We start from the raw sequence: 48037 nt of genomic DNA, 5'->3' as shown, positions 1-48037 counted from the left end.
ACACAAAGATACGCGGCTCATATCATAAAAAATGATACTATATTATCAGATTAATGTGCCAATGTGATTAATCACATTGGCACATTAAGTTGTCTCCGTATCCAGTCCAGCCATTCATCCCACTGTTCCTGATACCAGTAATGCCCGGTTTCCAGATAAGGATGCAGTTCCTTCGGAGAAGAAATCACATTGTAGGCTGCATACATGGAAGTGGGAGGACAGACCTCATCGTTATACCCCCAACTGAACCAACCGGGCACATTCAGCAGGCGGGCAAAGTTTTCCGTATCATAATAGCGCACCGTTTCAAGCTGCTTTTCATCGGGAGCACCGTAATAATAGAAATAATGGGGCCAGCCGCAAGCGCGCTTCTTGAAGAACGCTTCGTGGTCGCATAAGGCAGGATGAACAGCCGCCAGGAAAGTAACGCGCGAATCAAGAGCCGCCGTAATCACAGACAAGGCACCGCCCTGGCTGGAGCCCGTAACGCCCAGCGCCTTCCCGTTGTACTGCGGCAGCGAACAGATAAAATCCACAGCACGCAAAGCGCCTACCACCACACGGTTATAGTAAGAAGCATCCCGGCTGTCGCGGCCGAACGTCCAGTAATTGCTCAGCGCCCCACCTGCCAGCGCATCATATACAGACTGCTGCATCGTGACGGGAATGCCGTGGATACCCACCTCCAATGTAATCACCTTTCCAGGAGCCGTATACGTATCTCCCGCATAAGGGCGGACACCCGCACCGGGCACACGCAGCAAAGCCGGATACTTCCCTTCTTTCTTGGGAATACTGAGAATACCGTAAAAACGTCCTCCCCAAGCTTTTGTCTGGAAGCTGACCTGATATACATTATCCGTTTCCGTACAGCGTTCGGGAAGCAGCGTCATAAGGGGATTCAACGGAGTCTTGCGCGCCTCTTCCAAGGTCTTGGCCCAATAATCCCGAAAATCGGCAGGAAGTTTCGTCACAGGTTGCAGCTGCTCGGGAGCATAGGCCGATGTAGCCAGCCCTTCATAAGTCCGGCCGTCCACATGCGCCTTGACCTTGCAACGCAAGAAGCCTGCAGTCTTCATCGTGCCTTGCAACTTCAAGGTACCATCTTTCAGCACCACGTCTTTCTTTACTTCAGTAGGATACATCTCGGGGCCCAGTTCATAGTCAATCTTGACATCGGACAAGAGGTTCTGTGCCTTCAGCACCCGGACGGTAAACGTACACTTCTCATTCAGACGATACACCCAATCGCTATGGTCAGGTGAAACGACTACACGGATTTCATTGCCGCGTATCTGCGCCGTCACAGCACATACACACAGCAGACATAAAAATAAGGAAAAAACTCTTTTCATGATATCAGATATTAGTATTAATCATTGGTGCAAAAATAGGCACTTTCAATGAAGAATACCAATACTTTTTTATCATATCACCAGCTTCTTTTTCCGATAATTCTCACGGAATTCCTTCGGCGAGCATCCCTTCTTCCGCTTGAACATACGATTGAAATTGGACAGATTGTTGAAGCCGCAGTCATAGCACACCTCTGCAATGGTACGCGTGGAATCTACCAACATACGCGTGGCAAAGCCCAGACGGATATCAATAATGTAGTCGGAAAGCGTCTTGCCGGTGCGCAGGCGAAAGAAACGGCTGAAAGAGACCGGGGTCATGCCCACCATATCGGCCAATGAAGCCAACCGGATATCCTCCTGATAATGGGTGGAAATGTATTTCTGCACCTTCTGTACCCGGCGGCTGTCAGAGAAAGTCTCTATCTTGGCAAACGAAGAACTGGACAACACCCGGGCATTGTCATAGAGGGAAAGTTCGTAAAGGATACGGAGAAAGTTCATCACGGCATAAAAGCCCTGCTCCTCGGAAGCCAGCTTATCCAGCCAGTTGTACACCTTCATGATGGCCTGCATGGGGAAACTAAGTCCGCACTGTGCACGCTCCAGCATCCGACGGATACTGTCGAACTGGTTCTTGTTGACAACGTTCCCGAAGAACAAGTCGGGAGAGAACTGAATGGTAATCTCCCGAATATCCCCGGAGGTACATTCATGTTGCTCCCATACATGCTCCAACTCCTTACCGGTTATCAGCACCAGGTCATAATCACCGATAATCTCGGCAGAATCGCCCACCACACGACGTACGCCGGAAGCATGTTCCGTGAAGTTCAGTTCATACTCTGCGTGACAATGGATGGGGTAGGTAAATTCTGTTTTGCGACGATCGGCAATATAGAAACAGTCACGTTCCGACAGAGGGGTTATTTCCCTCATGATATAGTTCTGGTTTTCCATAGGCATTGGTTAAAAAAATATCATGCCACAAATATACTCATTCTTTTTAATCCCACAACAGTACCATTTGTTACATTTAGAGGTAATAATTGTTATATATGAGCAGATACCCGGGAAAGTCCCACCCGGAAAAGCAAAACTTCCGTTCTTCTCCCCCTCAGGCTCTAATGTAAGGATGTATGAGATGCGCATCTCGTACACTTACACACTATAGTTTGAGGAAGAAAGAAGCGGAGATCCCTCTCTTGCCCCATAGACAAGAGAAAGGTCTCCGCTTCGCCGGATGATATAAATGATAAGCCGCTTACTTCTGCAACTTCAAGACACAGGAAGTTTCCGGCAGGTTTTCCGAAACGACCGTCAGTGTGGCTTCTCCCGCTTCGCCGGTACTTTGCAACAGCACCTGTGCAAGTCCGTTGAATGCCTTTACCTGATAGGTGCGGGCATCGGCGTCGGCCGGACGTTCCGTAGCCTGATAAGCGGGGTCTCCATTCCCCACCCCAAGGATGCGTACCGGACCGGAAACGGTTATCGTCAAGTCGTTGCAGGCAGTGGGGACAAAACGTTTCTTTTTGTCCTGCAACTCAATATTACACACTGCCACATCCCGATTGTCTGCCTGAATGACGGGACGGTCTGCCGTCAGGGAGATACGGGCAGGAGCACCGGTAGTCTCCACAGTACGGGCCAATATTTTTTTGCCGTTCTTATAGCCTACAGCCTTCACTGCACCGGGCTGGAAAACGGCTTTCCAGGAAAGATGGCCGTTTCGGGGCATCGGTTTGCGATCCAGTTTCTTGCCGTTCACAGTCAGTTCCACTTCATCGCAGTTGCTGTATACCCAAATGTCGATGCTATCACCTTCGTGACCTTGCAGATTCCAGTGAGGAAGGATGTGCAGCACCGGCTCATTCGTCCACCAGGACTTCAGATACCAGGCTTCGTCCTTGGGGAAGCCACAGTAGTCCAGAATGCCGAATTGTGAGCCCGTAGCCGGGAACTTCATGGGGTTGGGCTCGCCGCGGTAGTCGAAACCCGTCCAATAGAAAAGACCTGCCAGATAGGGGCGTTCGTCATAGAATTTCCAGCCACGCTCGATGCAGTTCAGCAGGCTGTCAGGCCCGTTCGGTTTACGGTTGTGCGCCACCATGTGGCCTTTGCCGTGGGCATCAAAGTAGATGCCGCGCGTACCACAGCCCGTGGTCTCTTCCGAACCGAGCGCCCGGCGACCGGGATAATCCTTGCGGTGCTGCTCCACAGGGTTCTGAAGGATGTAGTTATAACCGGCCACGTCTGCGGGAATCAAGATGGCAGGGCCACTGCTCGAAGCAACGGTCATGAGGCGCGTAGGGTCGAAACGGTGGCAATATTCGCGCATCGTGGCAGCAATGCGTGTACCGCTTTCTTTCCACTCGATGCCCCACTCCTCGTTGCCTACGCTCCAAAGGATGATGCACGGATGGTTGCGGTCGCGGTCTATCATACGTTTCAGCAGGCGGGTATGTTCCTCGTTGACGCCCGTCAGACGGTTTTCCTCTATCACAAGAATGCCGAGGCTGTCGCAGGCATCGAGCATTTCGGGAGTCATCGGGTTATGGGAAGAACGGCAGGCATTGCAGCCGAACTTCTTCAGTTCCTTCAGTCGGTACACTTGCAGGGCATCGGGAATGCCGGCACCTACTCCGGGGTGGTCTTGGTGCATGTTCACACCTTTCAGTTTCAGAGGCTGTCCGTTCAGGAGGAAGCCCTTGTCGGCATCGAAGCGGATGTCGCGAATACCAATCGGGGTGGCCACCACGTCCACCTGCCTACCGTTTTGCCAGACGCTGGTTTCCATTTTATAAAGGTAAGGATGTTCTGTACTCCATAGCTGGGGATTCAGCACTTTGGTACGCACCTTTACGCTACGCGTTTCTTGCGGCAGCAGGGTTATCTCTTCCGCCTCGTCCTCCATCTGCACTTGTCCGTCGGCATCAAGCAGACGGCACCATACTTTGCCGGAGACGGGGTCTTTTCCCGAATTCTTCATCTGCACTTCGGTCACCAGCACAGCCTTGTCGAAAGGAGCTTCCAGCGTGGAAGATACAAATACGCCGAAAGGAGCTACATGCAACGGCGCCGTCTTGTTCAGCCATACATGGCGGTAGATACCGGCACCTTCGTAAAACCAGCCCTCCTCGAGCGTGGCGTCGGCACGGACGCAGATAAGATTCTCTTCTCCGTAATTCAGGTATTCCGTAATGTCGTATACCTGCGTGGCATAGCCGCTGGGTTCGTGTCCCAGGTAGAAACCGTTTATCCAGATACGGGCATCACGGAAGATACCGTCGAACTGAAGATAAAGATGTTTGCCGAGGTCCTCTTGCGGAACAGTGATACTTTTCCGATACCATCCCACAGAGTTTTCGGGGAATTTATAGCCGACGGCTTTATAGCCATGACTGTGGCTCGCCTCTTTGGCATAAGGCAAATCAACCACCCAGTCATGCGGAAGATTGACCGTCTTCCAGTCCACACCCCACTTCTCCGGATTGAACTTGGGAGAGTAAGGGCCCTCATTATGGATAGAGGCTGCCTTGGTCAGATAGTTGAAGTACTCCGTTCCGCAGCCGAAATCTTTCTCCGGTGAGGAAGCATTGCCAAAAGCAAACTGCCAGCCGTCGTCCAGCAAAATACGTTCGCGGACGGATTGGGCAGAAAGAGAAAAGGTAATTCCAAGAAGGAACAGAAATGCGAATAAGTGTTTCATATCGGTTAATCATAAAATGTGTTTACAAAGATAGAGCGAAAAAGATTCGTGCGGTGATACTTTTGTATCATTTTCCGGTACTTCATGTTTCCGAGGGGAAAAAACACGCCGGGCAAACAAGGGTGATAGGAGAAAAGTTTTTAAATTTGAAGCGTGCTTCCGGGAAAAATGACCGGATGGTACAACTGACGAAGAATGTATCAAACTAAATACAAGAAATAATATGCAAGACAAAAGATTCGGATATTTCGATGACGACAACCGCGAATACGTCATTACCGACCCCAAGACACCCTGGCCATGGATTAACTACCTGGGCAATGAAGATTTCTTCTCGCTCATCTCCAATACCGCCGGAGGCTACTCTTTCTACAAGGACGCCAAGTTCCGCCGCATCACCCGCTACCGCTACAACAGCGTGCCGATGGACAACGGTGGACGCTACTTCTATATCAATGAAGGCGGCAACGTATGGTCTCCCACCTGGAAGCCCTGCAAGACCGCACTCGACAGCTACGAATGTCGCCACGGCATGAGCTATACCCGCATCACCGGAGCCAAAGACGGCATCGAAGCCAGCCTGCTCTTCTTCGTCCCACTGAAGACCTGGGGAGAGGTGCAGAAGCTGACCTTGCGGAATACTTCTGCCAAAGTGAGAAAACTCAAACTATTCTCCTTTGCCGAATGGTGCTTGTGGAATGCCGCTACGGACATGGAGAACTTCCAGCGTAACTTCTCCACGGGAGAGGTGGAAGTGGACGGGTCTGTCATCTACCACAAGACGGAATACAAGGAACGCCGCAATCACTACGCCTTCTACAGTGTCAATACACCCGTAGACGGTTTCGATACCGACCGCGAAACATTCGTGGGACTCTACAACGAGTTTGCCGACCCGGAACGGGTAGTAGAAGGCAGACCGGGCAACAGCATTGCCCACGGTTGGAGTCCCATCGCCTCGCACTATCTGGAAGTAGAACTGCAACCCGGCGAAAGCCGCGACTTCATCTTCCTGCTGGGCTATGTGGAAAACAAGCAGGAGGCAAAGTTCGAGGAACGTGAAGAATCTCTGCATGAAGCGTTCAAGCAGAGTGTACCCTCTTCACCTATTATAAATAAGGTAAAGGCTAAGGCGATGATTTCGGCCTTCGACACTACCGCCAAAGTAGATGCTGCCTTTGCCGAACTGAAAGCCTACTGGGACCGCCTGCTGGACATCTACGTCGTGAAGACCGACGAAGAAAAACTGGACCGCATGGTGAACATCTGGAACCAGTATCAGTGCATGATTACCTTCAACATGTCCCGTTCCGCCTCTTTCTTCGAGAGCGGCATCGGTCGTGGAATGGGCTTCCGCGACTCCAACCAAGACCTCGTGGGCTTCGTGCATCAGATACCGGAACGCGCCCGCGAACGAATCATCGACATAGCTTCTACTCAATTCCCCGACGGAGGATGCTACCACCAATACCAACCGCTGACCAAACGCGGCAACAACGACATCGGCGGCGGCTTCAACGACGACCCCATGTGGCTTATCTTCGGCACCGTGGCCTACATCAAGGAGTCGGGAGACTTCAGCATCCTGGACGAGCCCGTTCCCTTCGACAACAAGGAGGGTTCGGAGGTTTCTCTGTTCGAGCACCTGCGCGTTTCCTTCAACCATGTCATCGAGAACCTCGGCCCCCACATGCTGCCCCTCATCGGCCGTGCCGACTGGAACGACTGCCTGAACCTGAACTGCTTCTCCTGGGACCCGAATGAATCCTTCCAGACCACGGAAAACCAGACGGAAGGTAGTCAGGCGGAATCGCTGATGATTGCCGGCTTGTTCGTAGTGTGCGGACGCGACTATGTGGAACTGTGCCGCCGCTTGGGCAAAGACGACGAAGCCAACCGCGCACAAACCTACATAGACAATATGGTGGAAGCCGTAAAAAAACATGGTTGGGACGGTGACTGGTACTTGCGCGCCTACGATTACTTCGGCCACAAGGTAGGTTCCAAAGAGAACGAAGAAGGACAAATCTTCATCGAATCGCAAGGCTGGTGCACCATGGCAGGCATCGGACTGGAAGAAGGTATGGTAGAAAAAGCACTGGACTCCGTAAAGGAACGCCTGGACTGCGAACACGGTATTGTACTCAACAATCCACCCTTCACCCGCTATGTTGTGGAGTATGGAGAAATCTCCACCTATCCCGCCGGCTACAAGGAGAACGCAGGTATCTTCTGCCACAACAACCCGTGGGTCATCATCGGAGAAACCGTACTGGGCCGGGGCGACCGTTCCTGGGAGTATTTCCGCAAGATATGCCCGTCGTACACCGAAGAGCACAGTGCCCTGCATAAAGTAGAACCTTACGTATGCTGCCAGATGGTGGCCGGCAAGGACGCCGCCCGTCCCGGTGAAGGCAAGAACAGCTGGCTGACGGGAACGGCTGCCTGGATGTGGTATGCCATCACGCAATTCATACTCGGCATCAAGCCTTCGTATGAAGGTCTGGAAATCAATCCTTGTATCCCGTCAGACTGGAAAGGCTTCAACGTGAAGCGCAAGTTCCGCGGAGCGAAATATCATATTACCGTGAAGAATCCCGATGGTGTATGCAAAGGCATCAAGTCCGTCACAGTAGACGGCCAGCCGATAGAAGGCAATGTGGTGAACCATCTGCCGGGCACGCATACAGTAGAAGTAATAATGGGATAACCCACAAAATACAATATCATGATAAACCCTATTTATTCTCCAGCGCCCGAACGCTATGACAACGGCATGAAATTCCGCCGTTGCGGGCAAAGCGGCATCCTGCTGCCGGAAATATCACTCGGATTGTGGCACAACTTCGGCGACGTGAACACATTTGCCAATTCCCAGGCCATGGCGCACTATGCCTTCGACCGTGGAATCACACATTTCGACCTCGCCAACAATTACGGTCCTTCCTACGGTTCCGCCGAAGAGACTTTCGGAATGATTATGAAGAAATCCTTCATGCCCTATCGGGACGAACTATTCATCTCCACCAAGGCCGGACACGACATGTGGCCCGGCCCCTACGGGGAGTGGGGCTCACGCAAGTACCTGATGAGCAGCCTCAACCAAAGTCTGAAACGGATGAACCTGGAGTATGTGGACATCTTCTACTCCCACCGCTACGACCCGGATACTCCGCTTGAAGAGACCCTGCAAGCACTGGTTGATATCGTACGGCAAGGCAAAGCACTCTATGTAGGAATCTCCAAATATCCCAAAGAGGCGGCCGAGTTTGCCTACAAATACCTGGAAGAACGGGATGTACACTGCCTGCTCTATCAAGGCAGATACAATCTCTTCAACCGCGAACCGGAAGAAGAAGGTATCCTGCAGCAAGCCAAAGGGAACGGAACCGGCTTCATCGCCTTCTCCCCGCTGGCGCAGGGCCTGCTGACCAACCGCTACCTAAATGGTATTCCCGAAGATTCGCGCATGGCAAAGGGGGCTTTCCTAAAGAAAGAAGCACTGACCGACGAGACGCTGCAAAAAATCAAGGCACTCAACGAGGTTGCTGCCTCACGCGGGCAAACCCTTGCCGAGATGTCACTTGCCTGGCTGTTGAAGGACGACCTGGTGACAAGCGTCATCATCGGAGCGAGCTCCATTACCCAACTGGCAGATAACCTGAAAGCGACTGAAAATACAGACTTCTCTGCCGAGGAACTGGAGAAGATAAAGAAAATCATTCAAAAATAAATCAACATGAAAAGCCTCCTTATTCAAACCTTTTGTTTATTATTCCTTTGCTTGGGCACGGTCCGTGCACAGCAATACCAACTTGCATCACCCAACGGAAAACTATCCGTTACGGTAGATGCCGGAGAAGCCCTCACCTGGCAGATAGCACACGACGGAACCACGGTGCTGCAACCCTCTGCCATCGCCCTGCAAGGCAGAGATGAAAAATCAGCCAAGAAAGCAATAACTTTCGGTAAAAATGTAAAAGTAATCCGTGCAGAACGCAAGTCCGTGGAGTCCTCCTTCCCCACTCCCCTCTATAAAAAAGCAAGTGTGAAGGATGTCTACAACCAGCTGACACTGAAATGCCGCGGAGGCTACAGCGTACAGTTCCGCGCATACGATGACGGCGCTGCCTACCGCTTCATTTCCGAACAGAACAAGCCGTTTATCGTCCTCAACGAAACTGCGGACTTCAATTTCGACAAGGATTACCAGGCATTTGTACCTTACATAAACGACAACCGCAACGGTGAGCGCTATTGCTTCTCTTTCGAGTCTTACTACGACGAAGCCCCGTTGTCCAAAATGCACACCGACTCACTCTCCATCACCCCACTGATGGTTTGCCTGGACGGAGGAAAGAAAGCCGTTATCATGGAAGCCGGATTGGAAAACTATCCCGGCATGTTCCTCACTGTAAATCCCCAGACACGTCAAGGAGTGCAGGCAGCATTTGCCCCCTATCCGCTGGAGGAAATAATCGGCGGACACAACCGGCTGAACCTGATACCGACAAAACGTGCAGACTACATCGCCCGTTGTGCCAAGCAGGAGCTCCCCTGGCGTGTGGTGCTCGTCACCGAAAAGGACACGCAGCTTGCCGACAATGACATGGCACAGCGTCTTGCCCCCGTCTGCCGCATCAAAGACATTTCCTGGATTAAACCCGGCAAAGTGGCTTGGGACTGGTGGAACACCTGCAACCTGACTGGCGTAGACTTCAAAGCCGGCATGAACACCCCGACTTATAAGGCATTCATCGACTTTGCCGCCGACAACAACCTGGAATATATCATCATCGATGACGGCTGGAGCGGAAACGAATCCTTATTGAAAGACCTGAATCCGGATATCGATTTAAAGGAACTGGTAGCCTACGGAAACCAGAAGGACGTCGGCATCATTCTCTGGGCAAGCTGGCGAAATTCTGCCAAAGATACGGAAGCCACATTCAGCCACTATGCACAGATGGGTATCAAAGGCTTCAAGATAGACTTCTTCGACCGTGACGACCAGCCACTGGTACAGTCTGTAGAACGCATTGTAGCCTGCGCCGCCGAGCACCGCCTGGTATTGGACCTGCATGGCCTCAAACCATACGGTATACAGCGCACCTATCCCAACGTCCTGAACTTTGAAGGTGTAAAGGGATTGGAGAACGCCAAATGGGAACCGATAGTGAACGGAGCCCCCCTCCACAACTTCCCACGCTATGACGTGACTGCTCCCTACCTGCGTATGCTTATAGGCCCGATGGACTACACACCGGGAGCCACAATGAACGCAACCCGCGAAACCTTCCGTGCCGTCAACGACCATCCGATGAGCCAGGGTACGCGCGTCCACCAGATGGCGATGTACACCCTCTTCGAAGCCCCGCTGCAAATGCTTGCCGACAGCCCCAGCAAATATATGAAGGAGCAGGAATGCACGGACTTCATTGCCAAAGTGCCTACCGTTTTCGACGAGACCGTGGCACTGGACGGTGAAGTAGGCGAATACCTTACACTGGCACGCCGCAAGGGAGACGTCTGGTACATCGCCTCCATGACCGACTGGACACCACGCGACTGTACCATCGACCTTTCCTTCCTCGGAGAAGGAAGTTACGAAGCCGAAATCTTTTCCGACGGCATCAATGCCGACCGGGAAGCAACCGACTACAAGAAAGAAGTACGCACCGTGACCTCGGGAGACAAGCTGAACATACACATGGCACCCGGAGGAGGATGGACAGCACGGATATGGAAAAGATGATAGGGTGATAAAGTAATGACATGATAAGTGCAATAGGGTGACAGTTACGTTAAAAGTGCTGTCACCCTATTCCTTTATCACTTTTAACATACCTCTACGTGAACCTTTTATATCCTATCTTGTTTTTTCTCACAAAAGCCTAAGGTACCATAGGGCAGGAATTTATATTAAACCTAAACAATTATAAAAGTATGAAGAAATTTATTCCCCTATTATTAGCGGTCTTTGCAGTGACGCTTGCATCTTGCGAAAAAGACCCTGACATGGATAAGCTGGACAATAATTATCTGGTTTATACCAACTATGACAAGAAGGCGGATTTCAAAACCTTCGAAACTTATTACTTGCCGGACAGCATTCTGGTCATCGGTGATAAGGAAAACGCCGAATACTGGAAAGATGAGAATGCCCAGGAAATTCTCAGCGCTTATGTTGCTAACATGAACAGCCGCGGCTACATCCGTGTGGATGACCGGGAAGAAGCCGACCTTGGCTTGCAGGTAAGCTATGTCAGAAGTACCTATTACTTCACCGACTACGGACGTCCCGAATGGTGGTGGAACTATCCTGGCTACTGGGATGCTCCTTACTGGGGCAACTGGGGCGGATGGTATTATCCTTATGCCGTGAACTATTCCTACAGCACCGGTTCCTTTATCAGCGAATTGTTGAATCTGGAGGCGCCGCAAGGCCAGAGCGAGAAACTTCCTGTTCTGTGGACCAGCTATATGAGCGGCTTGCTGAGTGGTTCTACTTCTGTCAATACCAAACTTGCCGTGCAAGGTGTGAACCAAGCTTTCACTCAATCAACTTACCTGACTAACAAGTAGTGACAAGCTACGAGCTATAAGTGACAAATGACGGGTTACCCAATATTAAGGTAACAAGAATAATACGGCAGCATCCTTTCCGGACTGGGAAGTTGCCATTGAACCAAAAAAACAAGAACAAAGTATGAAAACAATAAAATATCTTTCCTTGAGAGTATTTGCGGTTGCCGCTCTTGCTCTCGTCTTCGCCCTACCGACGAAGGCACAGATGACCGATAACGGTTATGCCAATATCGACTGGCAATATAACTTTCCCCTCAGCAACAACTTCGCCGACAAATCAAGCGGCTGGGGTATGAATTTTGAAGGCGGTTACTTCCTGACAGACAATTTTGCATTGGGAGCTTTCTTGAACTACCATAGCAACCATGAGTATTTCGGTCGCCAGACACTTCCCGTAGGCGAAGGCGGCAGTCTGAATACCGACCAGCAGCACACTGCATTCCAGTTGCCTTTCGGTCTGGCCTCCCGCTATGTATGGAACCGTGGAGGTGCATTCCAGCCGTATGCCGGTGTAAAACTGGGTGCTGAATATGCACAGTTGAAGTCAACCTTCAACGTATTCGAAGCCAACAAGGATACATGGGGTTTCTATGTATCTCCTGAAATTGGTTTCAATGTGTATCCTTGGGCTTATGGACCGGGCTTGCATTTCGCAGCCTATTACAGCTACGGTACGAACAAAGGTGACCTCTTTACGTACAGCGTAGACGGTTTGAGCAATTTCGGTCTGCGCGTAGGTATTGCGTTCTGATAAGACACACACTTAAAGCTTAACAGATAGAATTTAATTGTTTCAAAATTGAAGAAGAAAAGAGCCTTTCCTGCGTGAGCAAGGGAGGCTCTTTTTAATTCTACCAGTTATTTTTTTCCTCCCAGCATCGCCTTATATACAGCTTCCTGAATCCTCGTCCTTATATCCAGCCTCATCAACTTGTTATTCCACACATCCGGATAGGTGCGGTTGCTCAAAAAGACATAAACCAAGCCGTTCTTCGGGTCTGTCCAGGCGCAAGTACCCGTGAAACCGGTATGACCGTAGACAGAAGCAGGGGCAGACTCTGCGCAGGGACTCTTCTGGGGATTACGCCGGTCGGGCTTATCAAATCCCAGCCCCCGGCGGCTTATCCTTGAGACGGTGGTAGTAAATACCCTGCAGGTCTCCTTGCTCAAATAGCGCTTACCGTCCAGTTCACCCCCATTCAGCAACATCTGATAGACTTTTGCCACTTCTCCGGCAGTGGAGAACAGCCCGGCATTACCGGAAACGCCGCCCTGAAAAGCTGCAGATTCATCATGTACAAATCCTTGCAAGGTAGTCTTACGCAAGAAAGGATCTGTTGATGAAGGTACAATATCTTCCTTCTTCAAGAAGCGCAGAGGAAGATACCCCGTACGCTCCAATCCCATCGGAGTATAGAATTCCTTGGCCAGATATTCGTCCATAGACATGCCGGTGCGCGCCTCGACCAACTGCTGCAACAAGATAAAGCCCACACAACTATAACGGTAACGTTTATCTCTAAGCGGAGTATCCACAATCTTCTGCAAGTACTCTTGCTTGAAGGAACGGTTCAGCCAAAGGCTGTCGGACACTTGCATCGTATATTCCGGTGTCTGCACCTTCGACATCAGTCCCTGACGGAAGCGGAACTTAGGGTTCGCCCAAGTCTGCCGTCCGATGCGTGCGGAATGCCGGGCATCGGGACGTGCCTTGAACAAAGTGCCGGTGTAGCTCTCTTCATCAATCGCTTCCTGATAGAATAGCAAGGTAGAAGGTAGACCGGATTCATGCATCAGCAGTTCGCGTACCGTAATATTCTTCTTGTCCGTATCCTGTAGGAAAGGCAGATAATCCGACACCCGGTCTGTAAGATTGAGGCGTCCGCCATCGTACAACTTCATCACAGCAAGCAGCGTAGCTGTGGTCTTTGTCAGCGAAGCGATGTCGTATACATCCGTCTTCTTTACGGGAAGCGCCTTGCTTCCGGCCTCGTTCCAGACGTGGGTACCGAAAGCTTTATTATACATCTCCCTACCATCCTTCAGCACCACCACCTGGCAGCCGGGGTAAGCCCCTTCACGAATGCCTTCTTCAGCTATCTTGTCTATTTCAGCCAGCAGACGGGAATTCATACCATGCTCTTCGGGTACAAAGCGGGGGGCGCTTTGAGGAGTCAGCGTCACTCCCGCACCGGCAGCAAACCGACTACCGATACTGGCAGACAAGCGTCCCTCTGAACAAGCGCTGCCATAAACAATCCGGGCAACCTGCCGCTGTACCTCCTCGTTGGAGGAGTGTGCCAAAATCACCGCTTCAGCAGCAGCGTCCCCTTGTTTTATCTGCAATACCTGCTTGCCAGGAATAAAGAACTGATAAACCACCGGTACGTCAGGAGCGAACTTTGCAAAGAAATTCTGATAGGGCGTCAAACGGTGTTCGGTGACACAGACCAGAATACGTTTGTACTTGGCCAGCGCATTCCTCAAACGGTTCCCGTCAGCCTCCGGCAGATTCTTGCCCAAATGGAACTCCACAGGACGGGTATACTGCGACAGTTCCTTGAGGAACGGCCGGATTTCCTGCGCTTCTCCCACATTGAGCACGGCAACTTCACCGATGGAAGGGTCCAGCGGAAGTACCTCGTCCCGGTTATCCAGCACAGTGATGGCTGCCAAGTTCAGCCGGCGCATCAAATCACGCGTTTTCGGAGTATTGATGCGGGTCCCCAAACCTGAAAGCTGTACATGGGGTTTCTTTTCCAACCCAAGGGCATATTTATATTTCAGTACTTTACGGCATTTCGCCTCTATCTCTTTCTCTGTCAGCTCCCCTTTTTTCACAGCGGCAAGCACAGCCTCCACTTCTTCCTTAATACGCCGGGGGACAAGCAGCAAATCATTGCCGGCTTTCAGCGCCTGCAAACAGATGCTTTCATTGCCCGATACCCCTTTCATGGCAAGGGCATCTGTAAAGACAAGCCCCTGAAAGCCGAGGTCATTCACCAACAGACCGGAAACTACCTTACGCGAAAGCGAAGACGGGAGCCCCTTTTGCGGCTCTATGGTAGGCACCTCCAAATGCCCCACCATCATTCCTCCCAATCCGGCACGAATGGCTTTTCTGAAAGGATAAAGCTCTATACTGTCCAGACGGGCACGGGTAAAAGGCAGCACGGGCAACGCCTTATGAGAATCCACATCCGTATCCCCATGCCCCGGAAAGTGCTTGCTGACAGAAAGCACACCACCATCCTCCAACCCTTTGGAGTAGGCAACAACCTTGTTCGCCACATTGAACGGACTTTCACCGAAGGAACGGGTATTGATAACCGGATTCTTGGGATTGATATTCACATCCGCTACGGGAGCAAAATTCACTTGCACCCCCAGTTCACGGCATTGGCGGGCCACCTCGCGCCCATATTCATAAATCAGTGTATCGTTCTGTATGCAGCCCAGCACCATGTTTCGCGGAAAGTTCGGAGTACCGCGAAGGCGCATAGCCAGCCCCCATTCACCGTCAAAGGTAATCATCAGCGGAACTTCTGCCATCCGCTGCGCCTCATTGGTCAACATCACCTGGTTCTGCATCAATCCGCCGGAAAATAACAGACCGCCTACCTTATAGTCCTCCACCACCTTACGCAGCAGTTCCTTGTTGGCCTTGTCCTGCTGGGGGGCAATCGTATAGATGAACAGTTGTCCGATGCGTTCTTTCAGAGTCAGACGCTGCATGACGGAATCCACCCACTGCCTGCACCGCACGTCACTGTTCAAGAGACGTACAAGCGAAGGGTCGTTCGGCGGCACCGGAGTAAACGGCATCGGGCCAAGCTGCGCTTTCAGAAGCGGACAAAGACAACACAATATAGTGATATAGGCAAGCAGGTATATTCTCTTCATTCCTTATAGATAGATTGTTTTTAGGGGATTTGCGGAATAATACTTTTATAAATCAATTCCTGGATATCTCTTCTTATATTCATGTCACCCAGTTTCGTGTTCCATACATTGGGGCACAAGCGGTTGCTGAGGAATACATACACTGTCTTGTTTTCCGGGTCCACCCAAGCACAAGTACCGGTAAATCCGGTATGTCCATATACCGCTTCCGGAGCGGAAGGGGCACAAGGGCTGCGCTTCACAATGGATACATCCGGCTTGTCGAATCCCAGACCGCGACGGCTGATGGCGGATTTCTCCGTCGTAAACAAACGGCAGGTTGCCTCACTCAAGAAACGCTTGCCATTGAATTCACCGCCGTTCAGCAACATTTGATAAACCTTTGCCACCTCTTCGGCCGTAGAGAAAAGTCCTGCATTACCGGACACCCCACCCATGCAGGCAGCAGTCTCGTCATGCACATATCCGCATATATCCTGGCGACGCAGGAAGTCATTGGATGCCGTGGGCATGATTTCCGCTTTGGTGAACTTCGTCAAAGGCAGAAACATAGTACGTTGCAATCCCATCGGGGCATAGAACTCACGGGCAAGGTACAAATCCATCGGCAGCTCCGTCACCTTCTCCACTACCTGCTGCAACAGCACGAAGCCAAGGTCGCTGTAAACATAACGTTTGCCATCCAACTCGCACTTGGCTATCCGCTGAAGGATAGAATTCTTGAAACTCTTGTTCAGCCACATGCCATCTGCCATGTGCAGGGTATAGACCGGTGTATTCTTGTCGGACACCATCCCTTTCCGGAACTTAAAATCGGAACAATAATAGCTATGCTCGCTTACCTGCGTACGATGCCACTCGTCCACCCAACTCTGGGAGTACGGGCCGTGTACCGAATTCGGGTCTATGATGTCCAGGTAGAAGCGGATATAGGGAGGAAGCCCCGATTCGTGGAACAGAAGTTCGCGGATGGTAATGTTCCGCTTGTTGCCATTGCGCAAGAAGGGCAGATAAGCGGAAACCTTGTCATCCAGTTTTATCTTGCCCTCATCATACAGTTTCATGACGGCAAGCAACGTAGCCGTAGTCTTGGTCAGCGAAGCCAAATCAAAAAGGTCCGAAGAACGGACAGTAGTGGTATCCTTATCAGAGTGGGTTCCGAAGCCTTTGTCATATACCGGCAGTCCGTCTTTCCACACCAGCACGCGGCAACCAGGATAAGCTCCCGCTTCCAGTCCCTTTCGGGCAACGGCATCGATACTTTGCAGCACATACGACTTCATGCCGTAATCTTCCGGAACAGTCTTCCCCGGTTTCATGCCCGGCTCAATCATACAGCCCGTTCCCGCTGGAAACAGTTTACCGATACTCATCGACATTCTGCCACTGGCCAGCTTTTTGGCAAAAAGAACATCAGCCACGTATTGCTGCAAATCCGTCTCTGCCGAATGTGCCAGCACCACAGCGCTGGATTTGGCAAGTGCGGGCATCAGAGGTTGCAATGTACGGTAAGAGGTAAAAAAAGTATAGACCAGCGGAGCACGCAGGTTCAAGCCTTCCAGAAAGGCCACATCACGGTCGCTGACATAAGCCGAACCGGTGATGCTGATAACCACGCGACGGAAAGCAGCCAACTGCCCCTGCACTTCCTGCCAGAGAGCCTCATCGGCATTCCAAGGCAAGTGGAAATGGCTGATGCCTGCATTCTTTTTCATAGCTTCCACAAAGGGAGCATCCGCCTCCTTCTCTCCGATGCTGAGCACGGCAATATCACCTTCCACCGGTGCCAGCGGGAGGACATCGAAATAATTGTTCAATACAGTCACTGCCGAACGGCGCAACTTGGCAGCCAACACCTGCGCTTCCTCCGTATTGATGCGATAGCTCATTCCGCTGACCCGAAGTTGCGGCTGGCGGTTTCTCAAACCAAGCATATACTTGTACATCAATACCTTGCGGCACTTGGCATCAAGTTCGTCCTTACTCAGTTGTCCCGACTCCACTGCATCTACCAGCTCCTGCACCGCATTCTTCGTATTGAACTGTACCAGCACCATATCATTTCCCGCCAGCAGCGCTTTGGTAGTTACCTGCGGAATGGCAGACACCCCCTTCATGTCCAAGGCATCGGTAAACACCAGCCCTTTAAAGCCGAGTTCATCCTTCAACAACCCGGTCACCACATTCCGCGACAAGGAAGAAGGAGTCACCCCGTCCGGGTCCAGCGCCTGCACTTGCAGATGGCCTACCATGACACCCCCCAATCCGGCACGTACCATTTCCTTGAAGGGATAAAGTTCCACACTGTCCAGGCGTGCACGGTCGTAGTGCAAGGCAGGAAGCGCCTTATGAGAATCCACATCCGTATCGCCATGCCCGGGGAAATGCTTGCAAACGGAAAGTATGCCCCCGCTTTCGAGCCCACGGCTGTATGCCACCACCTTTTCCGCCACCCGCTGCGGGTTCTCGCCAAAGGAGCGTACGTGTATCACCGGGTTCAGCGGATTCGTATTGACATCCGCATCGGGTGCAAAATTGACGTGTACCCCCAATTCGCGGAACTGGCGGGCCACCTCACGTCCATATTCTTCAATCAGGCCATTGTCCTCGATACATCCCAAGGCGGCATTACGGGGATAGTCCGGAGCGCCTTTCAGCCTCATTGACAGTCCCCACTCTCCATCGAAAGTAACCATAACGGGAATCTTGGCATCCTTCCGGGCCATATTGGTCAAGATAGCCTGCTCTTCCGGAGTACCTTCGGAAAACAGCAAGCCACCGACCTTGTATTTCTTTACCAGCTCGCGCATCTGCTTTTTCGTGGCCTTGTCTGCTCTGGCCGGAATGGTGGCAACGATGAGCTGCCCCACTTTTTCGTGTACATTCAGACCTGACAACACGGAGTCCACCCATTGCCGGCACCGGTTGTCTGCAGCCGAAGGAAGAAACGGGCCTCCCGTCTGGGCGTGAAGTGAAGATAATCCCAATATAAACAATCCTGCAACCCATAAAAGGAGGGTGAGTCTTTTCATCATGCTATTTTTCAGTTAAAGTAAGTACCATTTCTCCTACGTAGATGCCACTCTTTCCGGTGTGCAGCACGGGAACGCTCTTGCCGTCCGCATTCAGATAAACGGCAGGCTTTTCCATAAAAGTATGCGAATGTCCTCCCAAAATGACATCAATGCCACGCGTCTTGCCTACCAGGTTCTCGTCGGAAGCGCCTTCGGGATTTGCACTGCGGATACCCAAATGAGACATGCAAATCACAACCTCGCAATTCTCCTTCTCCCTGAGAAGGTCTGTCATTTCCTGGGCCACCTTTATCGGGTCGTTGTAGACAATGCCTATGCATTTATCCGCCTGCACCAGCCCTTCCATCTTAGGGGCCAGGCCGAAGATTCCGATTTTCACCCCTTCGCGCACCAAGGTGATATAAGGCTTCACCAGCCCTTCGAGTACCGTACCCGTCACGTCATAATTGGAACAGACCACGGGAAAATCCGCCATACGGAACAATTCCGCCATATTCTCAAGTCCGAAATCAAATTCATGATTACCTATCGTCATGGCATCATAGCCCATGAGGTTCATCATCTTGACCTCCAGCTCGCCTTTGAAAAAGTTATAATAAGGGGTACCTTGCGAGATGTCTCCGCAATCCAGCAGCAACATATCCGGATGCTTGCCGCGAAACTGCTTTACAAAACCGGCACGGCGCACCACACCGCCCATCCCGGCATACTCGTCGGCAGCCTCGGCGCTGATGGGTTCTATACGGCTGTGCGTATCGCTGGTGTGCAGGATAAACAGTTGTTTTCCGGATTGGCCGGACGATACAGAATCGGCGGACACCAGGCAAAGGGGTTCTTCAGTAATGACACGCCCCTCTTGCTGTGCCGATGCGGGGAGCATGAAAAGCAGCAGGGCTGCCAAGGAATACATATGTTTCATAGAACTTCTGTTTTTTTAATGCTTACTCTTTAACGACCACTCTTCCCTCCATGCGCGAAGTCACCTTCTTGCCGGCTGCCGTCTGCTTCTCCACATACTTCATGAACAGACCACGCAGTGTAGCCCCATCCGGGCACTCCCTTTTATCCGCCTGCAGGAAAGCCGTCATTCCATCGTTTCCATCAGCCAGATAATCAATCGTGGCAACCGTATAGTCACGGTCATCCTCCACCGGCTTGCCGGCAATGGAAGCCTGGAGCAGCTTGCCATCCTTGCTGATTTCCAACTGTATACCACTCACCCCTTCACCAAGTCTCACCGCAATGTTTTCAAACAAGTGCTTCATGGCAGAGCCTTTCATCGTCAGCACACAGAGCGAATTCTCAAAAGGCAATATCTCATAGATGTTTTCGGTAGTGATATCTCCTTCCGTCAGGGAATTCCGGATTCCACCGATATTGATTAGCCCCATATCGGCCGGTTTGCCCAGCACTTCCACCGCAGCCTCACGCAGTACATCTGCAATCAGATTGGATAAAAGGCTTTCGGGCCGGAATCTGTCCATCGACATTTCTGCGGTTCCCACCACATGATACATAACGCTGTCCATCCGGGCCTTGTAAGGCGCCAGCAGAGCCACGGCTTCGGCATCCGGCTCGGCATCCCAGACAGAGTTCATGGGAATTCTGCCTCCCTCTACCTTGGTCACTTCGTAGGAAGAATGGCAGGAAACCAATAGAAGTGCAACCGCCAACACTGCCCCCGCAAGGAGACTGAAAGTTTGTTTCTTCATATTCATTTAGTTTTAAATTGCTACAAATATACTTTTCTTTTGTGACTGAGCCACACAATTAACCGATTATTTAGACTTGCGTTTAGCAGAATGAAACGCTCAAAAATCATCCCAACTGGCGAAAAAAAGCTTGAAGCACTTGTGTATCTGGCAAATAATTCGTTCCTTTGCACCGCTTTCGCGCAATCGCTGTCAGGACACCAAGAGAGAAGCCTGGTATGTTGCGTTGTAACGATGAAACAATTTAATAATAAAAACAATGGATTTAATTAAAATTGCAGAAGAAGCATTTGCTACCGGAAAACAGCACCCGAGCTTCAAGGCAGGTGACACTGTAACAGTAGCATATCGTATTGTCGAGGGTAACAAGGAACGTGTACAGCTGTACCGTGGTGTTGTTATCAAAATTGCCGGACACGGAGACAAGAAGCGTTTTACAGTACGTAAGATGTCAGGAACCGTAGGCGTAGAACGTATTTTCCCGATTGAATCACCGGCTATCGACAGTATCGAAGTGAACAAAGTGGGTAAAGTTCGTCGCGCTAAACTGTACTACCTGCGCGCTCTTACCGGTAAGAAAGCAAGAATCAAAGAAAAAAGAGTTAACGGTTAATTCCAGACTCCTATTTCGAAATAAAAAAGGGAAACTGACAATGTCGGTTTCCCTTTTTTAGTGATATACACAGTAGGCATACACACCATGCGATACTCTACTGCTACTCCCTCATTCAAAACATTGTAAGCCTGCGCTCCTTTCCTTTCACATAAGCCTTCCTTCTTGCTGATATGTTAGTTTATCAGCGCCCAACGGCCGTGAGGCGCTCTGCTAACGACCGTCAACAAGGTGCTTTATGGCCGTTAGGCGAACGCCTCACGGCCGTTAAACAGCTCTCATATGCATAGCTTGCCTATACTGAATACCTATCTTATCCATACCAAAAGCCTGACTTCCACCTATTATCGCACGGGCTTTTACGAAGTTAATACCGTGTTTGCAGGAAACCAATAGCTTGTTTACACGATATTGGCAAATTGCTCCATATCCTATTAATTTATTGTACTACAAGATATTAATAGATTATTTGGCGTAAATTTAAGGTGGAAGTAAAAGTTGCTTCCACCTTTTCAAGTTGCTTCCACAGCATCCGCAACCCCGATGAATAAAGGGATACAGAGAATGGGTGGAAGTGTGGAAGCAACTTGTGACATAACTTTATTGCTGAGGAATATGTGCCACTAAAGAAAAAAAGGTGTGTCGAAACTCTCATAAACTAAAAATCACCCTCGCCACAGATAGGTGTAGCGAGGGTGATTTCGATAGAAGGGGAGTTTTGACATATCCCCTCCTTTATCAGTTTCCCTAATATTGATTACTTGATATCTCTCAGCTCCCAGCCCAACGCACTGGCACCCAGCACTGCAGCATCAGAGTCCTTCAACTCGGAAGCCAGCAACTTGGTCTTACCTTTGTAGATATTCAATACATTGTCGTCAATAGCTTTCTGGATAGGCTTGAAGATATAGTCTCCCGCTTTTGCCAGACCACCGAACAACACGATAGCTTCCGGGCTGGAGAAAGCGATGAAGTCAGCCAAAGCCTCACCCAAGATGGTTCCGGTAAACTCAAAGATTTCTTGGGCAATCTTGTCACCCTTCACAGCTGCGTCATACACATCCTTGGAAGTAATGTTTTCTGCCGGAATGTCGCGCAACAAGCTCGGTTCGGTACTCTTGGTCAAGAACTCACGGGCAGAACGTGCCACACCCGTAGCCGAGCAGTAAGTTTCCAGACAGCCGTGACGTCCGCATCCGCAGAGACGTCCGTTTTCACGACGGATAATAGTATGTCCCAACTCTCCGGCAAAACCGTCATGGCCATATACCATCTGACCGTTAATAACGATACCGCTACCTACACCGGTGCCAAGAGTTATCATGATAAAGTCTTTCATACCGCGAGCCGCACCGTAAGTCATTTCACCGATACCGGCAGCATTGGCGTCGTTTGTCAAAGCGGTAGGGATACCCAAGCGCTCTTCAAACATGGCAGCCAAAGGAATTACACCCTTCCAGGGAAGGTTCGGGGCAAACTCAATAGTACCGCTGTAATAGTTTCCGTTAGGAGCACCGATACCGATACCTTTTATCTTGTCTACTCCACCGTTGGCAATAATGAGCGGCAACAGATTCTTGCAAACTTCGTCTACGTAATCATTGACGTCCTCATAAGCTCCGGTTTTGATGGAACTGCTTGCAATAATAGTTCCGCGTGCGTCTACAATACCAAAGACGGTGTTTGTTCCGCCTATGTCAATGCCCACTACATAGGGCTTTTCCATGTTTGAATTCATGATATTACTTTTGTTTAAAGGGTTAGTTAATCACATTCATGGTTACAAAAATCACAAAGAAAAACGACACTGCAAAATCTTTTTTTAAAAAAGTTTGCAACTTTTGCAACTTTTCGTAGCATTGCTGCGTCTAATAGTGAAAATTAATAAGAGTAAAGCAATAAACAGGGAAAACAGTGATACAACTAAAAGACATTAACAAGACCTACAACAACGGAGCACCGCTGCATGTGCTCAAAGGCATCAACCTCGACATTCAGAAAGGCGAATTTGTTTCCATCATGGGCTCATCGGGTTCGGGAAAGTCCACTTTACTCAATATACTGGGTATTCTGGATAGTTACGACACGGGGGAATATTATCTGAACGGTACCCTCATCAAGAACCTCAGCGAAACGAAGGCAGCCGAGTACCGCAACCGTATGATTGGTTTCATCTTCCAGTCCTTCAATCTCATTTCCTTCAAGAATGCAGTGGAGAATGTGGCGCTTCCTCTCTTTTATCAAGGAGTGAGCCGCCGCAAACGTAATGCGCTGGCACTGGAATATCTGGACCGCCTGGGGCTGAAAGAGTGGGCACACCACATGCCAAATGAGATGTCCGGTGGACAGAAACAACGTGTAGCCATCGCCCGTGCCCTCATTACCCAACCGCAGATTATCCTTGCCGATGAACCTACCGGCGCGCTCGACAGCAAGACTTCCGTAGAGGTGATGCAGATTCTAAAGGAACTGCACGATACGGGCATGACCATCGTAGTCGTGACCCACGAAAGCGGTGTTGCCAACCAGACGGACAAGATTATCCATATCAAAGACGGTATCATAGGTAGCATCGAGACGAATCTGAACCACGATGCAAGCCCGTTCGGAAAAGACGGATTCATGAAATAATAAAGGAAGAGCCCCCTCCCCCTTTAATTTTTAATTCTTAATTTTTAATTATCAATGATAGACCTTTGGCAAGAAATATACGGAACCATCAAACGCAACAAACTGCGTACATTCCTGACGGGCTTTGCCGTGGCATGGGGAATCTTCATGCTCATCGTGCTGCTCGGAGCCGGAAACGGTATCATACATGCCTTCGAGCAAAATGCGTCGGAGCGTGCCTTGAACTCTATCCGCATCTTCCCCGGCTGGACCACCAAGTCATACGACGGTCTGAAAGAAGGACGCCGCGTCCAACTGGACAACCGGGACATGGATGACACGGAGAAGCAATTCACCGAAAATGTCATCAGTGCCGGTGCCACCGTGCGTCAAAGTAATGTAAACGTCAGCTTCGGACAAGAATATATCAATATCTCTCTGCTGGGCGTATATCCCAACTATACCGAAGTGGAAACCGTGAAAACAGCGGACGGACGTTTCATCAACTACAACGACCTGAAAGACCGACGTAAAGTCATCATCCTCCATAAGAAATCTGCAGATATCCTTTTCGGAAAAACGCATACTGAACCCATCGGACAATTTGTCAATGCCAGTGGAGTGGCCTATCAAGTAGTAGGCCTCTACAATGACCAGGGAGACCGCGAGGCAAACGAAGCGTATATCCCCTTCTCCACCTTGCAGACCATCTATAATAAAGGAGACAAGCTGAATAACATCATCTTTACAACCAAGAACCTGCACAGCATAGAAAGTAACGAAGCCTTTGAAAAAGAATACCGCAAGGCTATTGCCACCAATCACCGCTTTGACCCCACAGATGAGAGCGCCATATGGATATGGAATCGTTTCACCAACTATCTGCAGACACAGAATGCAATGGGTATCCTCCGGACTGCAATCTGGGTTATCGGTATCTTCACACTGTTGAGTGGGATTGTCGGCGTGTCGAACATAATGCTGATTACCGTGAAAGAACGTACCCGGGAATTTGGTATCCGTAAGGCATTGGGAGCAAAACCTTTCTCCATCCTTTGGCTGATTATTGTGGAAAGCGTGACTATCACTACGCTATTCGGTTATATCGGTATGGTGGCAGGCATCGGGGTGACGGAATGGATGAACTCTGCTTTCGGTAGCCAGACGATGGATGCCGGCATGTTCCAGCAGACCATGTTCTCCGATCCCACCGTAGACCTCAGTATTGCTATCCAAGCTACCCTGACCCTTATCATAGCGGGTACGTTGGCTGGGTTCTTCCCGGCTAAGAAAGCGGTAAGTATCAGTCCTATTGAAGCACTTAGAGCAGATTAAAGATTATGAGAATAGACATAGATACGTGTGAGGAAATCCTCATCACAATAACAAGGAACAAAACGAGAAGCCTGCTTACGGCGTTCGGCGTATTCTGGGGTATCTTTATGCTGGTGGCGCTTATCGGTGGCGGCCAGGGCATGCAGGAAGAACTAAAATCCCAGTTCGAAGGATTTGCAACCAACTCGGGCTTTATCGCTGCACAAAAGACAAGCGAGGCTTATAAAGGTTTTCGCAAAGGACGATGGTGGGATTTGGAGATGGAAGATGTAGACCGTGTACGCAATGTGGACGGTGTGGCGCTTGCCACGCCTTCCATTGCCTTATGGGGACAAGTGGCTGTCTACGGAGACAACAAGTACGACTGTAGTGTGAAAGGCTTGTATCCCGAATATGAACAGATAGAACATCAAGAGATGACCTATGGACGTTTCATCAATGATGTCGACATTAAAGAGTCGCGTAAAGTGTGTGTAATCGGCAAACGTGTTTATGAAAGCCTCTTCAAACCCGGTGAAGACCCCTGCGGCAAATATGTCCGGGTAAATGGTATCTATTACCGGGTTATCGGAATGTGTTCATCCGAAGGCAATGTCAATATACAAGGGCAGGCCTCTGAAGCCATTACATTGCCTTTTTCCACCATGCAACAGACCTACAACCTCGGAAAGAAACTGCATGTAGTATGTTTCATCATGAAACCGGGAGTAAAAGTGAAAGACGTGCAGCCCGAAGTGGAACGTCTTGTAAAAGCAGCGCACTACATTGCTCCCGATGACAAACAAGCCGTCATGCTTCTGAATGCGGAAGCTATGTTCTCCATGATGGACAACCTGATGATTGGAGTGCGCTTTCTAATCTGGATGGTAGGTTTGGGGACGCTGTTTGCCGGAGCTATCGGCGTATCGAATATTATGATGGTAACCGTCAAGGAGCGTACAACGGAAATAGGCATACGCCGTGCCATAGGTGCCCGTCCTAAAGACATTCTGCAACAAATTCTTTCGGAAAGCATGGTGCTGACCACTATAGCGGGTATGGCAGGTATTTCTTTTGCCGTATTTGTACTGCAAATACTTGAAAAGGCCGCCAATGACCCTGGAGTTATCAAAACCCACTACCAGGTTTCATTCGGACTGGCTATCGGAACCTGCATCCTCCTCATCGCATTAGGAGTGCTTGCCGGACTGGCACCTGCCTATCGCGCCATGGCAATCAAGCCAATTGAAGCCATCAGGGATGAATAAACTTATAGAGAGACCACTAACCGTAAGCCATGAAATAATGGCTATATCAATCGTAAATAATTAAATCGTAAATATAAGATGAAAACAAAGAAGTTTCTGAAAATCGCATTATTGGTAGTAATTGCTGCCTTATTCATTTGGACATTCGTTTTTCTGTACCAGAAGTCCCAACCTAAAGTAACAGTATACGAAACGATAGTTCCGGAAGTGACAGACCTTGAAAAGACTACCGTAGCCACCGGCAAAGTGGAACCGAGAGATGAAGTCCTTATCAAGCCGCAGATTTCCGGTATCATTGCCGAAGTATACAAGGAAGCAGGACAAAGTGTGAAGCAAGGGGAAGTGCTTGCCAAAGTAAAGGTGATACCCGAACTGGGACAATTGAACTCTGCCGAAAGCCGCGTACGATTGGCGGAAATCAACGCTGCCCAAGCCGAAACGGATTTCGCCCGTACCCAGAAACTGTACAACGACAAGCTTATCAGCGCTGAAGAGTACGAAAAAGGGGAAGTAAGCGTGAAGCAGGCACGCGAGGAACTGCAGACAGCAAAAGATAACCTGGAAATTGTAAAGGAAGGCATCACCAAGAACAGCGCCTCTTTCAGTAGTACCCTGATCCGTTCCACCATTACCGGTCTGATTCTGGATGTACCCATCAAAGTCGGTAACTCGGTTATCATGAGTAACACTTTCAATGACGGAACCACCATCGCTACCGTTGCCAACATGAACGATTTGATTTTCCGCGGCAACATTGACGAAACGGAAGTGGGCCGTGTGCACGAAGGCATGCCGGTGAAACTGACAATCGGCGCCCTGCAGAATCTTTCGTTCGATGCCACACTGGAATACATATCTCCGAAGGGTGTGGAAGAAAACGGTGCCAACCAGTTTGAAATCAAAGCTGCCATTGCCGCACCGGACAGCGTACAGATACGTTCCGGCTATTCTGCCAACGCAGAAATCGTATTGGACCGTGCCCAGAAAACGCTTGCCGTACCGGAAAGTACCATTGAATTCAATGGTGACAGCACCTTTGTATATGTAATGACGGACAGTGTACCGGTACAGAAGTTCGAACGCCGCCCCATCCAGGTCGGCATGAGTGACGGCATAAAGATTGCCATCAAAAGCGGTATCAGTGCCCAGGATAAGATTCGCGGTGCAGAGAAAAAGGATTAACAAACGGAATAGCTTAAAAAGATATACGATATGAATAAAAAGATATTCTTATACCTCGCAATATTCGGCAGTATCTCAGTGCAGGCGCAGGAACGATGGTCTTTACGCCAATGCATAGACTATGCCATCGAGCATAACATCAGTATCCGCCAGACAGCCAACGCTGCCGAACAGAGTGCTGTCGAAGTAAATACAGCCAAATGGGCACGACTGCCGAACCTGAATGCCAGTGCCGGCCAGAGCTGGAACTGGGGACGTACGCAAACAGCCATCAAAAATGAGGATACGGGAGACTATTCCACTGTATACGTCAACACCAGCAGCCACGGCACTAATATGTCTGTCAATACCAGCATACCTATCTTTACCGGTCTGGAAATTCCCCACCAGTATGCATTGGCCAAACTAAACCTCAAAGCTGCCATTGCCGACCTGGACAAAGCCAAGGAAGACATTGCCATCAATATAGCTTCGGCCTACCTTCAGGTGCTGTTCAATGAAGAGCTCCACCAGGTGGCGTTGGGACAAGTGCAATTGAGCAAAGAGCAATATGTCCGCATCAGCCGGCTTGCCGACTTGGGAAAAGCCTCTCCGGCAGAACTGGCAGAAGCCAAAGCACGTGTGGCACAAGACGAGATGAATGTAGTGCAGACAAACAACAACTATAAGTTGGCCCTGCTCGACCTTAGCCAGCTTATCGAACTGGAAACACCGGAAGGGTTCAATCTGGAATCTCCGGCAGTCAATCTGGATTTAGTCCCTCTCACTCCTCCGGATGAGATATTCCAAACAGCCATGGTGAGTAAGGCTTCCATACAAGCTGCACAGTTCCGCTTGGAAGGCAGTAAACACAATATCCGTATTGCCCAGAGCAACTACTACCCGCAACTGAGCCTGAACGGTAGTCTCGGTACGAATTACTATTCTACCATCGACCGTACTTTCAGCCAGCAGATGAACGATAACTTCAACAAATATGTAGGATTCAACCTCAGCGTACCTATTTTCAACCGTCTCTCTACCCGTAACCGGGTACGCACGGCACGCCTGCAACGTGAAAACTATGCCTTGCAATTGGATAATGCCAAGAAGACACTTTATAAGGAAATCCAACAAGCATGGTACAACGCCGCTGCTGCCGAAAGCAAATATACCAGTAGCCATACAGCCACCGTTGCCAGCGAAGAGTCTTTCAAGCTGATGAGCGAAAAGTATGAGAACGGAAAAGCAAATGCCGTAGAATACAATGAAGCAAAACAGAACCTTATGAAATCCCAATCAGACGAATTGCAAGCCAAGTATGACTATCTGTTCCGTACCAAGATTCTGGATTTCTATAAGGGAGAACCGATTGAATAAAAAAAGAAGTATAATTTTAGTTGTTGTGTTTGATTCTCCCCTCTCCCTGCCTCCAGGCTGACAAGAGGGGAGTTTTTTGTTCTTCTATCTCCTTTCCGAAGAGCGGGAAGAGCTACTGCCGGTAGAACTGCGGGTAGTGCTTGAAGAGCTGCTGCGACGGCTTTCGGAACTCCGTACGCCGGAAGCATTTCTTCTTTCCTTGCTTGCCGTCTTTACCCTGCTACGGCTGGGGCTCTTATCATTATTTTTAGTTCTTGTGGTTTCTATTTTCTCTTTACTCGACTTTCTGCCACTATCCACACTACTACGTCGCGTACTGCTGTTACGTGTACCTGTGCTAATGCGATTATTACTACTGTTGCTACGTCGCGTGGTATATACATCATCCCTGCCTGCCGGACGCTTATGCGAATTAGGGCGGATGTTCACCGAACCGAAATCTGAACGGCGGCTGGTGTGGTACGACTTATCATTCCGAATACTCCACGAACCAGTATAGTGCGGATGATGGTAACGACCGCGATAATAGCTGTTGTGATAGTGCGTACGATAATGCCCACCGCAATATGTACGGTAATGATACGGCCGCGGGAAATAGAAATGATTATGGTTGGTGTAAGTGATGTAAACCCTAAAAGACCAACGACCACCACTTACATAAACCGGACGGTAAAAATAGGCGGCCTGCATGAAACGGCCGTACTGCCGGTTATTCAGCACCCATCGAAGGTCGTCATTGCGCACATCCAGATAATCGTAATAGCGATTCAAGGCCCATTCCTCCCCCCGAAGAACGTCATCCATCAGATAACGTATACCGGAAATGAAATCATAGTTTATTTCGTACACGTCATTATACTGTTCTGTACTCAGGTTCAATTCATAGGCCATCTTGTCCGTAAGAAAGCGGGTCTCTTTACGCACTTTGCTGTTGCTCATTGCCGCACTACAAACAGCTGTACTCATCATAGCGGCAAGAAATATAAATATAATCCGTTTCATAACCCCTCCTTTTTTTAGTTATTCTTCTCATGATATTGTTTGATGAAGGCATTTATCTCGTTCTTGTCCGACGAGAAGGTCAGCTTGTCTATCGCATAATAGAAATTCGGTTTATCGGCTATTTTAGGATAAATCTTCTTCATCAACTGTTTCTTTTCACTGTCGAAACGATAAAAATCCATCAGACGGATACACTGGTCAGTAGTGAACCAAGAGGTCAGCAAGGCATGGTCGAGCACTTCCTTACGGTCTGAATCGAAACTCTGTTTTTCCATCAGCCCCATAAACTGTTCGAAGGCAGATGGTGACATCACCGGTTCATGCTGCTCGCCTCCTAACGGTCTGTCACCGGGTCTGCCAGGCTTGTGATGATTAGAAGTACCCCAGTTTCCACCAGGTCTTTTGTCCTCTGGAATGAAAATATCTTCCACTTCATTGATGGAGCAATGCACACGTTCATCATATAGGAGTTTTCCTCTTCGGGAATTCTCCCCACGGGATGGCGCTTCATAAACCTCTACCCGACAACTACCACGCAGATTGGCTACAAAACAACTGAAAGTAGGCAGGCAAACCTGCTGTCCGTCGACCAGTACCACCACTCTACGGTATGGACTTTCTATACGGATTCCGTCTATGGGCGCCGCTTTTATTGCGGGAAACGCTACCAGAACTAGACAAACACTTAATATCAAATGACGTATCATGACTTTTCTTTTTTTATTGTACGACAAAAATAGGGAGAGGAAATTCCCCTCCCTAATGATTGTCTCTATTTACAAGTAGGGAAATTCCTAATGACTGGGACTAATTCCTAATCCTGATTCCATCTTCCTCCAATACAACCAGATGTTTTTTGTACAAATCTCCCACAGCCTTTTTGAAGGTTTTCTTGCTGACACCGAAAGTTGCATAGATTTCTTCTGCCGGACTCTTGTCATTCAAAGCTATCCGTCCGCCCTGTTCACGGATATAGTCCAGCAGCGTAGCTGAGAAATCTTCTACTTTAGCCTGCCCCGGTTTTTGAAGCAGCAGGTCTATCTTGCCGTCTTCACGTACCTGCTTCACATAGGCTTTCATCCTCATGCCCGTGTGCAGTGGCTGAAATATCTCGCTCTCATATAGCAAGCCGCTATATTCATCGTTGATGATCGCCTTGAATCCCAAATCCGTCTTCTGCCAAATCAGGATATCCACCTCCTGCCCCGACTCATAGACGGCCTTCTCTTTGGAAAGATAACGGTCTACTTTGGCCGATGCCACGATACGATAGCTTTCATCATCCAAATGGGCATGAACCACATACTTCTTTCCCACCTGCATCTTCATTTTCTGTTCGCGGAAGGGGACGAAAAGATCCTTCATCAATCCCCAGTTAAGGAAAGCACCATACTGGTTTATCCACGCCACCTCCAAGCAGGCAAACTGCCCGACCTGCACTAACGGTGTCAGAGTAGTGGCTACCAGACGTTCTTCGTTATCAAGATATATAAAAACGTTCAGTTTGTCTCCCACCTTACAGTCTTGGGGGACATAACGCGACGGAAGCAGAATTTCACCTTCTTCGCCACCGTCCAGATACATGCCGAAGGCTACCTCCTTCACCACTTCCAGCGTATTGTACTTTCCTAACTCAATGCTCATAGTTTCTTACTTATCTTCATTTTCCCAACAAAGATAAGTAATTTAGGTACAATACAGCAGTTCGGAAAGAAGAAATAACTTTTTGCTCTAAAAGATAACTTTTTTCTATGAACAACTCTCTTCAAAAAGGGTTATCTTTGTATCGTGACAATCAGCAAGAAAAGATATTACTCACCTTTAAATAAAAAAGATTATGGAATTTCTGACAAATGACAAATTGACAATCGTCGGCGCAGCCGGCATGATCGGTTCAAACATGGCACAGACTGCAATCATGATGCATCTCACTCCCAACCTATGTCTGTACGACCCTTATGCTCCCGGACTGGAAGGTGTGGCCGAAGAGCTGTTCCACTGCGGATTCGAAGGAATGAACATCACATTTACCTCCGATATCAAAGAAGCGCTGACCGGTGCCAAGTATGTGGTATCATCAGGCGGTGCCGCCCGCAAGGCCGGCATGACCCGCGAAGACCTTTTGAAAGGCAATGCCGCTATTGCCGAAGAATTCGGTAAGAATGTAAAAGCCTACTGTCCGGATGTGAAGCACGTGGTTGTCATTTTCAACCCTGCCGACATCACCGGTCTGATTACCCTATTGTATTCCGGCCTGAAACCTTCACAAGTGACCACATTGGCTGCCCTCGACAGCACCCGCCTGCGCAGTGAACTTTCCAAGCACTTCGGCATCGCCCCCGACAAAATCGAAAATTGCCGTACCTACGGCGGTCATGGTGAACAGATGGCTGTATATGCCTCTACCGCCAAGGTGGACGGTAAACCGTTACTTGATATCATCGGTACCCCTGCCCTGACTAAAGAACAGTGGGTCGAAATCCAGACTAAGGTAACCAAAGGCGGTGCCAACATCATCGCCCTCCGTGGACGTTCTTCCTTCCAGAGTCCGGCATACGTCTCTATCGAAATGATAGCTGCAGCGATGGGTGGCAAACCGTTCCGCTGGCCTGCCGGTACATATGTACACAGCCACGGCTTCGACCACATCATGATGGCAATGGAAACTGAAATTACCAAAGACGGTGTACACTATAAGGAACTGAACGGCACGCCCGAAGAAGAAGCCAAACTGAAAGAAAGCTATGCCCATCTCTGCACACTTCGTGACGAGGTGATAGAAATGGGTGTACTGCCTGCCATCAAAGACTGGCACAGCATCAATCCGAATATCGACTGATGTCTTCGATAGCAAATGATTTTTAGAAGTAAGGTGCCTCGCTCCATAGAGCAAGAGGCACCTTTTTTAGATATTTTTCCTCAAAAAGCCTTGCGGTATAAAAAAAACTCTTTATCTTTGCACCCGCAAACGAAAAAGGTGCCATAGCTCAGTTGGTAGAGCAAAGGACTGAAAATCCTTGTGTCCCCGGTTCGATTCCTGGTGGCACCACCAAAAAAGCTTTCACTTTTAGAAAACCCTTGAATTAGAGATAGTTCAAGGGTTCTTTTTTTACCCTCGTTACGCATTTTATTACATATTTGTGAAGTTGGATTTTGCCAATTCAGTGGCTTTTTTTAAGGCTTTGAAAAAAGCCATAAACACGCACCATATTTCATTGTTTTTCAACCATTTGTCAACATCAATCTCCGGTGTAAAAAAGTAATTTTGCACACATGGCCGAATGAGCTTGAAATTGTGAAAGAAGTTTAAAACTACGGAATGTCCCATCAGAATGAAAAAAAGGAATCGAACCCGGGATACCAAAGGCAATTCGAACCTGGGAAAATGGGATTTTTATGGCTTTTCTATGGCTTTTCCACAAGCCGCTCAAAAAAGCCACCGAATTTAACACTTCGTCTCACCTCCTCATGCCATCCGGTTTTGACGAAACAATTGGATGTAACACTTCTAAAAAACAAAAGTGATGAAACAAGGAACAATGAACATTCTTTTTTTCGTGCTCAAAACGAAATTGTTGAAAAACGGTGAGGCGCCCGTACTGATGCGGATAACCATCAACGGAGACTATGACGATGCCCGTATCCAAAGAAGCGTGCCTCTGAACTTATGGAACGCGGCCAAAGGATGCAGCAAAGGCAGGGACAGGGCATCCGTCGCATTGAACACCTATATTGCGGAATTACATGCCCGTGCCCTTGAGAAACACAAGGAACTGGTATTGGAACAGGCCCTGATTACCCCGAAACTAATCCTGAAACGAGTTTTCGGAAAAGATACCGGAATGCGTACGCTGCTCGGCACCATGCAGGAAGGCATCGAGGAAATGGAAAGCCTGGTGAATATAGACTATTCCCCTGTCACCATTAACCGATATAAGAATGTGGTGAAAAAATTGCGGCAGCTTATCCCCTCCTATTATGGCAAGGAGGACATCACCTTCCACGAATTGACACCGGAGTTCATCCATGCGTTCGACATCTACCTGAAAACGGAAGGAGGCTTGTGCCGGAACACGATAGTCCGCTACATGAAATGCTTCAAGAAATTCACCAATATGGCATTGGCAAAGGAATGGATGCGTAAGAATCCCTTTTACGGTTATAAGATGGAGCAGGACGAGACCGATCCGGTATTCCTGACCTACGACGAGCTACAGACCGTCATAAAGAAAAAATTCACGGTTCCCCGGCTTGAACTGGTCAGGGATGTCTTTGTCTTTGCCTGCTTCACCGGCCTGGCGTTCTCCGATGTAGCCGGCCTGAACAATGAGAATCTGGTGCAGGACAATCTCGGGGACTGGTGGATAAGGAAAGGAAGGGTCAAGCTGGAGCGCCGCAGAAAAGCGTCTTCCATCAGCAACATCCCGCTGCTGCCCATTCCCCTGGCCATATTGGAGAAATACAGGGAACACCCGGTCTGCATAAAGAAAGGATGCTGCCTGCCCGTCTTATGCAACCAGAAAATGAACAGCTACCTCAAGGAAATCGCCGATTTCTGCGGCATAAAGAAAAATCTGACCACGCATGTGGCCCGCCATACTTTCGGAACCACCGTCACGCTCGCCAACAACGTTCCCTTGCAGGATGTATCCGTCATGCTCGGACATGCCTCCACACGCATGACCCAACATTACGCACGGGTCATGAACAGCAGCCTGAAAGAAGCCATGAACAATGTAAAGGAACGTATGGCGCAATAGACGTACAACACACCATTAAAGCCGTCCCCGCAAGGATGGCTTTTTTTGTATCCGAAAATCCATAAACACCTGCCATTCTTTCATTTTCTTACCCGCAAAGATAACCCTTTGCCTCTCTGATTGCGCAAGGCGGCCCCTTTCAGGGGCTGGTTGGCTAAAAGAAAATCATCCTCGCTTCGCTCCGGTATTTTCTTTTGCCAAGCCTTGCACAATCAAGGCAAAGGGCTGCCCGGCAAGTAAGAAACCGAAATACTGGCTCCACGGAGCCGGTCATGTCTAACTTTAAAACAGTAGAAGTATGAACAAGATGACAGTAACCAAAGTACGAACAGGACAGGAAAATACGAATCCTGCAATCACCACACTGGTCTATCGGGAAAAGAGTTATCCGGCACGGGAAGTACAAGGCAAAGACGGGAACTATACGGTTTCCGTAGAAAGGCTGGAACAGGAACTGCTGGATGGCATCAAAAGCCTCGACCCGGCAGCTTTCGAGCTGGACGAGAGCATAGCCTGCTATTGCACGGAAGAGGAAATCCGCACACTGCCGGACGAAGAACTGGACGAAATGATTTACGGCTGACATCAAAAAAGCAATGGTTATGACTGAAACAACAACAGCAAAGGTCCGGGAAGAACAAGTAACGGACCTTACCGCAGAGAACGCACACCGGGTCACGATGGTCCGGGAAAAGGGTACGGACCATCCTCCCGTACCGTTCCATTTCAGAAAGGAGCATCACGGGATGCACCACTTTGTACATCTGTACGGAAATCCGGAAGACCGGAATGAATTGCATTCCAGTAACTTCAAAGACTGGGAAGCCATAGCATTCAAACATCCGGGCTATCTGGAGGATATGTGGAAACAGGCCTGCGACGCATACGCCTGGAGTTCCTTCGATCCGGAGATTCGCGGAGAAACGGACATCATGGTTTACGGGGAGGAGCTGCACAACGACCTGCAACTCATGCCGGAAGGGGAACGGGAAACCTATATCACCGCCTACCGGCAAAAGCTGTCCGCCCAGCTCTCGGCCCTCTCGCGCTGCGCCAACCCGATGGTGACGGGACGGGGCGGATTTGATTACCGCAGGCAGGAAAAAATGAACAAAAGCTACCGGAACCGCTACGAGGAATTCCGCGATTGGCGGCAAAAGGTCCTTGCATCCGTCAAACGGAAACAGGAAACCGCCAGACCGGAGGAAGAGAAGCGGGAAAAGGCATGGCAGACGCTCAAACGCGACATCAGGAGCAGCGCCGACACCATCCACGGGATTGATACCGGACAATGCCGGGGCTACAGCCGTGCCCTGTTCGTCAGCAGCATCCTGAACAAGGTATCCACCCTTGCCAATCACGGGGAAGTGGAAATCGTCCGCAGAGCGGTGGACTTCATTTCCGAATATAACGCAAGGGTGAAGAAACCCGTCATCACCCAAAGAAACAAATTCTTCCAATTGCCGGAACTTGCGGAACGGATGCGCGAAAAGTTGAAAGCGGTGCAAAGTCAGGAAAGCAAGGAAGTGCCGTTCGAGGGCGGAACACTTGTATGGAACTATGGGGAAGACCGCCTTCAGATCCTGTTTGACAGAATTCCCGAAGACAGCAGACGCAAGGAACTGAAATCCGCCGGATTCCGCTGGTCACCCAAAAACAAGGCATGGCAACGGCAGCTTACCTCCAATGCACTCAGTGCCGCCAAGAGAGTGTTGAATCTTCAAAACATCTGAGCCATGAAAAATGCAAGACCCGGATTCGTCATCGACCCGTACCGTTTCGACGGGAGCTTCCTTACCTCCATGTCGGACGGCATACACTGCGATTATACCCACAAGACGCTGGAAGAGCTGAGAGCCGGAGAGGACAATCCCCGGCTTGTCACCGTCTCAAGGAACACGGCAGACAAGATGTTCCGTATCCACTTGAAATCCAAGTGCCTTCCGTTCAAGGAAATAACAGAAAGCCAATACTATGAGAACATGGATATGCTGCCGCCCGTCCGACATACCAGAAATTTCTTTTTCATCGGCGAGCCCTGCTTCAGAGACCTGTACACATTCTGTTTTCATGTGGAAGGACGTTATTTCACCGGACTGCGCTCCGTCACCACACCCAGAAAAGAACTGGAAAGGCAGATGGAGGGACATTACCGGAGCCTCACTTTCAGAGGCGGTGTCACCAAAGGGCCGGCCTGTGCCATTACCGGCAAAACAAACAGGCAGTATCTTCTCACACCCTATTTCTTCACTGATACGGACGGAGAGAAAAAATTCATCTGCAACCTGGTCACCGGCCCGGATGAGGAGCCGGATATCCGAAACGCAAGAAAAAACATGGCGGAAATCCTGCTCAGCCTGCGCCGCCATCATTTCCTCTATTTCTCCGCACACAAGAGGCGGGATGATATGGAAATCTTTCTGGAAGAGGCAAAAAAACGAAGGCACACCCTGCTGGCAAACGGAAAACTTCTCCAGTTCCCCATGAACCGGGAGTCCGTATCATTTACCGGAACGGTCAAGGAAACGCAAGAGCCGTTCTTCTTCCGGATTTATGACAGGGACTTGTTCCTGTACCTGCTATACGCCTTACGCAATATCAGAAGAGAAAAGGCGGAAATGTAAATTGAATAATCAACCCGGTATGGCGACAGCCCGATAACGGCAGTCGTCATATCTCAAAAAAATGATGGAATCATGAAAACAATGACCGAAGAATCGTTGCAACGCAAACTTGCACGTCTGGAGTCCGCCCTGGACACCGAAAGGGCACGCCTGAGAAAGGCGTGTGACAAAATCCCCTGGGGAGCCGGGATGCGGCGTACAAAATGTACCCCGTCATTCCGAAGAGAGAATGAACTGATTGAAAAAATAAAGGTGGTGAAACTGCAACTTTCCCAAGTGCGTACAGTCAATGCCCCCGCCGGGCAATAATCTGAATAGACAAATGAACACAACAATCTTGACAGAAAACTCCCATCCACAATCAACAGGAGGCCACCGGACAGGAAGCAGTCTGAATATGCCCCCGAAATCCTGGAAAGACTATGTCCCCCGATATGTCAGCCTCTATTATGTGGACTACAATGAGAATCTGGACAGCCGTGAGGACTTGCAGGAACGGTGTATCCGCCGGAACAGCCTCCATCCATTGGAAGAACAGGTCTGGGAATGGTATGCCGAACAGGAGCACGACAACCTGCAAGGGTATCTTGCAGATATAAGGAAAGCCATGGAAGCGGACGGAAAAGCCGACGAATATGCCCGAAATGAAGAAGGCATAAAAGACCTGCTTTACGAACGGAACAGCATCGACCCGACAGATGAGCTGATAGACAACTCCGCCGTCACCAACATGTTCTATTCCCTGGGAGTGGAGATAGAAGGATACGTGTACGGAAGTAACGCACGCAAATATAATCCGCAAAACGAAATGTTTCGACTTTTGGGAACGAAACGTTCTTTTTCCCAAAACGAAACGTTCTTTTTTTCGCACCCCTACCCCCCCTACCCTGCCCTTTTCCGCTTAATTTCTCACTTCTAATTATTACTAAGAAATTTGGTAATCTCGCCAAAAATCGCTACATTTGTATAGTATAAATTGGTGTGTTGTGCACTCTCTCACACATACTAAAGCACTATCAAATTTCATTTTCTTAAAACATTTTCGACCGGCTTACGCCGGTATTTATAATAACACGAACGGTGTTCGGAAACCATCCGAACACCGTTCTTTCGTTTTAGTCGCTTCGCTCCACGCTTTGGCGCTTTGCGCTTACAACACTTCGCGAATCGCTTTATACGCTTCCACGCTTTCCGCCCGAACGAGTTTGCCGCGGAAGGCCAGACGGGAGCCGACATTCGGGTACGAGTTCGATGCATCGTTATTCGCATTCGCATGCGACACGCCGCCAATCGCATTCGCATAGTTGTACCCGCGATAGACCACACGGACTATAGCGGTGCTTATCCAGTACTTATCGGAATAGTAGGTAGAAGACGATCCGTTCAGATTACCCACCGGAACCAAATCCATATACTTGCCATGTGCCACGCCTGTTGTCCATTGGTCACTGGCCGTTTTACCCTGTACCCACCGCACCGTGCCGTCCGGCATCCAGATGCGCCATTTGCCCACGTTGCCGCTGTCGTTCGGCAGGTCCACGCCGTCCATCATGTCATACTTGTTGCCGTAGATGTCCTCATAGCCCAGGCAGCAGATATTGTTCACCTGCACCACAGTCACCTGCCCGTATTCGTCCCGGCTCTTATACCAGGCATACTGGTGAACCAGACCGTCAATCAACGAATTCGTGATTTTGTTGTTGATGGCATACGCTTCATCATAGCCGATGGTGTCTGTCATGCCTTTTTCTGCCGTTCCGCCCGTTATTCTATTGTAGTTATGCTGTCCGGCACCGCACTGTTCCTGCATGTCCCTGCGCCCGTACCGGGCATAGCTCAGATTCGCGATGCGGCTGTGCATCAGCGCATCTATCTGCTGCATGCCCCGCTGCTGGCTGTAATAGTGGAAGTCTGTCCACGTCATACTGCCGGCTGTAGTGTTTCCGGTTATGCAGGCACGCAGCTTACTGCCCACCACCGAACTGCCCACAACGGCACACAGATGCTCCTCGTTGGCCACCCAATCCGGTTCCATGTCCTCTATCTTGTCGCTGTGGCTCAGTACCACGCAGTCAAACTCAGCCGTGTTCAGAATGGAGAAATGCAGGGCGGTCGCACGTTCCGGAACGTCTACTATCAGATACATGCCGGCTTCAAATTTCAAGCCGATGGTCGGCACCACGATGTTCTTCAGAATGTTTCCTGCATCATCCACAAACACACTGCCGATAAGCCCTGTGCCGGGAACACTCGGGAAGCGGACACGCTTGTAGCCCGACACGTCCACTTTGCACACGGAATAAGCCTTGTCCGTGGTATAGGATTCCTTCAGCGTGGGCTTTCCGCTCATAATCTTGCGTTCACCCAGCCAGCCGCCCTGCGTTTCCTTGATGGCATCCAGTGTCAAAACGGTTGCTTCGGGGATGGGAGGCATATCGTCGGGGCCGTTGGAACTGTAACAACTGTAATATTTCTCATTCAGGTAATCATTGACACCTTTCGACCAGAAGAACGGCTCGTACATCATCCAGTCGCCCTCGCTGCTGTCAAGTTTGGCTGCGCTTCCGTCGTAATATTTATTGCTGTTGGTGTCATCCAAAGGACAATAGGTCATCTCACCGTCCGGATTGTTCACGTCAACTGTCTGGCCGGCCATCTCCACTTTACGGCTCGTGGGCTTTTTCGTTACCTTGGCAAGCACACGGTGGCGCTTCTTGAGGATCGCCGCCACGTGGGCATTCATGACGTAAGCATTTCCATACTTATAGCCGGTCTCGTTGTCCGGGTTGGAGATATTGGCATCGTCCGGTACGCTCTCGTCCGACTCGATGATGCTGTAGGCCGGTTGCACGATCTCCAGTTCAGGGTAACGCTCCCTGTATCTGTCCGCTTCTTCGTCCTCCATGTACTTTGTCAGGCGGAGCCTGCCACGCAATCCGGAATGACGGTTGTCTATCGCTCCGGTGGAGGTATAGGTACCATAATCGTAGTATTTCCCGAGCAGCCTGCCGTCATCCTCCATATCGATGTCAAGGACAAAACGCTCCAGTTTACCGCTACCGTTCAACTTGGCCTGATGAAGACGTTCCAGCATGGCAAACCCGTCAATGCCCGGACAACCCATGAACCGGTAGCCTCGCACGTTACCGATGCCATCCAGTACCAATCCGCTCTCTGCCAACCTGGGAAGATATTCCAGAAACAGTTCCTCTATCGTTTCCGGCAAGCATAACTGCACAACAGGCGCACCGGTGGCAAGTTTCACGCGGGTAAGCCCCGTGCCTCTCACGTCCAGCTTCTTCAACCGTCCCTGCCAGCTCAAGTCCAAGGTCGTCACGTTGCCGTTATCGCCATTCCGTGCCAGCAGGTTGTTGCGCATATTAAGCTCTTCCAGAAGAAGCATGCCGTTCGTCGAGGCCATGAATGAACCGTTACGATAACCGCTGGCTTTCTCCACGCTCATGTCAAGTTTAACCAATGAGGTAAGCAAGCCGAAATTGAATCCGATGGCGAACGCGTCCTCATGCCACACCAGCTCCTTGATTTTAGCCGCGCCGATAATCTTCAGCGGGTCGTTCTCACCGAAGGCACGGGCCAGCTGCAGGGAGTGGAGCACGTCCGCATCCACCACGCCGCTGTCGGCCTGAACGCCGTTACTGGTGGATAATTGCACACGGTACGGGATGGTCAGCCGGTACTGCATCGGCTTCAATTTGTATGCCTTGTCCAGCGATGCCGTACTCTGGTAGAACTGGGCACCCAGCGTAGAGACATAACCGTACTCCACCTGCTTCAGGTCATACCTGCGCTGGATGAAATAGTTACGGTGAGCTTTCAACGAACCCTTCAGACCGTAGATCTGCGGATACGTCTGTTTGGCACCGTCAGCCCCCACCGGCATCTCGTTCAGGAACGGATACACATACTTGAAGATGCCTGATTTGTTGTACAGCCGGCTGCACCACTTCTTCATCTGCTCGGTGTCGAAATGATCAACGGCCTTCTGGATGCTGAAGGCACTCATGAAGCTGGTACCGCCGTTCACACCCCTGGTCATCACTTCTTCCAGCAGATTGCCCATATTGCCCAGTATCAGGTTCCACAGCCAGCTATTGTGTCCCTGCATCACATAGGCTCCGTCTCGCTTCGTCTGCCGGTTGTCATCATACTTCCCGGTCAGGAACGACTTGTTGTCCGAACCCAGCTGGCAGTCCCCGTCGTAATAGGTTATCCACCACATCACACCGTCCCACGTCCGCACCAGCATGTTTTTTGCCAGCTGGTCCACGCCCAGGTTGAACTGCACATACAGGTAGTAGGCAGCCAGGTTGGGCAGGTTGAAATACTTCCCCGCTTCCTTCCTGAAGGTCGGGCTCACCCATTTCGCGGTCGGGAACCTGTTGCCGTCATCCTCATAGTCCACCCCGTCAAACGTGTGCGACTCCCTGTTATAGGTCAGATTCTTGCCGGCAGGCGTTTCCTTCACGCATCTGTACAGGAAGCCCATCATGCGGTCCAGGGCCTTGTACATCTTGTCATATTTGTCACCGGTGCCCAAGTGTTCCTTGATGTTCGGTTCTTCTTCGGCATCGCCACCGCCGTCGTTCCAGAACACGTCTTTCGGGTGGTTGAACTCGAAACCGCCGTCAAAGTTGAAATCCATGAAGTCCGTATGATCGGGCTCCGTGGACGGCAGCCAACGGAACAGGCACAGGTCATTCGAGTTGTTCAGCGTCTCGATGCAGATGGGCAGGTATTCCTTCGGCCGGTCGCCGTTCGCCTGCAGGTAGTTCAGGGTGTCGCCGGTTCCCCACTGCTCGCCGCCGATAGTCTTGTCCTGGCCGAATATCGGGTAGCTGTCGCTCTTCTCGTTGTTCATGTTATACTGGCCGTAATAGGTCAGGTCCTCGTCCACACTCCTGGCCACAAACAGGTCACAGGGCAAGCCGTCAATGGCCGAGCGTATATCTTCCTTGCACGTATCTGCATGGTCGGCGGCATACTGTTGGGCAGGGGTCAGGATTCCCATTTCCTTCATGCCGTCATGAATGAACTTCGCACCGCCCGTGTTGGTCGTCATGGAGGAGTCGGAAAAGTCACATTTCGCACAGGCAAGTTTCGCGCCCACCGAGTTGGCCCGCAGCCTGAACAGGTTCTTCTTGCCCTCCGTAGCTGTCGGGTTGCTCTGCTGCCCGTTGCCGTCTATCTCGCCGTAGCTCATCCGTGCCGTATATCCGCTGGCTGTCTTCTGGAAGTAGAAGCGCAGGTTCTTGCGGGCATAGTTCACCGAACTGGTACCCTGGATGCGCAGATAAATGTCACGGGCTATCCAGTCCAGCGCCCGGTTCTCACCGTTATAGAATCTCACTTCCCGGCACAGCTTGTTGGCCTTCTTGTTGTTCAGCTGGGCCAGCGCATCCATCACGTTCAGCGTGTCGCTCTCGCTCGGCACCTCACTGCCCACGCTGCCCGTGCCTATCAGTACCAGGATCGAGTTCCGGCGTTTCTTCATCAGTCCCATCAGCTTCTCCATGCTCACCGTGTCCCCCTCGTTCAGCACGCGGTTGTCCTCATCCAGCGAGCGCACGCCCGGTTCCCCGTCGGCATCCTCCAGATGGTTGCGGTCCACGATGTAGTTGTTAAGCACCTCGTCCGAGGTCAGCGCCTTGTTATAGATGCGCACGCTCTTCACGTTCAGGTCAGCCCCCTCCGATTTAAACTCCAGCTGGCTCCGGATGTCGAAGTTCACCTTGTCCAGCCACTTCGAGGCGGCCGACTCCTCCCCGTTCACATAGAAGCCGATCAGCGTCCGCTGCTCGTTGGTCTCCACGTCCGGGTAGAACACGTAAGTGATGCGGATATTCTTACCGGGTTCAAACTTCGTACCCACCGAGTCCTCATAGCGCAGGACCTGACCGGCATCCATCGCCTCCGTCACCACGCCGGTAAGGAACTTCGCCTCCTCCGGGGTCACCACCAGCCCGTAACGGTTGCCGTTTTGCAGGGTGCCCAGACAGGTGATCAGCTCCGCGTCGGTGTCAGTCACGTTGGCCGTGCTGTATTCTATCTCCAGCGTCATGCCCACGTCGCGGATGGCAAAACCCTCGGGCTTGTCCGCCTCGTTGAACGGGCGATAACCGCCGTCTGCCGTCAGTGTCATGCCCGCACCGCCGGCCAGCAGCAGGCGGTCCTTGTGCCAGCCGCTTCCTGCGCCGTATTCGTTCACGCTCCACAGCACATCACGGAATTCCATCCGTTTATCCCCGCTCACCCAGCTTTCCGGGTTGTTTTCCGTGTTGCTTCGCCCGAAGGCATCGAACGTGCACACAGCATCCGGTGCCAGCGTAGCTTCAATGTCGGGGTGCGATGTGGTGTTCACCTGCACCTCAAGCACGGCATCACCGCACGACACACGGTAATCCAGCGGTTCCACGTTCACGTTCGTCCGCCCGTAGCTGCCGGTCTCACCGCGCTGCAGCAGGTCTTCCTTCACCACACTGCCCTGGCCCGTCACTTTCACACGGGCCGTGTACGCATCCCGGTCATAGCCGGCATAGGTGAAGTTCCACGCTGTGAACTGCTCGGCCTCCAGTACGGGGTGCTTCCAATCACGCTGGAACCCCGCTGCCCGGTGGTTGAACATCATGCCGGCATAGGCCGTCACACCTTCCCCGGCTTTCAGCAGGGTCAGGTAGTGTATCTCGCTCACCACGCCGGAGTTCTCGTGCAGCGCATAGGCTTCCACCACGTTCATGCCCTCCCGCATTTCACTCAGCGCAACGGTGACGTTCTTCTGCTGGACACCAGAACCGGCTGACAGGCCAAGCGTATAGGGCTGCCCGCCATTGATACGGTAGTAGATGTTCTTCTCGCCACTCGTTCCCTTAGCTGTAAATGGGATGTTCACATCGTTCCGGTATCCCCCGTCAGCCAGTCCGTTCCCAACCGAATAAGTGGTACTTAGTTCCATAGCCACCATCGTCACCCTGGCAGTAGCGGTTTTCATCAGCGTACCGCCATCATAACCGGCCTGCGCCTCCACCTGCACGGTGTAGGTCGTGGCATCCTTCAGGTAAGGCGATGCGTCAAAAGTATAGCTCTGACCGGCCGTAACGCCGACAAACTCCGCATCCTGGAATTCTGAAAGGACCGTGGAGCCACGTTTTACGACCACCTTGGCCTTCAGGTCGCTGTAGCCACTCACCTCGCCGCCACCGGCCGTGCCCACGCCAACGGCATATCTCACCACGAAACCGGTACCCAACGACAAATACTGGGAAGCGGGCAAGGAGGAACCCGAAGCATCGGTCAGGTCTATATTCACCACCACCTTGTCATCGTCGCTATACTTGGAAAAGCGCACCTCCCTGTCGCTTTCCCCGCCTTCGCCATCCTTCTGCGTGACTGTCATCACATACTGAGTGCCGTCCTCGCTGTCCGTCACGTCGATATTCGTCACGGTGCCCACCAGCGAGGCGAACACCGCGCCACTCGTGGGGGCTTTCGTTTCACCGGCGGCCAGCTCCTCCGTAGGGGTGGCCTTGTCATCAATACTTTTGATATATTTCTCCACCAACCGGCCGCTCACCGGAAGATTACCCGTGGATTCGTCACCGGACCAATCGGTCTTCTGCATATCCAGACCGTCCTCGTCATACACTTTTTTCGCCATATCGTTATTCTTTAAAAGTTATTTCATCCGTTTCCAGCCATCCGTTCGGCTCCAGGGTTTGTCACCGCGCCAAAAGCCCGCGCCGAAACAGCTCCGGATGGCTTGCCAAACCAGCCTGGCCCCTATATAGACCGTCGCCACCACCCGTTCGCCTACACGGATGGCTGTCACCTCTTTGTTTCCAACACTTATCATACCTATTCCTCCTCGTAAATCAGGTAAATGGTCTTGCCGTCCTTTTCCGGGAGACTTTCAAACTCCTCCTCACTCATCTCCTTATGTTTGTAGCCTTGGGCTATCGCATCCTCGGCCTTCTTCGCGGCCGCCTCCGCCTTTGCCGCCGATTCACCCGCCGTTTGAATGGCCTTTTTTGTCTCCTGGGTGGCCGCTTCCATTTCGGGAGCCAATCCCTCCACCCTTTCAGCGGCCTTGATCGCCCGGACCGCCGCGTCATCGGCTGGCTTGCTCAATAAGGTGATCGGGACGTTCACCAGTTTGTCACCTTTCTGTCCCGGCAGGGATTTGACCCCGCTCAGCGAGCCGACCGTTTCAAGGGATTCGACACTCTTCGATTCCGCCTTGACCGCCTCCAAAACCTGGGCGATATCCGATTCTGTCAGTGCCATATCAAACCCCTCCCTCTATCAGTTCATAAACCTGGCCGTAACCGCCGGCCGTCAGGCTCTCGCCGCATACCTCCTTGATAAGCGTACCCTCCTCGGTGGTGATCTCCAGGATTCCACCGCCCTGGATGATACGCTGGCACAGGACGTAAGCCCTGAACTTCTCATCACGGCCTACCGGTTTGTCTTTTCCGTAATTGAACAGGGCCTCCGCCACGGCGGTAGCGATGTTGTCACCGCCAAGCTCGTTCCCGTCAAAGCCCCTGAATCTCCTGTTTAAGTCAACTTTCATATCTCTTGGTTTTAAATGTTTATTCTTTGTTATATCCTACGATGATACCTCCCCTCACGATAAGGCGTATCTTGTCAAGGTCGGGGTTTTCCGACATGCCACCACCCCAGTTCACTCCCTCGTTATACACGTATGTACCGTCGGAATTACGGCTCTGGATGTACCGGAACCCTTTCGACGCGCAAACATCACTTATCAATCCGTTACCGGTATCCCTTACATCTACCGGACCCACAAAGAACCCGGCATAGGCCATACTGCTGGCCGGGTAGGTTAAGGAGCCTGTCGATGCGTATATAGCGGCCCCACCGGATGTCGCCCCGACTGATTTTACGCCAAACCGCCCACTGGTAGCGCCATTGAAGGCCACGTCCACGATCCCCTCCGTCGAGGAACTCGAGACTCCCAGTTTCAAACTCCGGGAATCGTTTCCGAAATAATCGCGGCTTTTCCAATACAAACGGCCGGAATCGATGGTAAAGCCGCCTATCTTGCCTTTATCGGCCTTGACAGTACCGCTGATGTTGGCGTTCCGGGTTTCGATGCTCCCGTCCGTGAGGACCTTGAAATAGCCGTTAGCCGTAACAAGCCCCTCCAGTTTGATTTGGTCGGCTTTAATGGTGACACCGGAAACAAGATCGCCGAACTCATCCTTGGTGACATAGACGTTCAGTTCCGCCTTCTTCACGAGCCCGTTGCTTGTAACGCCCTCAGCGAACAGCTTGGAGAAATTGGCGGTGGTCACCAACCCCGATTTATTCCGAAGTTCCCCGTTCTCATCAAAATACACGGAAATCAGTCTGTTGTATTTGGCCGTCGTGATGATGGATGACGCCTCCAGCACATTGCCGTCCTTGTCAAAATTCGCGGCGGCGATCCTGAGCATCTTGTCCGACTGTTCAAAGAAGGTTGCATACTTATATGCCAGGGCATCCGTGCGATCGGTTGAGAATACCAATAAGGAAACTTGGATGACACCCGTGAACGACAGCTTGAAGTCGCCGGTCCCGTTCCAAAGCCCGGAATGGTTGAACACCTTTTCCCCGCCGACCGGCAAATCGCCGTCATAAACGAACATGTTGAAGTTCTCGAACCCTGTCTTATCCCCGTTCACAAACTCGACACGAAGATGACCGGCCTCGACCACCTTGTAATGGAAGGACAGATATACGTAGCCCGGGATAAAAAGCCCCTCCCCGTTCACCTCCCTGAAATCGGGGATCGTGCGGAAATCCCCGTTCTTCTGCATGATGTAACTGTTGGTTATACGGACATAGGGGACCTTACCGGTCTTTACGACCTCCACATTGCCGTTCTCGCTCGATGCTAACAGTTTGTTACCGGCAAGAATCCACTTGCCACCGAAAGTCAGGAACGCGGCCTTATATCCGCTTATCCATTTGCTCATCCCTTCGGTAAACGTGGTGTTATCGAAAAAGCTCTGCTCTCCCCTCACCTCGTCACGCAGACCCTCCACGGCTGATTGTATCTTACCCTCCGTAATTTCAAATTTCGTCAGGATATCCTCGCCGGTCATGAGGACGAACGTACCTTTCAGATATACGTTGTCGCCATAGAGACCGTTCCCGTGCGGCTGGTTATTCGCCGGGAAAGCGCTGTCCTTGATACCGTCAAGATTACCCACCCGGCAGCGCAAACAGCCGTTGAAGTTTTTCGCCATCACGCCATCCAGTATGTCAACACGTGGCTGGCCGTCCTCGGTGGCCGATATGCTGATCAGGTTCTGCCGGAGCGGGTTTTCCGTGTTACCCATCAATACACACTCGTCACCCGCCTTCGGTTCCGTCCCGCCAAACTCCCTCTGGGGTACCGTTATCCCTTCCGTGTCGCCTTCCGACACTTCCACCCAGTAACCCCGAATCTCCGCCCCCGTAAAAACGGCACAGCGCATCAGGTCGTGCGCCACGAACGTGTTCTCCTGCTCAAAGATGATACGGTAATTGTTGCCCTCCCTGGTCACGGTCTTGATCTTACCGTTGGCTGCGGATACAACCAGCTGCCCCCTTACGCTGCGAACCGTTTCTATGAGCAGTTCCAAGGCTACCAACGTCTGCCGGATGGTCGCCTTGTCTATCGTGAGATTACTCAGCCCCGTTATTTTATCTATCCATAGCTGCCAGCCCTCGCCGAACATGCCGTCTACGAAACGGGTACTGCGGAGCAATTCCCGGATAACAGCCGTCAGAAACTCGGCATTACCTTCGCCATCAACATTACCTCCGGATTCACCGGCCTTGTAATCCCCAAAACAAGCCCCTTTCAGAAAACCGATCACCTCGGCCGCGGTATCCCGACAGTGTTTGCTCAGGAATTCCCTTTGACTTCTTTTTGCCGAGTAAAGATTGTTGTCGGTCGGCAGCGTATTATCGAAGCTCCGGATAATATCGGGAAGGGC

At 50.8% G+C, this 48037-nt stretch carries 33 protein-coding genes, 1 tRNA gene and 2 pseudogenes; 19 read left to right on the top strand and 17 right to left on the bottom strand.

Features of this window, described 5'->3' with window-relative positions; all coding sequences use genetic code 11:
- Positions 1–71: 71 nt before the first annotated feature.
- From ABUA47_RS03325 to galA, 3 genes are all read right to left on the bottom strand, one after another.
- On the bottom strand, positions 72–1355 hold the full coding sequence (locus ABUA47_RS03325) for an acetylxylan esterase (RefSeq protein ID WP_035449722.1): 1284 nt from the start codon (positions 1353–1355) through the stop codon (positions 72–74).
- A 72-nt stretch (positions 1356–1427) separates the two neighbouring features.
- Entirely contained in the window at positions 1428–2315 is an 888-nt protein-coding gene (locus tag ABUA47_RS03320; RefSeq protein WP_009037794.1) for a helix-turn-helix domain-containing protein, read from the bottom strand.
- A 304-nt stretch (positions 2316–2619) separates the two neighbouring features.
- Entirely contained in the window at positions 2620–5064 is a 2445-nt protein-coding gene (gene galA, locus ABUA47_RS03315; protein WP_005834802.1) for a beta-galactosidase GalA, read from the bottom strand.
- A 223-nt stretch (positions 5065–5287) separates the two neighbouring features.
- Between galA and ABUA47_RS03310 the strand changes: the two genes are divergently transcribed.
- The 5 genes from ABUA47_RS03310 to ABUA47_RS03290 all read left to right on the top strand — a co-directional run bounded on the left by ABUA47_RS03310 (position 5288) and on the right by ABUA47_RS03290 (position 12403).
- Positions 5288–7774 (top strand): GH36-type glycosyl hydrolase domain-containing protein, encoded by a 2487-nt coding sequence (locus tag ABUA47_RS03310; RefSeq protein ID WP_035449727.1) that lies wholly within the window; start codon positions 5288–5290, stop codon positions 7772–7774.
- Positions 7775–7792: 18 nt separating this feature from the next.
- Complete coding sequence (locus ABUA47_RS03305) at positions 7793–8797, top strand: aldo/keto reductase (protein ID WP_035449730.1); 1005 nt, start codon at positions 7793–7795, stop codon at positions 8795–8797.
- 6 nt (positions 8798–8803) lie between these two features.
- Positions 8804–10819, top strand: coding sequence for a glycoside hydrolase family 97 protein (locus ABUA47_RS03300; RefSeq protein WP_035449733.1), 2016 nt, complete (start codon positions 8804–8806; stop codon positions 10817–10819).
- Between the two features lie 191 nt (positions 10820–11010).
- Positions 11011–11649: a DUF4136 domain-containing protein gene (locus ABUA47_RS03295; RefSeq protein WP_005834796.1), complete on the top strand. Its 639-nt coding sequence runs from the start codon at positions 11011–11013 to the stop codon at positions 11647–11649.
- A 124-nt stretch (positions 11650–11773) separates the two neighbouring features.
- Positions 11774–12403, top strand: coding sequence for an outer membrane beta-barrel protein (locus ABUA47_RS03290; protein ID WP_005834794.1), 630 nt, complete (start codon positions 11774–11776; stop codon positions 12401–12403).
- A 107-nt stretch (positions 12404–12510) separates the two neighbouring features.
- Here ABUA47_RS03290 and ABUA47_RS03285 read toward each other — a convergent pair whose 3' ends face one another.
- The 4 genes from ABUA47_RS03285 to ABUA47_RS03270 are packed head-to-tail and all read right to left on the bottom strand — an operon-like array spanning position 12511 to position 20302.
- A complete protein-coding gene (locus ABUA47_RS03285; protein WP_035449736.1) occupies positions 12511–15555 on the bottom strand; it encodes a glycoside hydrolase family 3 N-terminal domain-containing protein in 3045 nt (1014 codons plus the stop codon).
- 20 nt (positions 15556–15575) lie between these two features.
- Positions 15576–18590 carry a glycoside hydrolase family 3 N-terminal domain-containing protein gene (locus ABUA47_RS03280; RefSeq protein WP_005825053.1) on the bottom strand — a complete coding sequence of 1005 codons (3015 nt, stop codon included), beginning with the start codon at positions 18588–18590 and terminating at the stop codon, positions 15576–15578.
- Between the two features lies 1 nt (position 18591).
- Positions 18592–19509: a bifunctional metallophosphatase/5'-nucleotidase gene (locus tag ABUA47_RS03275; RefSeq protein WP_005825055.1), complete on the bottom strand. Its 918-nt coding sequence runs from the start codon at positions 19507–19509 to the stop codon at positions 18592–18594.
- 22 nt (positions 19510–19531) lie between these two features.
- Complete coding sequence (locus tag ABUA47_RS03270; RefSeq protein ID WP_016273980.1) at positions 19532–20302, bottom strand: 5'-nucleotidase C-terminal domain-containing protein; 771 nt, start codon at positions 20300–20302, stop codon at positions 19532–19534.
- A gap of 259 nt (positions 20303–20561) precedes the next feature.
- Here ABUA47_RS03270 and rplS point away from each other — a divergent pair, with 259 nt between their 5' ends.
- Complete coding sequence (gene rplS / locus ABUA47_RS03265) at positions 20562–20915, top strand: 50S ribosomal protein L19 (protein ID WP_009122351.1); 354 nt, start codon at positions 20562–20564, stop codon at positions 20913–20915.
- 757 nt (positions 20916–21672) lie between these two features.
- Here the strand turns inward: rplS and ABUA47_RS03260 are convergent.
- Complete coding sequence (locus ABUA47_RS03260; RefSeq protein WP_025833234.1) at positions 21673–22653, bottom strand: ROK family protein; 981 nt, start codon at positions 22651–22653, stop codon at positions 21673–21675.
- Positions 22654–22829: 176 nt separating this feature from the next.
- On the opposite strand from ABUA47_RS03260, the gene ABUA47_RS03255 reads away from it, so the two are divergent.
- The 5 genes from ABUA47_RS03255 to ABUA47_RS03235 all read left to right on the top strand — a co-directional run bounded on the left by ABUA47_RS03255 (position 22830) and on the right by ABUA47_RS03235 (position 28648).
- Positions 22830–23546, top strand: a complete 717-nt coding sequence (locus tag ABUA47_RS03255; RefSeq protein WP_005825069.1) for an ABC transporter ATP-binding protein — start codon at positions 22830–22832, stop codon at positions 23544–23546.
- A 54-nt stretch (positions 23547–23600) separates the two neighbouring features.
- On the top strand, positions 23601–24860 hold the full coding sequence (locus ABUA47_RS03250; protein ID WP_005825072.1) for an ABC transporter permease: 1260 nt from the start codon (positions 23601–23603) through the stop codon (positions 24858–24860).
- Positions 24861–24865: 5 nt separating this feature from the next.
- Positions 24866–26107, top strand: coding sequence for an ABC transporter permease (locus ABUA47_RS03245; RefSeq protein WP_005825074.1), 1242 nt, complete (start codon positions 24866–24868; stop codon positions 26105–26107).
- A 78-nt stretch (positions 26108–26185) separates the two neighbouring features.
- Positions 26186–27289, top strand: coding sequence for an efflux RND transporter periplasmic adaptor subunit (locus ABUA47_RS03240; RefSeq protein WP_005834785.1), 1104 nt, complete (start codon positions 26186–26188; stop codon positions 27287–27289).
- A gap of 30 nt (positions 27290–27319) precedes the next feature.
- On the top strand, positions 27320–28648 hold the full coding sequence (locus tag ABUA47_RS03235) for a TolC family protein (protein ID WP_005825078.1): 1329 nt from the start codon (positions 27320–27322) through the stop codon (positions 28646–28648).
- 84 nt (positions 28649–28732) lie between these two features.
- On the opposite strand, the gene ABUA47_RS03230 is transcribed toward ABUA47_RS03235, so the two are convergent.
- From ABUA47_RS03230 to ABUA47_RS03220, 3 genes are all read right to left on the bottom strand, one after another.
- Positions 28733–29650 carry a hypothetical protein gene (locus ABUA47_RS03230; RefSeq protein WP_035449740.1) on the bottom strand — a complete coding sequence of 306 codons (918 nt, stop codon included), beginning with the start codon at positions 29648–29650 and terminating at the stop codon, positions 28733–28735.
- A 14-nt stretch (positions 29651–29664) separates the two neighbouring features.
- Complete coding sequence (locus tag ABUA47_RS03225; protein WP_005825088.1) at positions 29665–30357, bottom strand: DUF4476 domain-containing protein; 693 nt, start codon at positions 30355–30357, stop codon at positions 29665–29667.
- A 100-nt stretch (positions 30358–30457) separates the two neighbouring features.
- Positions 30458–31294 (bottom strand): S1 RNA-binding domain-containing protein, encoded by an 837-nt coding sequence (locus ABUA47_RS03220; RefSeq protein WP_035449742.1) that lies wholly within the window; start codon positions 31292–31294, stop codon positions 30458–30460.
- Positions 31295–31487: 193 nt separating this feature from the next.
- On the opposite strand from ABUA47_RS03220, the gene ABUA47_RS03215 reads away from it, so the two are divergent.
- The 3 genes from ABUA47_RS03215 to ABUA47_RS03205 all read left to right on the top strand — a co-directional run bounded on the left by ABUA47_RS03215 (position 31488) and on the right by ABUA47_RS03205 (position 34410).
- Positions 31488–32489 (top strand): malate dehydrogenase, encoded by a 1002-nt coding sequence (locus tag ABUA47_RS03215; protein ID WP_005825092.1) that lies wholly within the window; start codon positions 31488–31490, stop codon positions 32487–32489.
- Between the two features lie 137 nt (positions 32490–32626).
- Positions 32627–32702 (top strand) — tRNA-Phe (locus tag ABUA47_RS03210).
- Between the two features lie 472 nt (positions 32703–33174).
- Positions 33175–34410: a site-specific integrase gene (locus tag ABUA47_RS03205; RefSeq protein ID WP_057098514.1), complete on the top strand. Its 1236-nt coding sequence runs from the start codon at positions 33175–33177 to the stop codon at positions 34408–34410.
- Positions 34411–34490: 80 nt separating this feature from the next.
- On the opposite strand, the pseudogene ABUA47_RS24980 reads toward ABUA47_RS03205, so the two are convergent.
- A pseudogene (locus tag ABUA47_RS24980) lies at positions 34491–34684 on the bottom strand (hypothetical protein).
- A gap of 24 nt (positions 34685–34708) precedes the next feature.
- Between ABUA47_RS24980 and ABUA47_RS03200 the strand changes: the two are divergent.
- From ABUA47_RS03200 to ABUA47_RS03180, 5 genes are all read left to right on the top strand, one after another.
- Positions 34709–34993: a hypothetical protein gene (locus tag ABUA47_RS03200; RefSeq protein WP_057098515.1), complete on the top strand. Its 285-nt coding sequence runs from the start codon at positions 34709–34711 to the stop codon at positions 34991–34993.
- A gap of 19 nt (positions 34994–35012) precedes the next feature.
- Entirely contained in the window at positions 35013–36143 is a 1131-nt protein-coding gene (locus ABUA47_RS03195) for a hypothetical protein (RefSeq protein WP_195508124.1), read from the top strand.
- 3 nt (positions 36144–36146) lie between these two features.
- Positions 36147–37034 carry a hypothetical protein gene (locus ABUA47_RS03190; protein ID WP_057098517.1) on the top strand — a complete coding sequence of 296 codons (888 nt, stop codon included), beginning with the start codon at positions 36147–36149 and terminating at the stop codon, positions 37032–37034.
- Between the two features lie 72 nt (positions 37035–37106).
- Positions 37107–37343 carry a hypothetical protein gene (locus ABUA47_RS03185; RefSeq protein ID WP_016271634.1) on the top strand — a complete coding sequence of 79 codons (237 nt, stop codon included), beginning with the start codon at positions 37107–37109 and terminating at the stop codon, positions 37341–37343.
- A 13-nt stretch (positions 37344–37356) separates the two neighbouring features.
- Positions 37357–37953 carry a hypothetical protein gene (locus ABUA47_RS03180; RefSeq protein ID WP_349824433.1) on the top strand — a complete coding sequence of 199 codons (597 nt, stop codon included), beginning with the start codon at positions 37357–37359 and terminating at the stop codon, positions 37951–37953.
- Positions 37954–38184: 231 nt separating this feature from the next.
- On the opposite strand, the gene ABUA47_RS03175 is transcribed toward ABUA47_RS03180, so the two are convergent.
- From ABUA47_RS03175 to ABUA47_RS03155, 5 genes and pseudogenes are all read right to left on the bottom strand, one after another.
- Positions 38185–44706: a hypothetical protein gene (locus ABUA47_RS03175; RefSeq protein ID WP_349829764.1), complete on the bottom strand. Its 6522-nt coding sequence runs from the start codon at positions 44704–44706 to the stop codon at positions 38185–38187.
- Between the two features lie 18 nt (positions 44707–44724).
- Positions 44725–44901, bottom strand: a complete 177-nt coding sequence (locus ABUA47_RS03170) for a hypothetical protein (protein WP_008778316.1) — start codon at positions 44899–44901, stop codon at positions 44725–44727.
- 2 nt (positions 44902–44903) lie between these two features.
- A complete protein-coding gene (locus tag ABUA47_RS03165; protein WP_272219235.1) occupies positions 44904–45332 on the bottom strand; it encodes a hypothetical protein in 429 nt (142 codons plus the stop codon).
- Position 45333: 1 nt separating this feature from the next.
- Positions 45334–45546, bottom strand: a complete 213-nt coding sequence (locus tag ABUA47_RS03160) for a hypothetical protein (protein ID WP_349824435.1) — start codon at positions 45544–45546, stop codon at positions 45334–45336.
- A gap of 94 nt (positions 45547–45640) precedes the next feature.
- Positions 45641–48037, bottom strand: a pseudogene (locus tag ABUA47_RS03155) (hypothetical protein); the annotation flags it as partial.

Origin of the sequence: Bacteroides sp. RTP31139st1_H2_RTP31139_211217 (assembly GCF_040227615.1) — a bacterium.
In the GTDB taxonomy this organism is placed as follows: domain Bacteria; phylum Bacteroidota; class Bacteroidia; order Bacteroidales; family Bacteroidaceae; genus Bacteroides; species Bacteroides uniformis.
Note: the sequence above shows the minus strand (reverse complement) of the source record. Positions and strands in the feature narration are given on the sequence as shown.

Excerpts from the sequence above, each read along its gene's own strand:
- ABUA47_RS03325 (WP_035449722.1), bottom strand. The coding sequence starts at position 1,355 with ATGAAAAGAGTTTTTTCCTTATTTTTATGTCTGCTGTGTGTATGTGCT.
- ABUA47_RS03320 (WP_009037794.1), bottom strand. The coding sequence starts at position 2,315 with ATGGAAAACCAGAACTATATCATGAGGGAAATAACCCCTCTGTCGGAA.
- galA (WP_005834802.1), bottom strand. The coding sequence starts at position 5,064 with ATGAAACACTTATTCGCATTTCTGTTCCTTCTTGGAATTACCTTTTCT.
- ABUA47_RS03310 (WP_035449727.1), top strand. The coding sequence starts at position 5,288 with ATGCAAGACAAAAGATTCGGATATTTCGATGACGACAACCGCGAATAC.
- ABUA47_RS03305 (WP_035449730.1), top strand. The coding sequence starts at position 7,793 with ATGATAAACCCTATTTATTCTCCAGCGCCCGAACGCTATGACAACGGC.
- ABUA47_RS03300 (WP_035449733.1), top strand. The coding sequence starts at position 8,804 with ATGAAAAGCCTCCTTATTCAAACCTTTTGTTTATTATTCCTTTGCTTG.
- ABUA47_RS03295 (WP_005834796.1), top strand. The coding sequence starts at position 11,011 with ATGAAGAAATTTATTCCCCTATTATTAGCGGTCTTTGCAGTGACGCTT.
- ABUA47_RS03290 (WP_005834794.1), top strand. The coding sequence starts at position 11,774 with ATGAAAACAATAAAATATCTTTCCTTGAGAGTATTTGCGGTTGCCGCT.
- ABUA47_RS03285 (WP_035449736.1), bottom strand. The coding sequence starts at position 15,555 with ATGAAGAGAATATACCTGCTTGCCTATATCACTATATTGTGTTGTCTT.
- ABUA47_RS03280 (WP_005825053.1), bottom strand. The coding sequence starts at position 18,590 with ATGATGAAAAGACTCACCCTCCTTTTATGGGTTGCAGGATTGTTTATA.
- ABUA47_RS03275 (WP_005825055.1), bottom strand. The coding sequence starts at position 19,509 with ATGAAACATATGTATTCCTTGGCAGCCCTGCTGCTTTTCATGCTCCCC.
- ABUA47_RS03270 (WP_016273980.1), bottom strand. The coding sequence starts at position 20,302 with ATGAAGAAACAAACTTTCAGTCTCCTTGCGGGGGCAGTGTTGGCGGTT.
- rplS (WP_009122351.1), top strand. The coding sequence starts at position 20,562 with ATGGATTTAATTAAAATTGCAGAAGAAGCATTTGCTACCGGAAAACAG.
- ABUA47_RS03260 (WP_025833234.1), bottom strand. The coding sequence starts at position 22,653 with ATGAATTCAAACATGGAAAAGCCCTATGTAGTGGGCATTGACATAGGC.
- ABUA47_RS03250 (WP_005825072.1), top strand. The coding sequence starts at position 23,601 with ATGATAGACCTTTGGCAAGAAATATACGGAACCATCAAACGCAACAAA.
- ABUA47_RS03245 (WP_005825074.1), top strand. The coding sequence starts at position 24,866 with ATGAGAATAGACATAGATACGTGTGAGGAAATCCTCATCACAATAACA.
- ABUA47_RS03240 (WP_005834785.1), top strand. The coding sequence starts at position 26,186 with ATGAAAACAAAGAAGTTTCTGAAAATCGCATTATTGGTAGTAATTGCT.
- ABUA47_RS03235 (WP_005825078.1), top strand. The coding sequence starts at position 27,320 with ATGAATAAAAAGATATTCTTATACCTCGCAATATTCGGCAGTATCTCA.
- ABUA47_RS03230 (WP_035449740.1), bottom strand. The coding sequence starts at position 29,650 with ATGAAACGGATTATATTTATATTTCTTGCCGCTATGATGAGTACAGCT.
- ABUA47_RS03225 (WP_005825088.1), bottom strand. The coding sequence starts at position 30,357 with ATGATACGTCATTTGATATTAAGTGTTTGTCTAGTTCTGGTAGCGTTT.
- ABUA47_RS03220 (WP_035449742.1), bottom strand. The coding sequence starts at position 31,294 with ATGAGCATTGAGTTAGGAAAGTACAATACGCTGGAAGTGGTGAAGGAG.
- ABUA47_RS03215 (WP_005825092.1), top strand. The coding sequence starts at position 31,488 with ATGGAATTTCTGACAAATGACAAATTGACAATCGTCGGCGCAGCCGGC.
- ABUA47_RS03205 (WP_057098514.1), top strand. The coding sequence starts at position 33,175 with ATGAAACAAGGAACAATGAACATTCTTTTTTTCGTGCTCAAAACGAAA.
- ABUA47_RS03200 (WP_057098515.1), top strand. The coding sequence starts at position 34,709 with ATGAACAAGATGACAGTAACCAAAGTACGAACAGGACAGGAAAATACG.
- ABUA47_RS03195 (WP_195508124.1), top strand. The coding sequence starts at position 35,013 with ATGACTGAAACAACAACAGCAAAGGTCCGGGAAGAACAAGTAACGGAC.
- ABUA47_RS03190 (WP_057098517.1), top strand. The coding sequence starts at position 36,147 with ATGAAAAATGCAAGACCCGGATTCGTCATCGACCCGTACCGTTTCGAC.
- ABUA47_RS03185 (WP_016271634.1), top strand. The coding sequence starts at position 37,107 with ATGAAAACAATGACCGAAGAATCGTTGCAACGCAAACTTGCACGTCTG.
- ABUA47_RS03180 (WP_349824433.1), top strand. The coding sequence starts at position 37,357 with ATGAACACAACAATCTTGACAGAAAACTCCCATCCACAATCAACAGGA.
- ABUA47_RS03175 (WP_349829764.1), bottom strand. The coding sequence starts at position 44,706 with ATGGCGAAAAAAGTGTATGACGAGGACGGTCTGGATATGCAGAAGACC.
- ABUA47_RS03170 (WP_008778316.1), bottom strand. The coding sequence starts at position 44,901 with ATGATAAGTGTTGGAAACAAAGAGGTGACAGCCATCCGTGTAGGCGAA.
- ABUA47_RS03165 (WP_272219235.1), bottom strand. The coding sequence starts at position 45,332 with ATGGCACTGACAGAATCGGATATCGCCCAGGTTTTGGAGGCGGTCAAG.